This window comes from Aliivibrio sp. S4MY1, assembly GCF_028765545.1.
In the GTDB taxonomy this organism is placed as follows: domain Bacteria; phylum Pseudomonadota; class Gammaproteobacteria; order Enterobacterales; family Vibrionaceae; genus Aliivibrio.
Genome location: NZ_JARACP010000014.1, coordinates 1 through 57671 on the forward strand (window position 1 = coordinate 1; position 57671 = coordinate 57671).

The window sequence follows — 57671 nt, forward strand, 5'->3', positions numbered from 1 at the left end:
TCATTTTATCTATTTAAGTTTCAGTGTCAAGCACTTATTTGAAACTAAACTTTTCAACCATCTTATCACCAACCCTTTGCTACTCTAGGTTGAGCGCTCCGTGTCAGTGAGGTCGCATTATAGGGAGTTCGATCACATTAGCAAGCGTTAAATGCATTTTTTTGTATGTTTTCTTTCTATTTGATGGTCATTTAAGCAATAGAAAACTTATACTTTATTACCCCTACCAGCCTAACAGCTTACCCACAAAGTTATCCACAGTAGGTGTATTTAATCAAAACTAAACTGATAAATTAAATCAACTGCACTATCTACTCCAGATATAGCTTCTATATAAAGATCGCTAATAATTCGATACCTTAACGTAAATTCACCAAGTGAATTAAAAATACCAACCCCATACTTAACTTGTAAATCAGGTGCTATATAACCGCTTATTGTCACTTGCGAATCACCACCGGAACCGGCGGTATCCAATTGTAAGTCTTGCACACCAAATGCTTGGCCAATCTCTCCGACTACTTTACCGCTTTTAGCAAGGCTTAACCCTATCAGTGTCGTCGTCATAGCATTTCCACCAGATTCACTATCTATATCCTGCCCTCTTAATAAATAAGATAACGCATTTGCTTGGGGCATAGATGGAGATGAGAATATCTCTACTCTTGGCGTATCTGCTGGACCACTCACTTTAACCCCCGCTACCACATCATCCTGGGTATTATCTGGATTTCGAATAGCTTCGATATCTACATAAGGCTGATCTGCTGGACCATTAAATAAAATCTTTCCTTTTCTTATTTGTAAATCTTGTCCGAAAGAACGATAGGTACCATCTTCAATATTTACTTCTCCAGTAATAAATGGCGCTTTATTTCTCTGAGTTACATTTAATTGACCAACAAGACCAGCTTCTAAACCAAATGCAGAAAGAAGCACATCATTACCTATCGAGATTTTGATATTGGTTTCGACTTCCATTGGTAAGGTGGTTGCAGTCTCTACCGGTTGAAGCTCATTATTTAAAATCACTTCATCCTTTGATACACCAACCGCACTTTCTGGCAATTCATTAACGACAATTCTCCCCCATGGGATACCTATACTGCCAGTAATCTTCGCTAATGTCGGAATAATGCGAATTTTCATATCTGGCTTAACTTTTAATTTAACCATGGGAGGTACATTAACTTGAAGTTCATTACCGAAGACATCGAGTCCAGCTTTCCAATTCTTTAAATCATGCCAGTCCGCTGAACCATTAATATGTAAATCACCATCAGGGGTCGTTATCTTCGAAACAAGTTCTCCATCGTAACCATTCATCTTAATTTTGATATCACCATTAGAAATATCAACCGGGGAGACCTCACCTTTAACTACTACTTTATTAATAACGAGATCACCAACTGACTTGGGATGAAGTATCGGACCTGAAAAGTTAATCTTTGAGTTAATAATCCCTTGGAGTTGACTGTATTCACCTAATGCAGGTTCAAACATCGATAATGACAACGCCTCTATATTGGATATTCCTTTTATTGTTTTCTTGCCTGTTAAATCATCTATTAACATCTGTCCATTTAATTGACCGTTATCAGTCAGACCAATAAGCCAATTTGCATTAAGAGCATCATCTTCCATTTCTGCATTAACTTTTATCTCATCCCAACCAATAATTAATGGTTGTTCCATTTGTTGCTGAACATTTCCTTTTGGTAAATACAAAGCCGCTTTTACATACGGTTTCTTTTGCTCTTCCCACTTTGCAATTACGTTTAAATTAGCCTCCCCATTAACTTTTGTCTCTTCTGGGAAAAAAGCTTTTAACTTGCTAAATTCGAAGTGATTTACGCTTAAATCAACAATTCCTGATTTTCCCGCTAATAAATCTTTATTTAAGCAAAGTGACGTTACCCCCTGGCTCCAGCAATTAGCTTGAACAAATACTTCTGAGGTTTGGATGTCATAGGCTAATGCTGCTTTCTTATTTAATCTCCAAGGACCAATTTCAGTTTTGACTTCAGCTTTTGATAATTCACCCTTCCAAGCTTTTTTTCTATCGAGAGCACCATCAATAACGAGGTAAGAATCAATGACATTTGAATCTAGATTGACACTTAAACGGTGGCTTTCTTCTTTACCATTAAATTTAATATTTAACGCTTCAAGTATCTGCTTTTTATATTGCCCTTTACTTAAATCAACACGAAGATCAGCATTGATTTTTGGCATTGGTACTATATACCCGTTGATAGACGCTTTTTTTAACGTTGCTTCTTTTTTCCACTTTAACCCAAGCGCATCTATATCAAGTTCAATCTTAGGTTCTGTTATTTTTCCACTTAATCTAATGTCACCAAAAAGCTTACCGTATAAATCAGGAACGCTATCTGACAACTCAGGAAAATCAACATCGACATTCAAATCCAATTCTTTATTAACTTCACCAATAACTTCAATACCATTATCACCATGCTGCAATGCTAAACTTGGGATATCGATATTAAACTCTCCTTTACCATCTTTATCATGAGCAAAAAGAGAACCATGGACATCTAATGGGTACTTCCTAAATATCCCCTTGATATCGATCTCAGGTAACAAAGCATTCCAGCCCCCCTTCTCTGTAAGTGAACCACTAGTCGAAATCCTTCCGCTAATATTACCTTCAGCAGCTTCCCATTGAATACCAGGTTGGATATTTTGAAGATCAATATCCCCTTTCCACTGCAGTAATGAACGCCAATCTATCTCAGCACCACCTGAAACCTGCCCGCCCAAAGTATCGATAAGCAAATCATTTATATTTACAGAGCTCGTATCTCCCTTACCTTCTAAACGAATGTCTGTTTGAGGAACCTCTTTTCCCTCTATATAAAGAGAGCCTGAGAATTGATACTTATTTAAATCACCTTTTGCTCTTATATTAGGGATTGATGCTGTTATAGATTTGTCACCAATAAGCGGCCAATAAACATCCCCTTTTGATACTTTGATATTGAAAGGTAATGTCGATTCTAAAGGCTGGAGTTCAGCATCAATATTTGCTTGTAATCCACCACTCAATTTAACAGAGGCTTTTAAATCAGCAACGCTTCCCTCTGCATCTAAGGTCACTTTATGTCCCTTTAGCTCCGTTTCTTTAACTTTTAAAACAGCATTAAGAGTCAACGGATAATCGCCATCAAGCTTAACATCACTGTCCATTCTTAAACTTGCTTGCGGCATATCTAAATAAAAATCTTTTACATGGACATCATGTTCCCCAGCCTTAGCAATAAAATCGAGTTGATTTACTTTAATTTGAGAGTCTTGCTGTAACGTAAAATCTCGTAAGGCAAATTTCTCAACATTAATATTTAATGGCATATAAATAGAGGGAAGAATAATTTTTGAGGTTGGTTTTTCTTTTGGTGATTCATCTGTATTTTCTTGAGATGCTTTTTGTTTAGCTAACTCGACGCTTACCTTTTCCCAAGCAAGAGGAGTAACTGTCAAATCACTATGATGTAGTTTTACACCAGTATTAAATGATCGCCATTGAATACGGTTACCTAAAATATCCATATCAATATTATTCAAACTAATATTCGTTACATTAATAGGGATAGGAATAAATAGAAGGCTTGGCTCTACGGGCTCCGGCTCTTCGGTTTTTTGAGTTTCAGGCAACTCAGGCAAGACTAATGTCAAACCATCAATAGATATATCATCAACACAAAGTGCCGGTTGCATTAAGCATTCAGGGGTAAAAGTAACACTCAAATAATTTACTTTGGCATCAATAAACATCTTATCTTGATAAGATATCCCACTTAATGAAAATTCAGGTAATACACTCCCCTCAACTTTATCTATATATAAAGAAGGTAATGCTTTTTCTGCCCCCCAAACAAGCAACTTTAATCCTGGGTTAGTAAAAACAATAGCACCTACCAATAAGAGTAGAACCAAGATTAGTATTGGGAAAAATAGTGCTAAACAAATACAGTGACGACTAAAGCGATGCTTTTTCTTTTGCTTTGCATCGAATAATTTCTCTTGGTTTTCTTCTAAAGAACTCATACTTCAGGTCCTAAAGTGAAATGTACTTTAAATTCATCTCCAGGTTCAGCATCCAAACCCCAAGCGAAATCAAGACGAACCGGCCCAACTGGCGATGCCCATCGTATACCCAAACCTGCGCCCATCTTCCAATCAGGAGTTGATATCCACGCGTCACCATAATCCACAAACGTTGCTACCCACCAATTACCAACAACTCGATATTGATATTCTAAGCTAGTGGTTGCCATAAATTGGCCACCAGTCAAATAGCCATTTTTATCTTTTGGTGAGATTTCTTCATAACCATAACCTCTAACACTATTATCACCACCAGCGAAGAACCGAATAGAAGGAGGGAGCTTATAAAAGTTATCCGTATACATAGCTCCAATCTCGCCTCTTGCTACACCACGATGATTTTCACCAATACTTCTGACTATTGCACCCTGAGCTAAAAGACGCAGTAATTTTGCATCGGATGTTAATGCTTGATCCGTTGCCTCTATACTGAATGTTTTTTTATCCCCCCACATAGGCATGGTGCCACCACGTGAACGACTTTTAGAAAATGACATTCCAGGTAAAACTAACCAAGCTGTGCCATCTTGGATCCCTTGAGTAAACTCTTCATAAAGAAAGCGGGTATAGATGGTTCTATGCCAACCCGAATCAAATACCCAATGACGCTCAAAAGCCAAATTTGACTCTAGACTGTCGGTATCTCGGTTATCGACATTCTTCAAACCATACTTAGCAATGTAATAATCTTTAAGTACCTGCTCTAGCGGGATCTTATACGATACTGTCGCTTCTTGTTCCGGTTTAGAGATAGAAAGTCCTGTATCTAAACTGTGTCCATATTCATTAAGCCATGGTTTTTTCCAACGGATCTTGCCTCTAACACCGACATCGGTTGAGTAACCAATACTGGTTTCTAATTGATTTCGAACTTGAGGTGATAAATGTACATTCATTGGTAGCTGTCGACTTGTTCCGACAGCATCTAAATCTGGCTCAACATAAACAGATGAAAACCATTCAGTATTAGATAGGGATTGATTTAACTCACCAATTTGACTTGCGAGGTATGGATCGCCTTCTTTGAAAGGGATAATTGAGCGAACTCGCGACTCTTCAATTTGGCTTCCTTCGATCTTTGTATTGCCAAAATGATAGCGCTGACCACTTTGATAATGCAAAAGAACCAAAGCTTGATGCCGTCCTGGTGCGATTTCTAAACGACTTAAAGTAAATTCACCATCAAAATAACCCTTTCTTAACGCTAAGTTCTGCAAAGTTCTTTTTAGATCTTCATATTTACCATGATTAATTATTTCACCTAGATTTAGCCCGGAATTATCAACTGCATTGATAAAATCAATATCCGTTTTTGCTTCTCCCGTTATAGTAATATCACTGACATAGATATAAACAGGTTCGCCAGCATTCACGCTAAACACTAACGTATGATCGCCTTCTTTACCTTCAATGGAGAAATTCATCGATGGATCGTAATAACCTAACGCTTTAAGTGCATCTCGGGCATTTTTTTCAAGGCGAGATTGGAAACGAAGTGAAGTAGAGTACTCCTCTTCTGGTATAGCTGAAATATACGCTTCAACGTTACTCAGCAAAGATCCTTCTAAACCCTCTATTTCCAATTCTGTTTGTGCTGATACTCTTACTGAGAGTAGAGCCAAATAAGAAATAAATAAGAGGGGTAACTTCTTTGTCATACTTATAATTATTCTATTGATTCATGAATGCATTCTATGTAATGGTAATTTACTCGCTTTGTAGAGTAGCACAAGGTAAAAGTCTTCTAAATGACTCAGTTGAAGGATACGACATGACCATAAATAAACAAGATTCACTTTCCCCCCACTTTCTTACACTGGTTGATTTAAAAGCAACCCCTCCAGACCATGATGTTATTTATTTAGGCATGGGCTGCTTTTGGGGTGCAGAGCGTTTATTTTGGCAATTGTCTGGAGTTTATTCAACTGCCGTTGGGTATGCAGGAGGAGAAACTATAAACCCAAGCTATAAAGAAGTCTGTGCGGGAACAACAAATCACGTTGAGGTAGTAAAAGTCGTCTTTAATCCTACTCTTATTTCCCTTGAGACTGTGCTTCATTCTTTTTGGCAAAATCACAATCCAACACAAGGAATGCGTCAAGGTAATGATATAGGAACACAGTATCGTTCTGTTATTTATACTAATTCAGAACAACAACAGCTAATTGCAGAAGAAACGCAGCAGCAATACCAAACCGCATTAGAGAAACAAGGTATTAATGCACCAATAACCACAGAAATACTGCCTATAAATATTTTCTATTTTGCCGAAGAGTATCATCAACAATATTTAGCAAAAAATCCTGATGGTTACTGCGGGTTAGGTGGGACTGGAGCCTGCTTCCTATAAACAGAAAAGGTGCTCATCACGAGCACCTTTCAATCTTAATATCATTAACACTGTCTATAATATTACGCTGACACTACTGAAAGTTGGCGAATGTGCTGATTTACCTCACTCATTACTGATAACATTTTTCTATTCTCTTTATTTGGCATCAGTAGTTTGCCCTCATCGAATTCAAAAGAACCAATACCTTCAATATGAAGTTGCCCTTTAAATAGGGTTTTAACAAAGCGAGCCACTTGAAGTGGTCTATAAGCCTTAAAATTTCTAAACATAGCCATTACCTCAATAATCCATATAAGGTGTTCATTAAACGTCCATCAAAAATATACAACTTTGCCATTCACGTTCTAAATGGCATTCTAATTAAACATTTGATTAACATTATAGTTCGCAAAACAGCGTGCGACAAGTTGGACTTTACTTTTTTACAACAATTTACGATTGATAGATTTATACTGGTAGAATCGCTTTTTATTAATCTCTGCACTACACTACAAATTCTTATTTCTAAGGATAATAAAAATGAACACAGTAAAGCTATTCGCTCTTAGCGCTTGTCTATTGCCTTCTCTTTCTTTAGCTCACAACATTTCATTAAACCAACCAGTACCATCAGTAACAGTTAAACAATATGGCGAAATAACTTACACCAACGACACCCCTACTTATCAAAAATGGAACAGTGATCAGCTAAAAGGAAAGGTTCGAGTTTTACAAGCCATTGCAGGCCGAAGCAGTGCAAAAGCAATGAACGCCGATCTTATGAGTGCTATCACCTTAGAAAAGTTCCCTGAATCAACATATCAAACTACAACTATTATCAATCAAGATGATTCTATTTGGGGTACTGGTGGATTTGTAAAGTCATCTGCTGAAGAGAATAAAAAAGAATTTTCATGGTCATCTATGGTTCTTGATGAAAATGGTAAGGTAGCAAGCGCTTGGGATCTTAAGCCTGAAAGCTCAACTATTATTGTTCAAAATAAAAAAGGGAATGTCATTTTTGTTAAGGAAGGAAAGCTATCTTCTGGTGAAATTCAGCAAGTCATAGCCCTAATCCATGCTCAGCTATAAATAAATGGCTTGATTATCAATTGTTATATTATTACATTTACCGCTTATACTCTTTTTAAGGCGGTACAATGCAATCGTACTTTTTTACTAAACAGCGTTGGTTAAATTGGAGTTTAGCTATTACTCTAACGCTGTTTAGTGTATTGGTTGCCCATCACCAAATTGATGCTAATGCACAGCACCATGAGAACCATCACTGCCAATTGTTTCATTCTATTGGTTCTGGTTTTATTGTACATATCGCCTCTCCCCCGATCATTCCTCAAGTTATTGTTAGATTAGTATTCTCTATTGTTGAAAATAGTGCCCCATTTTCAATAACCGTACACTCGCGAGCACCTCCCTTACCTGTCGTCTAATATTCATAAATACACCACATTTATAACACTTAGATAATAGGAAGCAATTATGCTTATCTGTAATAAAAAAAATGCTCTACGATTAATGATTTCTAGTACCTTATTCTCAACCCCACTAATGGCTTATGCAGGTGATCATCATCATGACGATCATGAACATTCTGAACATCGTCAACACGGGGCACACGTTCATGGTGTTGTAGAAACAAATATTGCTCAAGATGGTGACCATTTACTTTTTGAAATCACTGCGCCAGGGTCTGACGTTGTAGGATTTGAACACGCTCCTAAAAACAAAGAACAAGAGCAGTTATTAGAGCAAGCTATTGCTAAACTAAAAACGCCAAATGCAATTTTCTCTCTGCCAGAGTCTGCTAACTGTAAAATTTCAGAGGTACATGCTTCACATAGCATGAAGCATGATGATCATGCTGAGCACGATGACGATGACCATGATAAACATGACCATGATAAGCATGAGCACCACGAAGAACACCAAAGTGAACACGGTGAATTTACAGCTCAATATGAATACCACTGTGAAACAATCTCAGAGCTAAACCAAGTCGAAACACAATGGTTTAATGTCTTTTCTCATACTCAAAAAATGACCGTTCAGTATTTAGGTGATTCAGGACAGAAAGCGGCAACCTTAACCGCTAAAAAAGCAGTTCTTGCTCTATAATTTAGGCATGACGGTGGCAACACCGTCATTATTAATATGAATATAATTGAATTATCAAATCTGACTTTTTGTTGGCCAAACCACACAGAGCAAACTCTTAATATTCCAAGTTACCAGCAACAACAAGGAACCAAGGTATTTATCAAAGGCCCAAGCGGCAGTGGTAAATCAACCCTTCTTAGCCTCCTTACAGGGATCTTATCCCCTACCGAAGGAACCGTTAGTATTAATGGTACTGACATTAACCAATTAACATCAAATCAGCGAGATCGATTTAGAGCAGATAATATTGGCTATATATTTCAGCAGTTTAACCTACTGCCTTATCTTTCTGTTATTGATAATGTGATTTTGCCATACCAATTTTCCTCAAAAAAAGAACTATCAAAACTAGAGCTTATAAAAGAGGCGGAACGCCTACTCAATCAACTTCAGTTACCTGTTTCACATTTTAGTAAGCCGATTACTGATTTGAGTATTGGTCAACAGCAGCGAGTCGCAGCAGCAAGAGCCTTTATTGGAAAACCCAAATTGATCATTGCAGATGAACCAACCTCAGCATTAGATCACGACAGTCGCTTTGCTTTTATTCAACTCTTAATGGAAGAGTGTGAAAATAGTGGTGCAGGGCTACTCTTTGTTAGCCATGATCCAAGCTTAGAATCTCTTTTTGATCGTTGTATTGATTTAAGAACCCTAAATAATGTGGGAGACGTGCTGTGATTGGTATTGCTCAGTTAGCCTGGAAGAGCTTAAAAAACCGTAAAACTACCGTAATATTAACCATACTCACTATCGCTATTTCTGTCATGCTATTGATGGGGGTTGAGCGCATTAGAACCCAAGCAAAAACCAGCTTTGCCAATACTATATCTAACACAGACTTAATTGTTGGTGCACGCTCTGGTCAGGTTAACCTACTGCTTTATTCAGTTTTCCGTATCGGTAATGCCACCAACAATATTGATTGGAAAAGTTATCAAGAGATCAGCAATCAAAAATCAGTAAAATGGTCAATTCCAATCTCTCTAGGCGATTCTCATAAAGGCTTTAGAGTCATGGGAACCAACCAAGATTACTTTCGTTTTTACCAATATGGAAAAAAACAGCCACTAACGTTTAAAGAAGGTAAGCCATTCTCACACTTATTTGATGTTGTTCTCGGGGCCGATGTGGCAAAGAAACTAAACTACCAATTAGGTGATAAATTAGTTATTGCTCATGGGATTAGTGATCAATCCTTTACTCGCCATGATAATTTACCTTTTACCGTTACTGGTATTTTAGCTCCAACAGGAACACCTGTAGATAAAACTCTACATGTTTCTTTAGGCGCGATAGAAGCGATACATGTTGGCTGGGAGAGCGGAGCTCATTTAGGTAATACCCCTGATGCAAAAACATTAGAGCAACATCAATTTGAGCCCAAAGAAATTACAGCGTTCATGCTAGGGCTTAACTCAAAGATTCAGACTTTTGCTCTTCAGCGCTATATTAATGATTACAGCAAAGAACCCCTTAGTGCCATTCTTCCTGGTATAGCTTTACATGAGTTGTGGGGAATGATGTCGATGGCAGAACAAGCTTTATTAGCTGTCTCTGTTTTTGTAGTCATTGCTGGGTTAATGGGAATGCTCACTAGCTTATTGACTAGCTTACAAGAAAGACGACGAGAGATGGCGATATTAAGATCGATGGGAGCTCAACCTAAACATATTTTTGCCCTACTTGTCAGCGAAGCCGTCGTAATAACGACTTTTGGGATCATCGTAGGCCTACTGGGTTTATATCTTTCTTTATCTATATTACAACCCATAATCCAACAGTATTATAGCATTGCCATTGAACTTACATTACCTAGCTTATACGAATTAAAGCTGTTAGCTCTTGTTCTGTGCTCTGGTTTTATTATTGGCGTCATACCTGCCATTCAAGCATATCGACACTCATTGAGTGACGGTATGACAATTAGACTTTAAGGATAAATATGAAAAAGAAATTCTTACTCTGTTTCTTATTACTTCTGCCCTTTAGCGCAATAAGTAATGAAGTATTAAAACTCGATTGGATTGACTTAGTTCCTGAACAAGAAAGAAATCAATTTGATGCGGTAGGTATGCCTAAAGTTGATCATAATGGTGCCCAAATGCAGCAATCTCTTGTTGGCGGAGTTCGACAAGAATTAAATGGTAGCATGGTAAAAATACCAGGATTTGTTATTCCTTTAGAAGGTGATGACAAGGTAATTACTGAGTTTTTACTGGTACCTTACTTTGGGGCTTGTATTCACGTACCACCACCACCACCAAATCAAATCATTTATGTGAAATTTAAAAAAGGCGCACCAATACAACAATTATGGGATGTCATTTATATAGTAGGGACACTAAAAACAGAAACCATCAATAGTGAATTAGCAGAGACCGGCTATCTTATTGAAGGAATTAGCCTAGAAGAATATGATGACGAATAAAATGTAACTTATATGTAAACTCGCGTTTATCTTTCCTATTGTTATATATAATGGGAAAGATAGACTAGCGTTGCAGTATAACTCGTTGCAATCACTACACTATACAATACTTTTTTTAAATTTGACCCTTTCATAAAATCCCCCTTGTAAAAACCACACTTGTTATTTTAACAAAAATTTATCATTTCACCATATTTAGACTCTCTCTTTTTGTTAGTTTTTCTTAATTATTGTTTTGAGATTAAAGTTTTTATTTTCTAATACCGATAATATAAAAAGAGAACCGTTACTCAGGGCTAGGTTAATCATGAACTCACCACAAAAAATCATCACAAAAGATGAGCAAATAAAAGAACAACCAACACACAAGAAAGAACATTACGTTGTAAGTAGTGCTCGTCGACTTACTGAGATCGCGGTAAAACAAGGTCTTGCTGCAAAACTGCAAACACCGAAACCAGAAGAAACACTTCTAAAACGCGCTTTGTATCGAGAGAAATTATTACGTGAGCAGCAACAGCAAAACTTAGAACAAATAATTAAATTTGCTTATGATTATTGTAATGATGAGACTGCGGGAGAGCCCGACCCTGATTGGCTTCATCGTTTTTTTGAAATGGCTAAAGATATCCATGACTCATCCATGCAGCGTTTATGGAGCCAGATTTTTAAACAAGAGCTCATCACTCCCGGTTCAACGTCAATGAAAGCACTCAAAGTGTTAAAAGACATGACTCAACGAGAAGCACAAACATTTCAACGAGCAGCCTCATTAGCCTGTAGTTTTGGACAAGACAACAGTAAAAAATTACTTCTCGGCTATAAATGCGCTGGCACTCTCTTCAATCTGTATAAAACAGAAGGCCCACAACTGGTTCATTTAGGTAACTATAAGCTTCCTTACTCCAGTTTATTGCTGCTTATTGAACTAGGCTTATTGCTTGGCACTGAATTAGAGTCTGGAGAAATAGAGTTTGAACCCGCATTACCGCTGCAATATCAGGGTAAAAACATTGCGATAAAACCAATCCAAAAAGGGGCTAGACTTGTTTATTACCGCTTCAGTCCAACAGGGGCTGAGCTATGTAAGTTATTAGGGAATAAACCTAATGAAAATTATTACGACAATCTCATTAGCCTGCTAAGTCAAAAGTTCATTGTGGAAACTGACGTAAAGAAAACCATTTCAACAACAGCTTAATTGTCTTTCTTCTTTTCATAATAAAGCCCTTAAATAATCAAATATATAAGGGCTTATGTTTAGGTATTTAGATAGGTAATGCGATGAGAAAAATCGCTCTTACTGAATAATCGCTCTTGCCTTCAAGGCTATTAAGCATTGCTCAACAAGTGCATCAATTGACTCTTTACCCGCAGGCAAATCGATCTCAGGATTTAACGGCTGTTGGTATTCAGAATCAATCCCTGTAAAGTGTTTTATTTCTCCTGTTCGTGCTTTTTTATACAAGCCTTTAGGGTCCCTTTTTTCACATTCATCCAAAGACGTATTCACAAATACTTCTAGAAACTCGCCCTCTGGTAGTAATTCTCGAACCATTTGGCGCTCTGCTCTATGAGGTGAAATAAACGCACTTAATACAATTAACCCGGCATCAGCCATCAATTTTGAAAGCTCTCCGATACGTCTGATATTTTCTTGCCTATCATGATCCGAAAAGCCTAGATCACTACATAAACCATGACGAACATTATCTCCATCTAGCAGATAAGTATGATAACCAAGCTCTACTAATTTATTTTCTAATGCTCCAGCTATGGTTGATTTCCCTGCGCCAGATAGCCCAGTAAACCAAAGCACTGCTGGCTGCTGGTTTTTCAATTTAGAGCGAGTGTCTTTAGTTACTGAATGTTGGTGCCAAACAATATTTTCATCTTTCACAACGTCTTTGACAGTCATGTTTCATCCTTGAATTAAAATGGGAAAAAATAAGGGATTAACGTAAGTACCAAAACCGAATAAATAATCGACATGGGTAACCCCACTTTTACGTAATCAAGTAGCGTGTAATTACCCACACTAAATACTAATAAATTGGTTTGATAGCCATAAGGAGATATGAAACTAGCACTTGCCCCAAATAATACCGCCATAATAAATGGCATTGGATCAACCCCGTAGCCTAGCGCCATGCTATACCCGATAGGGAAAGCCAAAGCCGCTGCTGCGTTATTAGTAATTAACTCAGTTAGCACTAAGGTAATTAAATAAACCGCAATCAAGGCACCAATAACTCCCCAACCGTTAAATAACTCCATGAACATATTGCCGAGCTGTACCGACAAACCCGATGACAACATTAATTGAGCAATAGAGAGTGCAGCCCCAACAATAACGACAATGTCGATAGGAAAGCGTCGGCGTAGTTCTCCAATATTAATCACACCAAGCGCTAATAATGCCAAAATATAAACAGACAACCCTTTGATAATTGGAAATACATTCAATAACTCAGCAGCAATAACACCAGCAAAACCCAACAAAACTAGCGCACTTTTATCGCCATCCAGTTTTGCTGCAGAATCAAGATCACTAATAATGACAAATTCACGCTTTAACTGCTGTTTACTCTGTTCGAAATCTTTTCCCGGTACTAAAACTAACGTATCTCCGGCTTGAAGTTCAATCTTACCTAACCCCCCTTCAAGGCGTTCGTGTCCACGTCGAATCGCAACCACCACGGCATCAAAACGATCTCTAAATTTCGAAGATTTAATGCTTTTTCCACGAATGGAGGCCGATTGGCTCACCACCACTTCAATTAAGTTTTGACCATTTAAATGGTGCTGACCAAAAAGTGTTAAACCATTAATTTCTTGTAATGTAGTCACACTCTCAATATCACCACAAAACAATAATCTATCACCGGCTAATAGCACCATCTCAGGATCAACTGATACTATTGTTTTTCCTTCTCTAATCACTTCAGCCAAAAATAGTTTTCTTAATGCTCTTAAGTTATTTTCTGCAATCGACTTACCAACCAATGGTGAGCCTCCTTCGACTCTTGCCTCTAAGAAATAAGGCAACTCATCTTGATGGCCTTCATCGTACTGGGGCAATAAATAACTTAGTGGTATTAGAATGAATAACCCACCAAGTAGCACAGCGATACCAATGGTCGTTGGTGCAAAGAAACTTAAACTTGGTAAACCTGCATCTTCGACAAAACTATTAATAATTAAATTGGTAGAAGTACCAATTAGAGTTAGGGTACCACCTAAAATTGCAGCGTAAGAAAGAGGAATAAGCAGGCGAGAAGGTGCGTGACGTTGATTGCGCTTTATTGCTCCAATTAACGACACCACCACTGCGGTATTATTAGTAAAAGAAGAAAGAATAGCGGTTGATAAGCCCAATTTGCCTACCACACTCCCTAACCTTCCTTCCGAAATATGGCGCCCAACCCAACTGATAAGGCGTGTTTTTTCTAAAGCACAAGAACTCAGGATTAATAACACCAAAGTTAACAGTGACGAGTTAGTAAAGTTTTTTGCCAAACTAGGTAAATCAATCATCCCTAGCATAAAAGCAATAAACGCTGCCCCTGCAAAGATAACGCTTGGTTTTAATTTACTTGCTAATAGACTCACAATAATTAGAGCCAATAAAGCCAGAACGAATCCTTGTTCCCATGCCATAGACAGCTCCTTTTTAAGTCATTAACTTAAAAGCTTAGAAATATCTTGTGCTCCCCAATGAGGGAAATGTTTACGCACTAACGCATTTAACTCCACCTCAAAAGCACTGACATTATCATTGATAGGCTTCACATCACTTAATTCAGATAGGTTTTGGATCATCCCTGCCCCTACCGTCACATTAGTTAAACGATCGATAAAGATAAAACCTCCAGTGTCTGCACAATCTTGGTACCGATCTAAGCTTACCGCTTCCGTTAATGACACATCACACAACCCAATACCATTTAATGGCAGCTCTGGTGCATCAAAGGTTTCTAGGCTATTGATATTTACCTGATGATGAATCGCATCAATTTGACCTACCGTTTTCTTACCGGCAATTTTAATGTCGTACTGACGACCTGGTTCTAACCCTTTTTCTGTCATCCATACAATCTCAGCTTTAAACTGATTCGTTGCTTGTAAGCTCGAGTTCGCTTTCACCAACAAATCACCACGACTAATATCAATTTCATCTTCTAGAGTTAGAGTGACCGCTTGTCCTGCTTGTGCTGACTCTAAGTCACCATCAAACGTCACAACACGGGCCACTTTTGATTTTTTACCCGATGGTAGCGCTACAATTTCGTCACCAACAGCGATGCCACCCGATGAAACGGTGCCTGCAAAACCACGAAAATCTAGATTTGGACGATTCACATACTGCACTGGAAATCTGAATTCTCCATTACCTCTGTCTGAATCGATATCTATGTTCTCAAGCACCTCTAGTAGAGGTACACCTTGATACCAAGCCAGTGCTTCACTCTGGTTTACCACGTTATCTCCTTCTAGGGCTGATAACGGTAGAATTGAAATATCTAGGCTTGGATTATTTAACTTCTTAGAAAACGTTAAGTACTCTTCTTTAATCTCTTCAAAGCGAGATTGGGAGTAATCAACTAAATCCATTTTATTTACCGCGACCACAAAATGACGAATACCAAGAAGGTTAGCGATATAAGAGTGACGACGAGTTTGATCAAGCACCCCTTTACGAGCATCAATCAAAATAACTGCAACATTACAGGTAGATGCGCCGGTCGCCATATTACGGGTGTACTGCTCATGTCCCGGTGTATCGGCAATAATAAACTTACGCTTTTGAGTTGAGAAATAGCGGTAAGCAACATCAATCGTGATCCCTTGCTCACGCTCTGCTTGCAGGCCATCAACTAATAATGCTAAGTCAGGGCGTTCGCCCGTCGTCCCTACGCGTTGGCTGTCTGCATGAACCGCATCTAACTGATCTGCATAAATTTGTTTTGAGTCATGGAGTAATCGGCCTATGAGGGTACTTTTACCGTCGTCCACCGAACCACAAGTTAAAAATCGAAGTAATGATTTGTATTGATGTTCTTTTAAATAAGCTTCAATACCAAGCTCTTCTAATTGTTGCTCTACTGCACTATTCATTATTTAATCCTTCCTTAGATGCTTGATATTAAAAGTAGCCTTGGCGTTTTTTCAGTTCCATGGAACCTGATGAATCATGATCTATCGCGCGACCTTGACGCTCACTTGAGGTGGCAACCAACATCTCTTCAATAATTTCAGGTAAGGTATTTGCGGTTGATTCCACAGCACCAGTCAATGGATAACAGCCCAAGGTCCTAAAGCGAATGTCTTTATGTTGGATCTCTTCGCCTTCTTCTAACTCTAAACGTTCATCGTCTACCATGATCAACATGCCATCACGCTCAACTACTGGACGCTTCTCAGATAAATAAAGCGGAACAATTTCAATATTTTCTAAATAGATATATTGCCAAATATCCAATTCAGTCCAATTTGATAATGGGAAAACTCGGATGCTTTCCCCTTTATTAACTTGGCCGTTATAGGTATTCCATAACTCTGGACGTTGATTTTTTGGGTCCCACGTATGATTTTTATCTCGGAAAGAATACACACGCTCTTTAGCTCGAGATTTTTCTTCATCACGACGTGCACCGCCAAAAGCCGCATCAAAACCATATTTGTTTAGCGCTTGCTTTAAGCCCTGAGTTTTCATGATATCGGTATGCTTTGATGAACCATGAACAAATGGGTTAATCCCCATTGCTAAGCCTTCTGGGTTCTTATGTACCAATAAGTCAAAACCGTATTTTTCTGCCGTTTTTTCTCGAAATTCAATCATCTCTTTGAATTTCCAATCTGTATCAACATGAAGAAGTGGGAATGGGATTTTTCCAGGATAAAAAGCTTTGCGTGCAAGGTGCAGCATGACTGAGGAGTCTTTACCAATCGAGTACATCATTACTGGGTTATCAAACTCAGCAGCAACTTCACGAATAATGTGGATACTTTCAGCTTCTAGCTGTTGTAGGTGAGTTAATCGTTTTGCGTCCATGTATTTTTGTCCTTTAGGCTAAATTTGGTAATGACACCATTAATGGAATTAATTGCCCTAACAAGCATCAATTCTCTTTTTACATGGTGGCTATTTTTCATTCCAATAAAGTCACTATAGACGGGTTGCTTTATTACCTGAAATTCTAAAATTTCATTTTTTATTCGATTTAATGCTAACGAAGTTTTTCTTAAATAAAACGAGGCACAAAAAACAGCGTATAAATTCATGTTTAAGCTGTGATCTTGTTACCGTAAACCACACGGAAAGAAGATCAAGCGCACACATTAGAAGACAAATTACATTTATAACATAACCAATCTGTTATCTTAATTGGCGCTTTTATGATTATCACCTTTTGGAGAACACTATGAAACTCTCTGCTAAACCTGTTTCACTTGCTGTATTAGCTGGCTTAGGCTTATTCACAATTTCTGGCTGCACACCATCACCAGTAGATACAAACGAAGTGATTAAATTGCGTGTTGTAGAAACAACAGATATTCATACCAACCTTATGGATTATGATTACTACAAAGATAAGCCATCTCAAAAAATTGGCTTGGCGCGCACAGCGACTTTAGTTAAAGAGGCTCGTAATGAAGTAACAAACAGTGTTCTTGTTGATAATGGTGATTTACTGCAAGGTAGTCCAATGGGTGACTACATGGCAGATAAAGGCATTGAGGCTGGCGAAGTTCACCCAGCATATAAAGCTATGAATCAATTAGATTACGATGCAGGTAACATTGGTAACCACGAATTTAACTATGGTTTAGAGTTCTTAGCAGAATCAATTAACGATGCAGATTTCCCATACATCAGTGCTAACGTTTATGATGCAAAAACCAAAGAGCATTACTTCAAGCCATATATCATTAAGACACATACATTTAAAGATACTGCCGGCGTAGAACACGAAATCAAAGTCGGCTACATCGGTTTTGTTCCACCACAAATCATGGTGTGGGATAAGAAAAATCTTGAAGGTAAAGTCTACGCTCGTGATATCAAAGAAACCGCAGAAGAGTTGATTCCTCAAATGAAAGCGGAAGGCGCGAACGTTATTGTTGCTATTCCTCACTCAGGTGTATCAACTGACCCGTACAAACAAGGCGAAGAAAACTCTACTTACTACTTATCTGAAGTCGAAGGTATTGATGCAATCGCATTTGGCCACTCTCATGCTGTTTTCCCAGGTAAAGGGTTCGACAACATGCAAGGTATCGATAACAAAAATGGCACCATCAATGGCGTTGCCGCTGTTATGCCTGGACGTTGGGGTAGCCATGTTGGTGTAATGGATTTAACTCTTGAACAAAAAAATGGTGAGTGGGTTGTTGCCAACGGTAAGTCAGAAGCTCGCCCTATCTTTGATGAAAAAGAGAAAAAATCATTAGCAGCGGCTGATGAAGGTATTGTTAAAGCACTAGAAGCCGACCATAAAGGCACACGTGAGTTCGTTAACCAACCAATTGGTAAAGCTGATGACGTAATGTATAGCTTTTTAGCATTAGTTCAAGATGACCCAACAGTTCAGATTGTTAACCTAGCGCAAAAAGATTACGTTGAGCACTTTATTCAAGGTGATCCTGATCTAGATGGTACTCCTGTACTTTCTGCTGCTGCTCCATTTAAAGCAGGCGGTCGTGGCAATGATCCAACAAACTTTACTGAAGTTGAATCAGGCCAATTAACGTTCCGTAATGCAGCGGATTTATACCTATACCCTAATACGTTAGTTGCGATGAAGGTCACAGGCAAAGAAGTGAAGGAATGGCTTGAGTGTTCTGCTGGTCAATTTAAACAAATCGACATCAATAGCACAGCACCGCAACAGTTAATTGATTGGGATGGTTTCCGTACCTATAACTTTGATGTCATTGATGGTGTTAACTACCAGATCGATATTACTCAACCAGCAAAATATGATGGTGACTGTAAAGTAATTAACGAAGGTTCTGAACGTATTGTCGGTTTAACTTACCAAGGTAAGCCAATTGATGCGAAACAAGATTTCCTTATCGCAACTAATAATTACCGCGCTTACAGCAACAAATTCCCGGGAACAGGTTCTGATTTCATCGCATTTGATGCACCTGATGAAAACCGTACAGTGCTTGCTAGCTACATTTCACGTGTAAGCAAAGAAGAAGGCCAAGTTAAACCAGCCGCTGATAATAACTGGTCTTTTGCTCCAATTGAGAGCAATAAGAAGCTGGACATTCGCTTTGAGACATCACCAAGTGACAAAGCCGCTCAGTTCATCGAAGATAAAGGTCAATACCCAATGAAGCGTGTAGCGACTGATGATGTTGGCTTTGCGGTATACCAAATTGATTTAGCAAAATAAATAAAATCTAAATGTTCTACAGCATAAATAGCATGGTGATTTCACCATGCTATTTTTTTGTAACTAATAAGGTGATCTATTTATTACGCAGAAAAAGAAAATAAAAAAATAAAGATTAATTGGTGCCTAAAAAAACAAACATAGGTATCTTGATAGTATTCATGTTCTATCGAGATAACACTTATGATTCATTGGCAAAAAATACTATTTAATAACTTAACTACCGTCCAACTGTACGATCTTATCCGCCTAAGAATCGATGTTTTTGTGGTTGAACAAACTTGCCCATACCCTGAGTTGGATGGCAAAGATTGCCAAGATGGGGTTTATCATTTAATTGGGACTAAAAATAATGAAATAATCGCCTGTGCTCGATTACTTCCAGCGGGAATTAGTTATAGCAATGCCAGTATTGGTCGCGTTGCAACAAAAGAAACAGCAAGAGGTAATGGTTTAGGTCACGAACTCATCTCTCAAGCTTTACTGAATTGTGAAGAATTATGGCCGGGGGAAAGTATTGATATTGGGGCTCAAGAACATTTAACTCACTTTTATCAAAAACATGGTTTTAATGTAATCTCTAATATGTACCTGGAAGATGATATCCCTCATGTCGACATGCGATTAGCTAAGTAGTACGAAAATGAAACCTATGATGACACCAGTCAATCTCGCTATTGTCTTACTTGTATTAGGTAACTTACTGGCATCACTATCCGATGTGGCGGTAAAAGTCCTTGATGGTGGTGTTTCACCTTTTCAATATATTTTCTTACGTCAGTTGGTTTCACTCGCACTTCTCTTCCCATTTTGGCTCCATCAACCACCAACATTGAGAAATTTAAGCAATCCAAAAATAACAGCATTAAGAGCTCATATACTCTTAATTGGCAGTTGTTGCATGGTGGTATCTATCACTTATTTAACCCTTGCGACTGCCAATGCGGTTTTTTACACCGCACCGTTGTTAATGATCCCGCTTTCAATGTTACTACTCAATGAAAGGCCATCAGCAAAAAAAGTGCTTCAAACCGTTATCGGATTTATTGGTGTTCTGATAATTCTTCGCCCTTCTCAATTTCATTGGGCAGCTATTTTTGCTCTAGGAACGGCAACAACGTTAGCGCTATATAATCTTTTGGTAAGAAAAATTCCCAATGACCAATCCGTTATTACCACACTGTTTTGGACAACTTGTTTATCTCTGCCTGTTGCCGGAGGCCTAGCATGGTTTTATTGGCAACCATTAAGTCATAATGAGGTACTTTGGATAGCCTTAAGTGCTGCCTTTATTATTAGCTATAACGGCCTAGCAACCATGGCATATAAAAAAGCGCCAGCAACTCAGATTTCTTTAGCGGAATATTCAGGGCTTATATTTGTGGTTTTATTTGGCGTAATTTGGTTTGATGAAGTGCCAGATGCATTAACTGCGGCGGGAATTGCGTTAATCATTCTCCCTCTAATGCCTAAAACATGGTTAAAGAACTTAAGAGGGAGGCGTTAATAGGAAAGAGTAAGAACTTTATTTACTGCGGCCAAAGTTACCATCTGACATTCTAAAGTACATAATTGCTTGGTTATCTCGCTCTATCTGAAGGATGTCTAATTCACCCTGCGGATTAAGCTTAAAACGAAATAATTGACCTTTTTTAATATTGCTCAATGGTTTATCGGCACCTTCGATTTTAACCACCTTGTTTAGCTCTGTGAGCGACAGATTATTTTTTCTAAATACTTGATACAGCGTATCACCCGCTTGAATTTGATAATCATGCCACTTTGCAGAAGTTTGAGTTAATTGCGAGGCTTTAACTTCCGTTATTTTTTTTGCTGGCTCTGCTTCTATTTTCTCTTTTTCGACTTCATAAGCAGAAGGAGTATTACGAAGTGCTGCTTCTTGCTCACTCAAACCTTTTAAATTTAAGCTGACACTTTGCCTTTGCATTTCAGGTGCGGGGATCATCGTAGGCTGAATGCTCTCAAGCTCTTCTTCTGCACCGCTTGGCAATAGAATTAAAACAAAAGTAACTGGAACTAAAATGCGTAATGCTTTTTGATGAAATAGAGGTAAGCGCTGCCAATAAGGTAAAACTTTTTCTGTAAGAGGCCCACACTTATCCTTTAAGTTAGCCAGTTGCTCAGAAAAATCTGGGCGCTTTATATTCATTTTTTTCTTTTTATTCATGCCATCGCCTCATGCGAAACTGGTGAGCTCACGTTTTATTCTAATATCAGAGCGCAAAGAAGTACAAAAGTTTACCTTAAGCTTAGATCTCTGTATCCTTTAGCCTTTCGTTTATACCATATAAAGAAAGAGAGACAGCATGTCTGAAGTAAAATTAGAAACAGTAGAGCAAAGAGCAAGCTACGGTATTGGCCTTCAAATGGGTCAACAACTTGCACAATCTGGTCTTGAAGGCCTAAACGTTGCAGCTATCGCTAAAGGTATCGCTACTTCATTAACTGGCGACATGCCAGAAATCGAAGTTGACGCGATCAACGAAGCACTTCAAGCACTTCACATGCGCGCTGAAGAAGCTCGTGCTGAAGCATCTAAAGCTGCCGCTGCTGATGGCGAAGCTTTCCTAGCTGATAACGCTCTTCGTTCAGAAGTAACTGTACTTGAGTCTGGTCTTCAATATGAAGTACTAACTGTAGGTACTGGTGAGATTCCAACTTCTGATAAAACAGTACGTGTTCATTACCACGGTATGTTAACTGACGGTACAGTATTTGACAGCTCTGTAGAGCGCGGTCAACCTGCTGAATTCCCAGTAACTGGCGTTATCGCTGGTTGGGTTGAAGCACTTCAACTAATGCCTGTAGGTTCTAAGTGGAAGCTTTCTATTCCACAAAACCTTGCATACGGTGAGCGTGGCGCTGGCGCTGCAATCCCTCCATATGCAGCACTAGTATTCGAAGTAGAACTACTAGACATCATCTAATCTTTCTCAAAAAAGATTAAAAATAAAATTAAAAAGCGATGGCTATATGCATCGCTTTTTTTATGTCATACTCTAATGAAATGTTATAAAAACAAACCAGTAATGTTAAAAGGAAATGACAATGAAAAAAACGTTAATTTTATCTACTCTTGCGCTTTCTCTTACTGCTGCGGCCCCTGCTAATGCCTTTCTTTCGAGTCTATTTGGTAGTGATGAAGAAGCAAACACAGAGCAAGTCACTGCATCGAATCCACTGGTGGGAATGCTAACGGATAATCTAGGTATTTCAGCGGATCAAGCGGCTGGTGGTGCCGGAGCACTATTAGCAATGGCTGGTAATGGTTTATCAAGTTCTGAAAACTCTGAACTAAATAGCATGATCCCTGGCCTTGAATCATTAACAGGTGCAATCCCCGGCGGGTTAGGCAGCATGATATCGAATATGGACAGTGTAAAAACGGCCTTCTCTGCACTGGGCCTAGACCCTGCTCTTATTGCTCAATTTACCCCTTTAATTACACAATACTTAACATCACAAGATGCAAGCTCAGGCTTACTCGACTCTCTGACTTCATTGTGGAAATAATTTTTCAGCCGTAAATAAAAAAGACAGCGCTTATCACGCTGTCTTTTTATCATCATACAAACTATTTATATTCCAGATCCAGCAGTCTCACCATCATCTTCATGTAAACCACACTCTCTTTTTAAACCAAAGAAGCGAGTCTCCTCTTCTTTCATTCCTGGCTCCCATTTTTGAGTTGTGTGTGTATCACCGACAGAGAGATAACCGTCATCACGCAATGGATGATAAGGTAAATTACGCTCTTCTAAAAAATGATGTACATCTTTGTTACTCCAATCCAATACAGGTAAAAATTTAAATACCCCATTTTGAATACTAAGTACTGGCAGATTGGCACGAGAACTTGATTGCTCACGGCGTAAACCAGAAAACCAAACCCCGACTTCAAGCTGATCAAGCGCTCGACGCATAGGTTGAACTTTATTTAGCTTATTATATTGCTCAATCCCCTCTACGCCTTTTTCCCACAATTTACCATAACGTGCTTCTTGCCAGTTTGGACTCTCTTGTGCAGTAAACACGTGCAGATTTAGTTTAAGGCGCTCAGTGAGTAGATCAACAAACTGATAAGTTTCAGGAAATAAATACCCAGTATCAGTTAAAATAACCGGAGTATCCGCTTTTGCATCAGTGACTAATTGCAACATCACTGCTGCTTGAATTCCAAAACTTGAGGATACCGCTGGGTTTCCTTCTAAGTTTTCTAACGCCCACAAAATTCGCTCTTGAGCAGTCAGCGCTTCAAGCTCTGCATTAACTTCAGATAAGCGTAAAATTTGCTCAATTTTTGTTAATGACAACAGCTCTGATAATTGCAATTTAGGCATAAAAGTCCCTTTTTGATACTATCACTTCATCTACAATGCCAGCTCGAATGGTAAAATCACCAAAGCCTTCATTACCTTGACGCTCAGTAACCCAACGACCAACAAGTTCATCTATCTCAGATAAAATCTGACGGTCTGTAATGTTCTCTTTATACATTTTAGGTACACGAGTACCACTACGGTTACCGCCTAAATGGAAGTTATAACGTCCCGGCGCTTTACCGACTAAACCTATTTCAGCAAGCATTGCACGGCCACAACCGTTTGGACATCCCGTTACACGGAAAATAATATTATCTTCTTCTGGCAGCTTATGTTTTTTAAGTACATCTTCGATTTCAGTTACAAACTCAGGCAAGAAACGCTCTGCCTCAGCCATCGCTAATGGACAGGTAGGAAAAGCGACACACGCCATTGAGTTTTTACGCTGCTCTGAATGTGTATCATCAATTAAGCCATGCTCTCGAGCTATTTTATCTATCTGAGCTTTTTGCTCAGCAGATACACCAGCAACAATTAAGTTTTGGTTGGCTGTCATTCTAAAATCACCTTGGTGGATCTTAGCAATCTCAGCAACACCTGTTTTTAATGGCTTACCTGGGTAATCTAATAAACGGCCATTTTCGATAAATAATGCAAGATGATGCTTACCATCAATGCCATCTACCCAACCGATTCGATCACCACGTTCTGTAAGCTCATAAGGACGACTTGCTTCAAATTGAATACCAGCACGCTTTTCGACTTCAGCTTTAAAGACATCAACACCCACACGATCTAACGTGTATTTTGTTTTTGCATTTTTACGATTTGAACGGTTACCCCAATCACGCTGAGTGGTTACAACTGCCGCCGCCACTTCTAACGTTTTTTCTAGTGATACAAAGCCAAAATCATCCGCTTTACGAGGATAAGTTGCAGTATCACCATGGGTCATCGCAAGACCACCACCAACTAATACATTAAAACCAACCAGTTTTCCGTTATCAGCGATAGCAATGAAGTTTAAGTCATTAGCGTGCACGTCTACGTCATTTTGCGGTGGAATAACCACGGTTGTCTTAAATTTACGAGGAAGATAGTTACTGCCTAAAATAGGCTCTTCATCAGTCGTTTCTAGCTTTTCACCATCCAACCAAATCTCTGCATAGGCACGTGTTTTTGGCAGCAGATGTTCACTGATTTTTTTCGCCCATTCGTACGCTTCTTGATGTAATTCAGATTCTACTGGATTAGTGGTACACAACACATTTCGGTTTACATCACCCGCGGTTGCTATTGAATCAATACCAATGCTATTCAATGTTTGGTGCATTAATTTAATGTTTGGTTTTAGAACTCCGTGAAACTGAAACGTTTGACGCGTGGTTAAACGTAAACTGCCATAAGAGGTATTTTCTTCAGCAAACTTATCAATCGCTAACCACTGTTTTGGGGTAATAATCCCACCAGGCATACGCGCACGTAGCATTACATTATGCAGAGGCTCTAATTTTTGTTTTGTACGCTCAGCACGAATATCTCTATCATCTTGTTGATACATTCCGTGAAAACGGATCAGCTGGAAATTATCTTTAGTAAAACCACCCGTAATGCGATCTTGTAGATCTTCTACGATCGTCCCTCTAAGATTTTTACTTTCACGCTTTAGACGCTCATTATCTGCCAATGGGCCAAGTTCAATGCCTGATAAGATTGTTTTTACTGCAATTTGTTCACTCATTAGTACACATCCCTTTGGTAACGTTTCGCCTTACGCAGATCATTTACAAATTGTTCTGCTTCTTCTCTGTTCTTCTTTCCTTGCTGCTCAACAATGGTAATTAACGCATCATGTACATCTTTTGCCATGCGAGTTGCATCACCACACACGTAGATATAAGCGCCATCTTGCAGCCACTGCCATACTTGTGCTGAGTGCTCTAGGATACGGTGCTGTACATAGACTTTTTCTTGCTGGTCACGACTGAATGCGACATCTAATTGATTTACAACCCCTGATTTAAGGTATTTTTGCCATTCCACTTGGTATAAGAAATCTTGCGTGAAGGTTCTATCACCAAAGAATAGCCAGTTTTTTCCTTCTGCATCACGGTTGTCACGCTCTTGCACAAATGAGCGGAATGGAGCAATACCCGTACCTGGGCCTATCATGATCACAGGAACATTATCATCTTGAGGAAGTTTGAAATTATTGTTGTGTTCAATAAACACTTTCACTTCATCGCCTTCTTCTAGCCGATGAGATAAAAAGCTAGAGGCACCACCAAATCGAGTCTCCTCTCCTTGTTGGTATTCAACTACACCAACCGTTAAATGAACTTCTTCATCGACTTCTGTTTGGCTTGAAGCAATCGAATATAAACGAGGGGTTAAACGACGAAGCAAACTAACTAGTTGATCTGCGGTTAGTTTGGTTTTCTTTTCTGATAACAGATCAATGACTTGAGTATTACCTGCATACTGGCGTAATTTGTCTTTGTCTGCTGTCAGTTTCTCTAGTTTTTTACTGCCAGAGAGTTCAGTAAATGCTACCACTTGTTGTGGGTTTGCCGATGTAATTTCGTATTTTTCAACTAACGCTTTTTGAAGTGAAACCTGCTCACCATCAACATCCACTTGCTCTTCACCAGTAAGACTTACTTGTTTTAAGATTGCAGCGGCAAGTTCAGGGCTATTTTCAAACCAAACCCCAAGTGCATCACCCGGTTGATAAGTTAATCCCGAACCGTCCAAATCAATTTCAATGTGACGAACGTCTTTACCAGAATCTCGACCTGTGATTTTTTGGCTAGCTAATAATGTAGCGATATATGGGTTCTGTTTAGTGTATTGCGAAACAGCATGAGCGGCTTGCCCTACTGGCAATTGCACAACCTGTCCATTGGTAGCTTCACCACCTTTTGCCAAGGTTTCTTTTACTTTATCTAACGCTTGTTTGCGCCATTCAGCCGCTGGAGCTTCATAATCAACATCAAGATCAATACGTTCAATAAATGGCGTCGCGCCCTTCTTAGATAAGTACGCATCAAAATCTTTACCTGTTTGACAGAAGAACTCGTAGCTCGAATCCCCCAAACCAATCACTGCGTATTTTAAGTTATCTAATTTTGGTGCTTTTTTAGATTGAAGAAATTCATGCAACTCAATGGCATTGTCAGGGGCTTCACCCTCACCATTAGTAGACGCCACAATAATAACGTGAGTTTCTTTAGCGAGGTTTTTACCTTTATAGTCACTGGCATCAAAAAGCTCAACGGCAATACCAGCTGCCGATGCTTCTTCTTTTAAAGCTTCGGCAACCCCTTTTGCATTGCCTGTTTGTGAGGCATAAATAATTGATAATTTGCCAGCAGGCTCACTTGATACTACGGCTGCGGCTTGATTGATTGGTTGTGCTGCACCTGAGGTTTGGCTCACACCCCAAAAATAACCACTTACCCAAGCAAGCTGTTGCGGAGATAATTCTGAAGCCGCTAGCTGTAATTGACCTATTTGTTGATCATTAAGTGGGCTAGCGAGTGCGGAGAGTTCCTTTAATAACATGACGACATCCCTATTCATTGCGTCATATTAGATTAGCGACTCTTTTCTATAACAAGAAAGAATAGATAGGTATGTTTTATAACTTTTTGGAAGAAAGAAATATTTGCGTTAATTAATTTAAGGTGAAAATAAGGTTAATCATTAATCCTGACTTGGTTAAATCCAACCGCTAATGCACTCTTAGAGGCTGATTCTAAATCTCTGTATTTCATCTCACCACCTTTCATATCAGTAAGCAGAACAAGGCCTCCACGCACATGGCGAAACTCTACAATCCAAGACTCCTCAACCACGACAGGCTCTATCACCGCTTCCACTAATTGATCTTCTTGGTACATCAATTTTAATTCACTTAATGTCGTCATAACTGCATCCTTACCAAATATGAATATCATAGTAATATCCATTCTATAAGCATGGTCAATAAACCGAAATTGAGCAAATTTAAAATAAAAAAATAGCGACTCAGTCACCTGAATCGCTATCTTAAAGAGCAGTTATGGGCTAGAAATCAAATGATAAACCACCGAACCAACCATCAACCATTACGTTTGCTTGGTTGCTATCAAAGTCGTCAAAGTAACCAAATTCATGGTCCATTACGCGATAACCTACTTTGATTTCTAGATCGACCGCATCAACAGGAAAAATGTATTTAACCCCAGCTTGACCATCCATTGTACGAGTACCGCTGCCACTACCAAAATCATACTGACCAAAAATGTGGAAATGCGTATCGGGAATATGCAGTGACGCATCGGCGTACATGTTCATTGCTGTTTCACTAAAGCTTTGATCTGCTCGACCTCCAGTGATTGAGCCACCTTTATTGAATTCGCCATTAGCAAACTGTGTCAGTGTTAAACCCACATCAAACTGAAGACCATTAGTGTCTAATAATTTATAGTAACCAGTGTAGTCAATTTGATCATACTCAAAACGATCAGACCTTACTGGGGTATAACGAACTTTAACATTTGGCACATAAGCAAATGGGTGCTCAAAAGCGATTGAGAACGCTTGCGATGCATCAACATCATTTTTACGAACAGCATCATCTTTAGATCCCACTTTTGCATCAGGGAACCACGCATCAATTTCAACTTTAGTGGTAAATTCCTTCTCTGTTGAATGTGCTGGCACTGCCAATACTAAGGCAGCTGAAGCAACAACAGCGGTAAGGGATAGTTTGTTCATGCGTAGTCTCCATTTGCGACGCTATTTGTTTCATATGCGGTAATAATAAACGATCTGGTTTATTTATGTACTTTCTTTTTATTTCTATTTAATGCAATTTTACTAAAGTAAAAAAAGCTTAAACATCTAACTCTTTTGGAATTTTAGCTAGCGCAGCTTCAACCACTTCAATACCTGAACCTGGTTTATGGGCATTTTCACTAATGTAGCGACGCCATTGACGAGCACCTGGCATACTTTGGAATAAACCAAGCATATGACGAGTAATATGACCAAGGTGTGCACCATTTTCTAATTGGCGCTCAATATATGGGTACATTGCCTCTACAATTTCACGACGCTTTTTAATTGGTTTATCACTACCAAAAAGTTGTTGATCAACTTCTGCTAATAAATAAGGGCTCTGATACGCTTCACGACCAATCATCACGCCATCTAGATGTGCTAAATGCTCTTTTGCTTCCGCTAATGTTTTAATGCCACCATTGACTGCAATCACTAACTGAGGAAAATCTTTCTTAATTTGATATGCGCGAGGGTAATCTAACGGTGGAATTTCACGGTTTTCTTTCGGGCTTAATCCACTTAACCACGCTTTACGAGCATGAATAGTAAATTGATCACAACCACCCTTCTCATGAACCGTTGAAACGAATTTAGTTAAAAACTCATAGCTATCTTGGTCATCAATACCAATACGGGTTTTTACCGTTACAGGAATATCAACAACCGCTTTCATCTCAGCGACACATTCGGCAACTAGATCTGGCTCACCCATTAAACAAGCACCAAAACGACCATTCTGAACTCGGTCTGATGGACAACCTACATTAAGGTTAACTTCATCATAGCCACGCTCGGCAGCTAATTTTGCGCAATGAACTAAATCTTTAACGTTCGAACCACCTAGCTGCAATGCAACCGGATGCTCTTCTTCGTTATATGCAAGAAAATCACCTTTACCATGGATGATAGCGCCAGTCGTCACCATTTCTGTATATAAAAGCGCATGCTCAGATAATTGACGATGAAAATAACGGCAGTGACGGTCTGTCCAATCAAGCATAGGGGCAACGGAAAAGCGTTGTAGTGGGTAAGAGCTCATAAATAAATTCGTTCAGTGATCAATGCCGCAATTCTAACATGATCAGAATAGAAACAGCCAACCTATTACCACGATAATGATGCTCATAAATAAAATGACATTCTGAAAAATAGTCAATAAAATAACCGATAACTTATGATAAACTCACTAATCTGTTCAGAAAATAAGACACATAATCCTTGAATCGTACGCAAAAACAAAAAGTTGAGCTCTTGTGCCAACAACGTGGGGTAAGACTCACACCACAGCGATTAACAGTTTTAGAGCTGATTGTCTCTCACCAGGGGGCAATAAGTGCTTATGATCTTTTAGAGCAATTAAAGAAAATAGAACCCCAAGCAAAACCACCCACTATTTATCGTGCTTTAGATTTTTTAGTGACCCAAGGTTTTGTTCATAAGGTCGAATCAATAAATAGTTATATTTCTTGTTGTGTTATTGGCGAACACGCTCATTTTTCACAACTATTTATCTGTCGCACTTGCGATGACGTTGTTGAGTTCCATGATATTAAAATAACAGAGCAGCTAACAAAGCACGCTGAACAAATTGGCTTTTCTGTCGAAAACCATATTGTTGAAACCCATGGTACTTGCAAAGCTTGTTTAAGTAACAATAATAAAAATTAATTAAAGGACATTACCTACCATGCGCGCTGAATTTGTAAACCCATTCTTAGCTTCACTGATGAATGTACTTAAAACGATGGCTTCAATGGATTTAAAACCACAAAAGCCCCGTATTAAAAAAGATGAAATTGCTCGTGGTGATGTTTCAGGTTTAATAGGCATGGTTGCTCCACAAAGTAAGGGCTCAATGTCGATTACTTTTGATGAGCAGCTTGCTCTGCAAATCATGCAAAATATGTTAGGTGAGCGTCCAAATAGCATCAATGAAGAAGTAACGGATATGGTAGGTGAAATCACCAATATGGTTACTGGTGGTGCAAAACATATTCTTTCTGAAAGTGGTTTTGAATTTAGCATGGCAACGCCTATGGTTGTTTCTGGTAAGGGCCATACGATTACTCATAAATGCGATGGTGCGATTATTATCATGCCATTTACTTCAGAATGGGGTAATGCGTTTATTGAAATCTGTTTTGAGTAACAGAGACTAGAGACTAGAGACTAGAGACTAGAGACTAGAGACTAGAGACTAGAGACTAGAGACTAGAGACTAGAGACTAGAGACTAGAGACTAGAGACTAGAGACTAGAATGATAGAGGTTGATATTTAGGTATCAACCTTTTTTATTGCCTGTAATATCTAAAAAAAAGAGCCGACCGAAGTCAGCTCTTTCAATAACACATCAACAAATATAATTAAGCTTTAAGCGCTTTAAATGCGTTAATTAATCCGTTAGTTGAACTGTCGTGAGACGTTACGGCTTTATCATCTGCTAACTCAGGAAGAATTTGGTTAGCTAGTTGCTTACCAAGTTCTACACCCCATTGGTCAAAGCTGAAGATATTCCAAATCACGCCTTGTACGAAGATTTTGTGCTCGTACATTGCAATCAAGTTACCTAGAGTTTTAGGCGTTACTTGCTTAACAAGAATTGAGTTTGTTGGGCGATTGCCTTCAAACACCTTAAATGCCACTAACTCTGCCATTTCTGCTTCAGTTTTACCTGCTGCTGCAAATTCTGCACGAACAGTCTCTTCTGTTTTACCAAAAGCCAATGCTTCTGTTTGAGCAAAGAAGTTAGACATCAGCTTCTGATGATGATCACCCACTTGGTTGTGGCTGATTGCAGGCGCAATAAAATCACAAGGGATTAATTTTGTACCTTGGTGAATCAATTGGTAGAACGCGTGTTGACCATTTGTACCTGGTTCACCCCAAATGATTGGACCCGTTTGATAATCAACAGGGTTACCGTTACGGTCTACACATTTACCATTTGATTCCATGTTGCCTTGTTGGAAGTACGCAGCAAAACGATGTAGATATTGATCGTATGGAAGAATTGATTCTGACTCAGCACCGTGGAAGTTGTTATACCATAGGCCGATCAGTGCCAAAATAACTGGTACGTTATTTTTCAGATCCGTATTAGCGAAATGGTTATCCACTTCATGAGCACCTTCAAGAAGCTCAACAAAGTTATCAAAACCAACCGCTAGTGCAATTGAAAGACCGATTGCTGACCATAGTGAATAACGACCACCAACCCAATCCCAGAATTCAAACATGTTGTCAGTATCAATACCAAACTCAGAAACAGACTGTGCATTTGTTGATAGTGCAGCAAAGTGCTTAGCAACATGTGCTTGATCGCCAGCTTCAGCAAGGAACCAATCACGAGCACTGTGTGCATTTGTCATTGTTTCTTGTGTTGTGAATGTTTTAGATGCGATTAAGAATAACGTAGTTTCAGGGTTTAATGGCTTCAATGTTTCAACGATATGAGTGCCATCAACGTTTGAAACAAAGTGCATGTTTAAACGAGTCTTGTATGGTGCTAACGCTTCAGAAACCATGTAAGGGCCAAGATCTGAACCACCGATACCGATGTTTACGATATCCGTAATTTCTTTACCAGTGTAACCTTTCCACTCACCAGAAATTAGACGTTCTGTGAAGCCTTTCATTTTTTCTAATACTGCATTTACTGCAGGCATTACATCTTCACCATCAACCATAATTGGCGTGTTGCTACGGTTACGAAGTGCAATATGTAAAACTGAACGGTCTTCTGTTTTGTTGATTTTCTCACCGTTAAACATCGCTTTCATTGCTGAAGACAACTCTGTTTGCTCTGCTAATGCGAACAATTTTTCCATTGTTTCTTCGGTAACTAAGTTTTTAGAGAAATCCACTAGAATATCTTGGCCAAACGTCGTTGAAAATTTATCAAAACGTTGTGCATCTGCAGCGAATAATTCAGATAGGCTAAAATCTTGTGCTGTTTCAAAGTGTGCAGTTAAGTCTGCCCAAGCTTGAGTTTCTGTTGGGTTGATGTTTTTTAACATGGTAAAAATATCCCGTGTAATATACTTAATGGTTCAAAAAAAAATTAATGAACGCCCCGTTTATACGAATCTAAAATTTGATGCTCGGTATTATTTAGTGAACTTTATATTTAGGTATTATGACCAAAACTACGCTCACCCTTTTTGAGTTAGGTCACATTAAAACTTCTAGTAGTAAACATTATCTCTATCAAAACTACTGAACACTAGTGTTGAGATCATTTTTCTTACTAAAATATTAAAATGGTTGGTTGATCATCACTCTAAATAAACCTTCTTCACTGCCTTTTGACATCTCAGTTCGAACAACAATACCTTCAACTTGAAAGCGTATTGCTCCGCCTGCACTCCACTTCATGTCTTCATGTAGTGTTGAAAGTGAGAATTCATCTGCTACTCGACCTGCATCAACAAAAATAACCCATTGCCACCAAGGTACATCATAAAGATTAAAGATAGGCCAATCTTCTAGCGGTTGCCAATCAGGCATCACTCGATATTCTGCAGAATAATGAATAGCTGAACGACCATGGAAACGCCCACTGCTGTAGCTCCTTAATCGATATAAACCACCAAGCTTTATGCCAGCGTATTCAGGAGGTTGATGTGCTCCACCTTGCCAACTCGGTGTATCAGCAATATAGAAATCTAATGCCAATACTTGCTTATTAATAATCTCACCGAGATTACCTAGATCAAAAAAGGCGCTTTGTTGGAACTCCCATGTCCACCACTCTTCTTGTTCACCCGTTTGTGGAGAATAGGTAAAATCCAATTCAGTACGTGAACCATGGGTAGTATTTCTTACGCTATTTCGATTGTCCCAATCAAAATTAACTTTCATGCCCCAATTAGAGTAAGGCTCATTCCAATTTGCAACATCTGCTAATTTTCGAGAGTAATAAAAAGGGCTAAACTCAATACTCGACACACCACTTTCTAATGGGTTAAATCCTTTTATTTTTCTTTCAGGAAGATAGGCCGCTCTCGCTCCAATCGTTTTTGCATTACCAATAGGTAAAATATAATTAGCCGTTAAATGGTATTGTGCTTCGATGCTGTCGGTAAACACTTCGTCATTCACATTGGAGTTATTACTACCGGCAGAGCCTAGGTGATAATCCATCTCTTTGAAATTAGCATTATACGCATTAGCCCCGACTAACCATGAATGACCGACTTGAAAATTATTTGCAGACAAGTACGTCATATAAGAGCCTTTACTTGAATAAAGTCCCGCTGCAAATAATGTCGCTTGAGGTTGGCTGACTCCTTTCATTACCGCGGCAGCGCCTATGGTAGTCCCCAAGCTTTCAGACGAAAATAGAAAAGGAACCGCTGAAGTTTCTGGTAATGATGTCGGCCAAATACCTTCTTTGGCAAACGCATCACTCAAAAAAGAAAAAGGCATAATAAGAAAAAGCGCTAAACCAGTAGCGCTTTTGAATGGAAATGAATTCAAAGTAATCTCATTAAATATATTGCATCTGTACTCGTGATGTTAGTTTAGTCACTAACTCATAAGCAATGGTTCCTATGTGCTCTGCAACTTCTTCTGCAGGGAGATCTCGTCCCCACAAAATAGCTTCATCACCCACTTTATCTTGAGCATCAGGACCAAGATCAACAGTAAGCATATCCATAGATACTCGGCCTGCAATCGAGACTTTGCGCCCATTAACTAAAACAGGTGTACCGTTAGGTGCTGCAATAGGGTAACCATCACCATAGCCAATCGCAATAACCCCAATTTTGGTATCACGTTCGCTGGTCCACATTGCTCCATAGCCAACACTTTCACCTGCTTTTACATCACGAACAGCGATTAAATGAGAGGTAAGGGTCATGGTAGGCAAATAACCTAGCTTTTGTGCTGACTGATTCGCAAATGGTGAAACGCCATACATAATAATACCAGGTCTAACCCAATCTAATTGGCTATCAGGCCATGCTAATAACCCTGCGGACGCCGCCAGAGAGCGCTCACCTTGGCAACCATCAGTTAATGACATAAAGGTATCTATTTGCTTATTGGTTGTCGGATTATCTAACTCATCAGCACAACCAAAATGACTCATATAACGCAGTGGCTTCGCGACATTTTTACATGCGTGCAAACGATCTACGTATTCTTGATACTCTTCAGGGCGAATACCTAAACGATGCATTCCTGAATCCACTTTAAGCCAAACAACAACTGGGCCCTCAAGCTCTGCACCTTCTAATGCTTCTAATTGCTCTTTACAATGTACCGCGGTCTGAATGTTATTTGTAACCAAAATAGGTAAATCACAAGCGGAATAAAAACCTTCGAGTAATAATACTTGCTTAACGATACCACCAGCGCGAAGTTGTAATGCTTCTTCTATACGAGCCACGCCAAACGCATCAGCACCTTGCGCCCCTTTTGCTATATTCAGTAGCCCATGGCCATAACCATTTGCTTTAACAACAGCAAGAAGCTTACTGTTTGGCGCTTGTTGTTTAATCTTTTGCAAATTATGCGCTAACGCTGACATATCAACTTGGGCAGCCGCCGCTTTCATGTAGCTCATATTATTGCCTTATTCATCATCAAACGCAGGGCCTGCGTAGTTATCAAAACGAGAGAATTGCCCTTGGAATGTAAGACTTACCGAGCCGATAGGACCGTTACGTTGTTTACCCAAAATAATTTCTGCGATGCCTTTACGATTACTCTCAGGGTTATAAACCTCATCACGGTAAATAAACATGATTAAATCGGCATCTTGCTCGATCGCTCCCGATTCACGAAGATCCGAGTTAATTGGACGCTTATCGGCACGTTGCTCTAGGGAACGGTTCAACTGAGATAGAGCGACAACAGGAACATTCAACTCTTTGGCTAATGCTTTTAATGAGCGTGAAATTTCAGAGATTTCTAACGTACGGTTATCTTGTAAACCTGGAACTCGCATTAACTGAAGATAATCGACCATAATCATACTTAACCCGCCCGCTTCACGTGCAACACGACGCGCGCGAGAACGAAGCTCAGTTGGTGTTAAGCCTGAGCTATCATCTATGTACATGTTTTTCTTTTGAGTCAAAATACCCATAGTAGACGAAATGCGCGCCCAATCTTCATCGTCTAATTGACCGGTACGAATTTTAGTTTGGTCAACACGAGAAAGTGACGCTAACATACGCATCATCAGCTGTTCTGCTGGCATCTCTAGTGAGAAAATAAGGACGGGTTTGTCTTGGTCCATTGCGGCGTTTTCACACAAGTTCATCGCAAAGGTAGTTTTACCCATCGATGGACGAGCAGCAACAATGATTAAATCAGAACCTTGTAAGCCTGCGGTTTTCTTATTGAGATCAGTAAACCCCGTCGATACCCCTGTCACACCATCTTGCGGGCTTTGATATAAGATCTCGATACGCTCTAAGGTTCTCTCTAAAATTGAATCGACATTTTGAGGGCCTTCATTTTCAGTAGTACGCTCTTCTGCAATGGCAAAGACTTTACTCTCTGCCATGTCGAGTAAATCTTCTGATGTTCGACCTTGTGGATCATAACCTGCATCTGCAATTTCATTTGCAACACCAATAAGGTTACGTACCATTGCACGCTCACGCACGATATCTGCATAAGCATTAATGTTTGCAGCACTTGGGGTATTTTTAGCTAAATCCGCCAGATACGCAAAACCGCCAACAGAATCTAATTTCTCATGACGTTCAAGGTGCTCAGATAAGGTAATTAAATCCAAAGGCATACTATTTTCTAGGATGGATTTAACTGACTCAAAGATAAGTCGATGCGGTCGGCTATAAAAATCTCCTGCCACCACTTTTTCTGCAACGGTATCCCAACGCTCATTATCAAGTAACAAACCACCAAGGACAGATTGCTCTGCCTCCAATGAATGCGGCGGTACTTTTAACGCGTCTACTTGTGCGTCTGGTTTGCGGTTTTGATTTCGATTATCAGCCATTACTACTTTTCACCATCCTAAATTTAGCTCTACATTATAACCAAAAGAAACATGGATGAAATAACAATCCTTCTCTAGCAACCTTACCATTCGCAAAATAAAGATTTTGACTCAAATTTAACTATTTGAATCAAGAAAACACCTATACTATCTGACCTCTTTTATTCTTTTTGAGATTGATGCGTGTTAAAAAAAGTGTTTCTAACTGGGCTTATTACTATAAGTGCATCAGTGCATGCTAGTGAGCTCGATACTGAAGACACGGATACGTCGCCCCCATCACCGTGGGAAAGCCAAGTAGAGTTTGGTTACCAATCAAATACTGGTAACAGCGACTCTCAATCACTCAATAGTCGATTTGAGGGCAGCTACACATCTGGACAGCACCGTCATACTGGTGAAATAAAATATTACTTATCAGAAAAAGACGGTGAAGCCGATAAAGATCAACTAAGCATTAATTTACAAAGTGATTATAAGATCAGTCCTGATTACTACTTATATGCCAACTTTAAAGGGCTAAACACAAAATACAGCGCCTACTTTAACGACTATACTTTTTCTGGTGGTTTGGGTTATCAGATCAGTAATACAGAGAAATTATTATTAGAATTAGAAGTGGGTCCCGGTTTTCGTTACCAAAACCCTAACTTAGATGAAATTGATGATGATGATTTAATTTTGCCTGAAACCGTCCAAGAACCTATTGTTCGTACCAACGTTAATATGTCTTGGAAAGCGCTCGATAACTTAACCTTAGCGGGTGAAGTTACCATTACCGCAGGTCATAGTAATACTCGTGTCGATTCTGAAGTCAGCGTTACGAATAACATTACTGAAGAAATCGCCCTAAAAATTGCACAATCACAAGAGTATCTTGATCGTGTTCCCCCTGGGCTAAGTCAAACCGACTCTGTTTTTTCAATTAACTTATTGTTTTCATTTTAGACTCTTCCAGTTTAATGAAGCTCTTCATGTTTCTTCACTAAACCAAAGTCAGCTAAAATGGCGTAAGCCGCTGGTATCATAAACAACACCAATAAGGTTGAAGTAAAGATACCAAAGACAATCGATACAACTAAGGGTTGAATAACTTGCGCCTGCAAACTGGTTTCTAATAACAAGGGTAATAACCCTGCAGCCGTCGTAATTGAGGTTAAAAATACCGCCCTAAAACGCTCACGACTTGCTTTGACCACTGACTCATAAACGGAATCACCATCATCAACATGGTGGCGTATGTACTGCACCAATAAAATCGAATCATTGACCACAATACCCGCTAAAGAAACAAACCCCATAATGCTTGGCATACTCAATGGATGACCTAATAAAACATGCCCCCATAACACGCCAATCAGCGCTAATGGTATCGCTAGCATCACCACAAACGGTTCTAAATAGCTTCTAAATTGGAAGCTGAGAATAACAAATACCCCAAACAGCCCAAGCATAAATCCAGTACCAATGGATTGTCCTGTTTCGGCCGAATCTTTCGCTTCACCCTCAAAATCAAAACGCAGTCCTGGGTATTTCTTTTTCAATTCTGGTGCGAGATCTTTTTTAAATTGATTCAGTATTTCTGTTGAGCTCACCTGAGATGCGTGAACATCACCAAAGACACTTAAGGTTCTTAACCCATTAATTCTCTGTATTCGCACATAATTTCTTTGAAAATCTAATGTTGCGATAGAGGCTAGAGGTATTTGGTCTCCCGTAGGCAAAATGATTGGGAAGTTCTCTAAAGTATGTAAATCACCTGCTTGTTGTTTATTTAAACGAACTTCAATTTCAATGTTTTCAACACCTAATTGAATTTCATCTGCCGTTTGTCCAAAGTAAGCCGCACGTAATTGATTAGCAATCAGTTGACCCGTCACACCAAAAGCTTCAGCACCTGGGCGAAGTTTTATTAATACTTCTTCTTTCCCCATTCTCATGTCATCAAGCACGCCATAAACGCCTGCAAAATCATTCAAATAGGCTTGAACTTCTAATGATGCTGACTTCAGTGTGTGTAAATCATCATCCATCATACGAATTTCAATCGCCCTTCCACCCGGTCCCATGGTTGGCTGCTTAAAAACCATAATTATTGGCTCCGCTAAATCTCCGACTTCTTTACGCCATGCATCAATAAAATCATCAATTAATGTGTTTCGTTTTTCAGCCCCTAATAAATCTAAACGAATTGTCGCTAAATGCGGGCCAGATTCATTAGCGTCGGCATTAGTATTAAATTGCTCGGTAATATGCTCAACTAATGGTGTGCCACCTTCCTTTTCTTCACTCCATTGTTTATTCAATTTATTCGCTGCATTAACAATCTTATCTACGACTAATTCAGTTTGAGATAATGAAGATCCAGGGGGCAAAATAATACGTGCTTCGGCGATATCTCCATCTAACTCAGGAAAACCAACAAACTTTAACGCGCCACCAGATATCAAAGAAAAAGAAACCAATAGACTCGCAATAACGGCACCTAAAAACGCATAACGCCATTCCACTACTTTCGTTACCGCATTCACCAAGGTGGTATTTCTAAAGTGCTCAAAACGGTCCAATACTTTCTTTTTAAACCCAGTAATCGGCTTATCGTTTTTTGCTCTGTGTAATGAATGGCTTAAATGATTAGGTAAAATTAAAAATGCTTCAATAAGACTCAAGGAGAGCACTAAGATCAGAACCTGTGGAATAACCTTGAGTACCGCCCCCATCTCTCCTTGTAAAAACATCAAGCTACCAAAAATACAGACCGTCGTTAAAAAAGAAGATAAAACACCGGGAAAGACTTTTTTAACCCCGTTATACACCGCATCATCAATCTCTTGTCCTCTATCTAGATGAGAGGCGATGGATTCTGCAATCACAATCGCATCATCCATCATAATCCCGATGGCCATTAATAAGGCAACAAGAGACATGATATTAATAGAGAGCCCTAAGCTTGCCATTAAGAACAGCCCACCTAAAAAAGCCACGGGCAAACCAGCAGCAACCCAGAAAGAATAGCGGAAAGTAAAAAACAGCCACATGGTTAAGAAAACAAGAATGATCCCCTGCCATCCGTTTTTTACCATCATGGTCAAACGATCCCAAAGCAGTGATGAGAGATCATTCGTCATCTCTAACGTCACACCATCGGGTGCGACTGATTGCTGATATTCAACAAATGCAGAAACACGATCTTTGATTCGCAGAGCATCGTCAGCTTTATTTTTACTGATCTTAAGTACCGCTGATGGCTTACCATCAAACAGTACTTTCTGTTCATCAAGTTCAAAACGATCCGTGATAGTGGCAATGTCTCCTAAGCGAAGTAATGCGCCATTCTCTGATGCCCCTATTACCGTTTTTGCTAATTCCTCAGGTGTGGTTTTTCTCTCATCAAAACGAATTAAAAAGTTCTTTTCTGGCGTTTCGATATTACCGCTAGGCAATTTAATGTTCTGTTGAGCTAATTGATTGGCAATATCACTGACATTCAATCCCAACTGACGAATCGCACTTTCATCCAACTCCACTCGATATTGATGATCAGAAAAACCACTCACTTCAACGAGTGATACATCGTAATCAAGTTTTAAGCTTTGTTTTAATTTCTCTGCGTATGCTTTTAATTCTGGCCATGTGGTATCTGCGGTAATCGCCACATCCACCACAGGTTCGTTCCAATCAAGTTCTTGAACAACTGGGGATTCAATCTCTTTTGGAAAGTCATTAATTGAGTCAATTTGAGTTTGTACATCCACCAACATTCGCCCGATATCGGCTTTTTCATTTAACTTAATAATCAGTCGAGCTGAGCCTTCTATCGCTTCACATTTGGTTTCTTCAATATTACCTAACCCATCAACCGCATCTTCCATACGAATACAAATGCTCTCTTCCACCTCTTGCGGAGAAGCCCCTGGGTACACAACGCCAGCTAAAATATAAGGAGGACTAAATTCGGGAAATGTCTCTCGTTTTAATTGAGATAAAGAAACCAAACCAAGCAGCAATAAAGTGAGCATTAATAAGTTAGCTGCGGTTGGATGACGAGCAAAGAACTTGATCATTGAACTGGCTCCTCATCATTATTTGATTTAGCCAAGCGCAATTGCATGCCATTAATCGCAGGAAGTAGATCATTTAAGATCAAACGATCATTACTCTTAATATCTCCAGTCACGACAACTTGGTTATTGCGTCGATAAACAATCTCAATCGGAAGGATAATTAATTTGTTATCTTGCCCTAATAAATAGATCTTATCGCCATGCAACGCACTTTCAGGGATCACCCATTGTGCTGATGCCTCACCTTCGATCCTCGCTTTCACAAACATCCCATTCACTAATGGTGGTAATGAGTTGGGTTGAAAAGCACGGTAGTTTTGATCTATTTCTAAAATGACGCCAACCGTCGCTTGATTTGGATCGACCGTTTCACTAATACGAGCGACTTTCGCTTCCCATTTAGCATCAAAGCGACCACTGCTTAATTCCACATTCGCCGTTAATGGTAATGAATCAATATTTGGCATGCCCTGTTCACTTACCTCAAAGGCTTTCACACTTTGAGCTAATGTTTGCATGTCATGAATAGAGATTTGCGCTTCCATCTCCATGGTTTGAATTCCATGAGCAATGAACATGGTTTGCTGTAGATTAACCACTTGTTCTGCTTCAATGTCCACCTCAGAAATACGAACATCCGCTGGCAATATAATCGAAGTTTTTTCTAAAGAGCGTTGCGCTTCTTCTAATTTGGCTTGGTTTACCTTAACCATTGCCGCGGCCACTTTTCTTTCATCAGGCAATAATAAGATCTGATTTTGAATATCTTGAACCACTTTTTGTTGTGCCAAATAAGACTGATTCTGCTGGTCTAAATCCGATTGAGATGTCAGGCCTTTTTTCTGAAGATTAACCTTACGGCTTAGCTCTTTCTTACTGATCGAAAGTCGATTCTTTTCTATTTTTAATGTGTTTCGAATGTTTTTTTCTTCTAAATCCACTTTTGCTAATTGAGTTTGGCTCGATCCTAAATCTGCTTCTGCTTGAGCGAGTTTCAACTCATAATCGAGTGGGTCTATTCGTAATACTTCAGTACCGGCTAATAAGATATTTCCTTTGTGTAATTCAGGGTGGCGATACACCACTTTACCGGATACTTCAGCAATGGCTTTCCATTCAAACTTCGGTCTAATTTTCCCGTAACCTATGACTTGAGGGGCAATGGATTTAGGTTCTAACATTTGGATATTGACAACTTTTGAACGGTCTTCAAGTGGTTTAGTTTCAGCATCTGGACGCAATTTCGTGATGGTAATAAGAATAATCACACCAACCGCTACAACTGGAAAAAAGAGGAATTTTTTATTTATTTTCATTATGTGCATCTCTTCTGTTTACTTAACGTCACGCCAGATAAAAGCTAGATAGTTATTAATTGTACTATTAAGAATTAAAAATACGCTCACCTTTGTATAAAAACGCATCATAGCAATCGTTTTTCTTCTCTTTTTTAACATTTAATCAAAAAAACATCCATATAAGGTAAAAACATCATTTAAAGGTTGACGATATTAGCTAAGTACGATATTAATTTGTTAATTATTTTTTATGGATTGTGTTTCAAATGAAAACAGTATCTTCTTTTGCTTTAAACCTCCTCATTATCGTGAACATCTCACGCGGGTAGGTTATGGACCAAAAGAAACCATAAACCAAATTTTAAAACCCGCTAACCATGGCGGGTTTTTTTATGGATATCCGTCATCAAGGCAAATGACAAACACAAGGAAGCAAGCCCATGAGCGATCAAGTCATTATCTTCGACACCACCCTACGTGATGGCGAACAAGCACTATCAGCAAGTTTAACCGTAAAAGAAAAATTGCAGATTGCGTACGCACTTGAACGCCTAGGTGTTGATGTAATTGAAGCTGGCTTCCCTGTCTCTTCCCCTGGTGATTTTGAATCAGTACAAACCATTGCAAAACACATTAAAAATAGCCGAATTTGTGGTCTAGCTCGTGCTGTCCCTAAAGATATTGATGCAGCAGCTGAAGCGTTAAAAGTCGCAGAAGCGTTCCGAATTCATACCTTTATTTCTACTTCGACCGTTCACGTTCAAGATAAATTGCGCCGTAGCTACGATGATGTGGTTGAAATGGGTGTAAAAGCGGTTAAACACGCACGTAAATACACCGATGATGTAGAGTTTTCTTGTGAAGATGCTGGCCGCACTCCAATTGATAACCTTTGCCGTATGGTTGAAGCTGCAATCAATGCCGGTGCGAATACTATCAATATTCCAGACACGGTTGGTTACACCATTCCAGGTGAATTTGGTGGCATTGTTCAGCAATTATTTAACCGTGTTCCAAACATTGATAAAGCTATCATCTCTGTTCATTGTCATGATGATTTAGGGATGTCAGTTGCCAACTCTATTGCTGCGGTTCAAGCGGGGGCTCGCCAAGTTGAAGGGACAATTAATGGTATTGGTGAGCGTGCAGGTAACTGTTCTCTAGAAGAAATTGCGATGATTCTACAGACTCGTTCAGAATATCTAGGCGTTCATACGGGTCTTAAAAACGATGAGATCCACCGTACCAGTAAATTGGTAAGTCAGCTGTGTAATATGCCAATTCAAAGCAATAAAGCTATCGTAGGCGCAAACGCCTTTAGCCACTCTTCTGGTATTCACCAAGATGGCATGCTTAAGAATAAAAATACCTATGAGATCATGACACCTGAGTCTATCGGTCTTAAAAACAAAGCGTTAAACCTAACCAGTCGTTCAGGCCGTGCTGCGGTTAAGAGCCACATGGATGCTATGGGCTATAAAGAAGACGAATATAACCTAGACACGCTATATGCTGACTTTGTGAAGCTAGCGGATCGTAAAGGCCAAGTCTTTGATTACGATTTAGAAGCGTTAATGCATTTTGCTAACTTACGAGATGAGGATGACTTCTATAAGTTGAATTACCTAAGCGTTCAATCTGGCAGCGTAATGGCGACAACTAGTATCAAACTACTTTGTGGTGATGAAGAAAAATGTGAAGCCGCTGTCGGTAATGGTCCTGTTGATGCCCTTTACCAATGTATCTACAAACTAACAGGCTATGAGATTGTTCTAGATAAGTTTGATTTAACTGCAAAAGGCGAAGGTGAAGATGGTTTAGGTCAGGCTGATATTATTGCCAATTACAAAGGCCGAAAATATCACGGTACAGGTTTAGCGACCGATATTATCGAAGCCTCTGGTCAGGCATTACTTCACGTAATTAATAGCATTCATCGTGCAGATCAAATTGCTGAAATTAAGCAAAAGAAAGTAGCTACGGTTTAAAAAAGCCGAAACAAATTTTAAATCAGAGAAGTATAGGCCTTCTCTGATTAAGCAAATTAAATAGAAAAGATTAAAGGATTAACATGACGAATAAAACATACAAGATTGCGGTTCTACCTGGCGATGGTATTGGCCCAGAAGTGATGGAACAAGCACATAAAGTTCTAGATGCGATTGAGAAAAAACACGCCATTTCATTTTCACGCGAGCAGCACGATGTAGGTGGTATCGCGATTGATAACCATGGCTGTCCGCTACCAGAGAGCACAGTCAAAGGTTGTGAAGAATCAGATGCCGTATTATTTGGCTCAGTTGGCGGTCCTAAGTGGGAACATCTTCCACCAAATGACCAACCAGAGCGTGGCGCCCTACTTCCTCTTCGTAAACATTTCCAACTGTTCTGTAATCTTCGTCCTGCGCAAATCCATAAAGGATTAGAAAACTTCTCTCCACTGCGTGCTGATATTTCAGGTAACGGTTTTGATATCGTCGTGGTTCGTGAACTGACTGGTGGTATCTACTTTGGCCAACCAAAAGGGCGTGAAGGCGAAGGCCCTCAAGAAAAAGCGTACGATACTGAAATTTACCACCGCTACGAAATCGAACGTATTGCAAAGATTGCCTTTGAATCGGCTCGTCTACGTAATAAAAACGTCTACTCAATTGATAAAGCCAACGTTCTACAAAGCTCTATTCTATGGCGTGAAGTGGTAGAAGAAGTGGCTCAAGATTACCCAGATGTAAAACTAAGCCACATGTACATTGATAACGCGACCATGCAGCTAATCAAGGATCCATCTCAGTTTGATGTGATGCTATGTTCAAATATCTTTGGTGACATTATCTCTGATGAGTGCGCGATGATCACAGGCTCAATGGGTATGCTTCCTTCTGCAAGTCTGAATGAGAGCAACTTTGGTCTGTATGAACCCGCAGGTGGTTCAGCGCCTGATATTGCAGGTAAAAATATTGCTAACCCTGTTGCTCAGATCTTATCTGCAGCACTCATGCTACGCTATAGCCTAGGTGAAGAAACAGCAGCACAAAGTATTGAAGCTGCCGTATCTAAAGCGCTATCAGCAGGCGAGCTAACGGCTGACTTAGCCGGCGATAAACCAGCACTAACTACATCAGCAATGGGCGATAAAATCGCTGAGTACATTTTGAATTCGTAATTCAAGGAAGAAGCAATGTCTAACGCAAAAACATTATACGAAAAAATTTACGATGCCCATGTTGCTGTAGCGGCAGAAGGCGAAAACCCAATTTTATACATCGACCGCCATTTGGTTCATGAAGTGACATCACCACAAGCGTTTGATGGCCTACGTGAAAAAGGACGTAAAGTTCGCCAAGTAGGTAAAACCTTCGCAACGATGGATCACAACGTTTCAACACAAACCAAAGACATTAATGCCTCTGGTGAAATGGCTCGAATCCAAATGGAGACGCTATCAAAAAACTGTGAAGAGTTTGGCGTTACCCTTTACGATCTAAACCATAAATATCAAGGTATTGTTCATGTTATGGGCCCAGAACTTGGTATTACCTTACCAGGTATGACGATTGTGTGTGGTGATTCACACACTGCAACTCACGGCGCATTTGGTTCATTAGCTTTTGGTATCGGTACCTCTGAAGTTGAGCACGTATTAGCGACACAAACGCTAAAACAAGCACGTGCTAAAACCATGAAAATCGAAGTTAAAGGCAAAGTAGCCGAAGGCATTACCGCTAAAGACATCGTTCTTGCGATCATAGGTAAAACAACGGCTGCTGGTGGTACTGGTTATGTGGTTGAATTCTGTGGTGAAGCGATTACCGACCTTACGATGGAAGGTCGTATGACGGTATGTAACATGGCGATCGAATTAGGCGCTAAAGCAGGTCTTATCGCACCTGACCAAACAACATTTGATTATATTACTGGACGTAAATTCTCACCACAGGGTGCAGATTTAGACGCCGCTATCGACTACTGGTCATCATTGAAAACTGATGATAATGCTGAGTTTGATGCCGTAGTAACACTTGAAGCCTCTGAAATTAAACCGCAAGTCACTTGGGGTACAAACCCAGGGCAAGTGATCGCAGTAGACGCTCCAATCCCTGCACCAGAGAGTTTTTCTGACCCTGTAGAAAAAGCATCTGCTGAAAAAGCCTTAGCTTACATGGGACTTGAAGCTGGAAAATCCCTGTCTGATTACAATGTTGATAAAGTATTTGTTGGTTCTTGTACTAATTCACGTATCGAAGACATGCGTGCTGCGGCTGCGGTAGCAAAAGGTAATAAAGTGGCATCTCATGTTCAAGCCTTGATTGTTCCTGGCTCTGAGCAAGTAAAAGCACAAGCAGAAAAAGAAGGTCTGGATGTGATCTTTAAAGAAGCGGGTTTTGAATGGCGCCTACCGGGTTGCTCTATGTGCCTTGCAATGAACAACGACCGTCTAGGTCCGCAAGAACGCTGTGCGTCAACATCAAACCGTAACTTTGAAGGTCGCCAAGGCCGTGATGGTCGAACTCACCTAGTGAGTCCTGCAATGGCTGCTGCAGCTGCAATTGCGGGTCACTTTGTTGATATTCGTACCATTACAGAACAAGCATAAAAGGAATTTACTATGTCAGGTTTTAAGCAACATACAGGTCTAGTCGTTCCTTTAGATACGGCGAATATTGATACCGATGCCATTATACCAAAGCAGTTTCTACAAAAAGTAAATCGCATTGGTTTTGGTAAACACCTATTTCACGATTGGCGTTTTCTTGATGATGCTGGTGAGCAACCCAATCCAGAATTTGTCATGAACACACCGCGCTATCAAGGCGCTAGTATTCTGCTTGCTCGTGAAAACTTCGGTTGTGGTTCTTCTCGTGAACACGCACCTTGGGCGTTAGCTGATTACGGCATCCAAGTGATGATCGCACCAAGCTTTGCTGATATTTTTTATGGCAACTCAATCAATAACCAAATGGTTCCAGTTCGCCTGACCGAATCTGAAGTTGATGAAATATTTCAGTTCGTTGAAGCGAATGAAGGCGCTGAGGTTACTGTGGATTTAGAAGCGATGTTAGTGACTGCTAACAATAAACAGTATTCTTTTGAAATTGATGAGTTTCGTCGTCATTGTTTATTAAATGGTTTAGATAATATCGGACTGACACTGCAACACGCCGATAAAATTTCAGAGTATGAAGCGAAGATCCCGAGTTTCTTAAAATAAGATTCAGGCTTCGTATTCAGGAAATGTTAGAGGTTGATATGAACGTATCAACCTCTTTTTTGTCTATAGAATAGTGTCACCTATAATCACATATCACTAAACCAAAACAAAAGTCAGGTATCTTTTATGAAAATCCTTATTTCCTCGTTACTTTTGCTTTTCTCATTCAGTACGTTCGCTGCACCAAAATCTGAACTCTGGGATTATTGGAATGTAAGTAATGAACAAAACGCCACCACCATCTCTCACCAGTATTGGCAACAAACCTTAGATAAATACCTCATGACTAAGGGGGAATTCACGCTTTTTGACTATGCTAACGTCACCGATGCTGATGAGCGAACTCTTAACAGCTATTTACGTCAAATGAGTCGTATTGATCCGAGAGAATATAAAAAAGCAGAGCAATACGCTTATTGGGTCAACCTTTACAATGCAATCACTGTAAAAATTATTTTAGATAATTACCCTATCAAATCGATTACTAAATTAGGAGGGCTATTTAGCTTCGGACCTTGGGATGAAGAAGTTATTATAGTGGCAGGAAAAGCTCTTACTCTTAATGATATCGAACATCGAATTTTAAGACCAATATGGAATGATCCTAGAACCCATTATGCGGTGAACTGCGCAAGCTTAGGTTACCCTAACTTACAATCAAAAGCCTTCACCGCTAGAAACAGCGATAAATTATTAGATAAAGCGGCAACCGAATTCATTAACAGTAACAAGGGTGTATTGATTCGAGAAGATAAAGTCCAACTATCCTCTATTTATGATTGGTTCGCTGTTGATTTTGGTAATCAAGCACAGCTTTTTAAGCACCTAAAAAAATATCGCCCAGAATTAAAATCATTCAAAGGCGATATTCGCTATGACTACGACTGGTCATTGAATAAACAATAAAAAATGCAGAGGGATTACTTAATCCCTTTGGCCTTTTTAATTAAGTCATAAGCGCCTTGGATCTCTTGCGCTTTTTCTTTTGCCATTTCCATCATTTCTGGTGGCAGACCTTTTGCCACCAACTTATCTGGGTGATGCTCATTCATTAATTTACGATGGGCACGCTTAATTGTTTTAGCATCAGCATCTTCATTAATACCTAACAAATTATAAGCATCTTTTAGTTGATCAGCTGAACTGGCTTGCTGCCATTGACCATGATTTTGTTGTGAGCCGCCTTGCCCAGAGAAACCACCACTGCGCTGAAAACGAAAAGCCGCTTCTTGCATTTTTAAACGTTTTTCAAGCTGTGCAGCACTAAAACCAAGTTCTTCAGCAACAATGTGTAAAATATCACGTTCACTTGGGTGAATATCACCATCCGCAATGGCTGATGCTATTTGTAACTCTAAAAAGAATTGCAATAAATCATAGCGACCACCCGTAATTGAGCGGATTTTCTGTAAAGTTTCACGTAATGGAAAATCATTTTCTTTACCTTCTCTAAACGCTTCTTGAGCTTCTTTTTTCTGCTCGCCGCTTAGATTCATGCGATCCATCATCATTGATGCTAATTGGATTTCTTGTGCTGTTACCTGCCCTTTCGCTTTCGCTATATGTCCCATAACGGCAAAAGCGGCATGAAAAAATTCAGCCTGTCTCTCTGTTTGAGATGCGCCACCAGTTTGGAAGGTAAATCCACTGCTTGCCATGCGTTTTGCTTTATCAAATTGGTGTCCAATAAAGATCCCTAATGCAGCGCCAAAAAAGCCACCAAATAAGAAACCAAAAAAACCACCTAATATTTTGCCAAATATTTGCATTTTATATTCCAATTATTGAATTATTCTATTTTTACTCGGTCACATAATTCTACTTAACCACATAACGGGCAAACGCAGCCTCTTACTTTGCAGCCAAGCAACATCAAGATACAGGATTCAGGGTATCATCAACAGAAGCAATTGCAGAAAAATAACTGAATTGAATGAGATGATAGCCGCATCTTAAGGTGGTTTGGGCATAGCTTTTGCTTTATTATAAAGAAGTGACTCTGTCTAATATCATTGAGTATATCAGCGGATTAATATAACGAACAGGAACGTCTATCTCGATGCCTTTTACTTCTCGCAGCCTACTTGTCTCATTCGCTGGATGCCTTCTTTACGGAGCTCCCGTCATCGCTGATGATGGTAACCCTGTATCTCCAGAAAATAGTGCCATCTTCCCTCTAAAAACTGACGCAGTTAACTCTTGCAAAGTGCCTGATAAAATGTCAAAAGAGGAAGAGGAACAACAACCCGTTTTAATTCAAGCAGACAGTGTTGAAGCCAGTAATAATTCTAAAGCCGTTTATAAAGGCAATGTTCATATTATTAAAGGCCGACAAGAGATTAAAGCGGATAGTATTACCCTTCATCAGCAGGAAAACATTGCAATAGCTGAAGGTAATGTTGATTACTCAAGCATGGATATGCGCTCAACCTCAGATAAAGTAACTACGGATTTAACTACCGAAGATACCACTATGGTTAATACGGCCTACAAGATGTCTTGTCAGCCTATTCGTGGTACCGCAAGCCGTGTATTAAAAACAGGACAAGAAATCTACCAATTAGAAGATGCTTCTTTCACAACCTGTCCTGCTGATGACAATAGCTGGCGCTTTAAGGCCAGTGATATCGAATTAGACCAATCTGATGAATGGGCAACATTCTACAATGCTCGCTTTGAAGTGCTTGATGTTCCGATTTTTTACTTACCTTATATAACTGTTCCTGTTGGCGACCAACGTAAAACAGGGGTATTAATTCCTAGTATTGGTCTTGATAGTAAAAATGGTTTTGAGCTATCCGTTCCTATTTATTGGAATATCGCACCAAATTATGATGCAACCACAACCGTTAATTACATGGAGAAGCGTGGTACCCAATTAGAAGCAGAATTCCGTTATTTGGAAACATTTGGTCAGGGTACTGTCGATCTCGAATACCTTAATGAGGATGCTAAGTTCAAAGATAAAGGTGCTCGTTGGGGGGTAAGTTGGAATCATTCAGGCATCTACCAACAGAACTGGAAGTTTGAAGTTGACTACTCCAAAGTCAGCGATATCGATTACTTCCAAGACTTAAATTCAAGCATAGGTACTCGTGATGAAGGTCAATTGAGTCAATCAGGCGAAGTCTCTTATCGTACTCAAGATTGGGATATGACCATGCGTGTGCGCGACTTCCAAGTTTTGGTTGATGAACAAACACCATACCGACTAATGCCACAAATAGAATTTAACTATTATGCACCTCAGTTTTATAAAGAACTTGACTTCAACCTACATAGCCACGTTAGTAAATTTGCTACTGATGACGAAACAAAACCATCAGCAACACGAGTTCACTTAGAGCCAAAATTAAGCTTACCATTAAGCTCAACTTGGTGGTCATTAACGCCTGAGGCGAGTCTACTTTATACCTATTATTCTCAAGAATTTGACCAATCAGAAACCTCACTATCAGGATTATCAGAAGAAGTCTCGCGAACTATTCCTGAGGTACGCATTAATGGTGCCATCTATTTAGACAGCACTCATAAATTCTTAGGTGAGTACTTACAAACGTTAGAGCCTAAAATACAATATTTATACGTACCAGAAGTCGACCAAAGTGAGATCTATGGTGGTCGAGGTGAAGGCGGCTATGACAGCAGTAAACTGCAACTGGATTACTACGGATTATTTAGGGATCGTCAGTACAGTGGTGTTGATTACATTTCATCAGCGAACCAATTCAGTATTGGTGCAACCTCACGATTTTATGATGATGCTTATAAAGAACGCATGAATATCTCTTTTGGTCAGATCCTTTATATGGATGGTTCTGGTACCACTAATGAAAACGATACTAGTAACTCATCAGCTTGGGCTATGGAAAGTGACTTTAACTTCAATGACTACCTTTTCTATCATGGCGGTATTCAGTACGATTCAAATATCAGTGAGCTTCAGGTAGCAAACAGCACATTAGAATACCGATTCGCAAAAGGTTATGTTCAGGCTAACTATCGTTATGTAAGTAAAAACTACATCGAAAGTAATGTTCGCTTTGAAGATGATTCTATAGAGCAGATCACCCAACATGGTATCTACCAAGCTGGCTTACTGAGTGAATATAATCTTGGTCGAAATTGGGCTCTTAAAGGACAATACTTCCATGATACAAAAGAAGACCAAATGATAGAGGCCTTAGTAGGAGTAACCTATTTAAGTGATTGTTGGTCATTTGGTTTAACGTATAGTGATCAGCTAATCGCTCCTACTAATGATTCCGCATTAGCAATTGGGAGTTACGAACCTGAATATGAAAGTAACCTAATGCTATCAATTAGTATTCGAGGTTTGGGAAGTAACACTGGTATCACCTCTGGCTCAGCAACTAACGCACTGGGCTACGGTCGCCCATTTTATTTAAACAATTAATTTATACGGATATACCTGAAGCGTCCTATGCTAATCGAACGCTTCACTCTCCTTACTCTTGGATGACACTATGAAAAACTGGAAACTCCCATTAGTTAGCACATTACTACTTATGCTAACCATGAATGTACAAGCAGCACCGGTTGAATTAGATCGTGTTGTAGCGATTGTTGATGAAGGCGTAGTATTACAAAGCGATATTGATACCTCTCTTAAAACAGTAAAAATAAACGCGCAGGAAAAAGGACAGCCTCTACCTGAAGAGAGTGTTCTACGTGAGCAAATTCTTGAAAAGCTTATTGTTGATACGATTCAAAGCCAACAAGCTGAAAAAATGGGTATTCGTATCGACGATACTCGACTTGAAGAAGCACTGAAGAACATAGCCAAAGAAAACAACATGACATTGGCTCAACTGCAACAAAAAACCGCAGCTCAAGGGTTATCATATGCTAGCTTCCGTGAGCAAATTCGTAAAGAGATCGCAGCCAGTGAAGCTCGAAATGCTCAAGTACGCCGCCGTATTAACATCCTTCCTCAAGAAGTAGAAAGCCTTGCTTTATTACTTGCTGAAGAGACTCAGGCAACGGTGCAATATAAAATTAGTCACATCCAATTACGAGCAGAAGATGGCGCCACTCAAGCAGATAAAGAAGCATTAGAGAAGCAAGCTGATGAGCTTACCGAACGCCTAAAACAAGGCGCTGATTTTGCGACCATGGCATATACTTACTCTAAAGGCCCTAAAGCACTTCAAGGTGGTGACTGGGGTTGGATGCGTAAAGAAGAAATGCCAACTATTTTTGCAGACCAAATTACGGGACAAGGAAAAAGCAGCATTATCGGTCCATTCCGATCTGGTGTTGGTTTCCATATCCTTAAAATTGATGATGTTAAAGGCCTTGAGACCGTCGCAGTTACTGAAGTAAATGCTCGTCATATTCTAATCAAAACCTCGGTCATCATGAGTGATGAAGGCGCTAAACGTCAGTTAAACAATATTATTGCTGATATTAAAGCAGGCAATGATACCTTTGCTGAAATGGCAAAGCGCTATAGCCAAGACCCAGGCTCAGCAGCAAGAGATGGCGAACTAGGTTTTCAAACACCTGATTTATATGTTCCAGAATTTAAACACCAAGTAGAGATCCTGCCTGTTGGTCAAATCAGTGAACCCTTTAAAACGGTTCATGGCTGGCATATTGTTGAAGTATTAGAGCGTCGTCAAGTTGATAGAACTGATGCCGCAATGAAAAACAAAGCATACCGTATTTTAATGAATCGTAAATTTAACGAAGAAGCTGGTGCTTGGTTACAAGAAATCCGTGCTAGTGCTTATGTGGAAATACTAAAAGATGATAATGGTGAAGAAGATAATGAGTAAAATTAAACGAATTGCCATTACTCCTGGAGAACCATCAGGTATTGGACCAGATCTTATTCTTACTATTGCACAACAAAATTGGCCGCATCAATTAGTTGTCTGCGGCAATAAGAATGCGTTAGAGCAGAGAGCTAAATTACTAAATATTGATATCTCAATTGAAGAGTATAATGTGCAATCTCCAGCCAAAGCTCACCAAGCTGGCACTTTAATTGTCGATGATATCGCTTTAGGTGAAGAGGTCATTGCTGGAGAGCTTAATGAAGCCAATGGACATTATGTTCTTGAAACATTACGCCGAGCAGCGCAAGGTAATATGGATGGCGAATTCGATGCTGTCGTTACTGGCCCTGTACATAAAGGCGTCATTAATCGTGCCGGAGTTGCATTCAGTGGCCATACCGAATTTTTTGCAGAGCAATCAAACACTCAGCAAGTTGTGATGATGCTTGCTACTGAAGGCTTGCGTGTGGCGTTAGTAACGACTCACATACCACTCGCTTATGTATCAAAAGCCATTACTGCTGATCGCTTAAAACAAGTGACTCGAATTCTACATCAAGACTTAATCACTAAGTTTGGAATTGCGAAACCATCAATTTTTGTGTGCGGATTAAATCCTCATGCAGGTGAAGATGGCTGTCTTGGTCGTGAAGAAATTGATATCATAACACCAGCATTAGATGAATTACGTGAAGAAGAAGGAATGAATCTTATTGGTCCATTACCTGCCGATACGCTATTTCAAGATAAATACTTACAAGAAGCGGATGCGGTACTAGCGATGTATCACGATCAAGGGCTTCCTGTGTTAAAATTTAAAGGCTTTGGAAAATCAGTAAACATTACACTAGGTTTACCGTTTATCCGAACCTCAGTAGACCATGGTACTGCATTGGAATTGGCGGGTACTGGAAAAGCAGATGCAGGAAGCTTTATTACCGCACTAACCCATGCAATTGAACTGGTAGAGAAAAAATGAGTACTAGAAATGATGTCCATTTAGGCCATAAAGCAAGAAAACGCTTTGGTCAAAACTTCTTAAATGACCCTTATGTGATCGATGGAATCGTATCTGCAATCAACCCTCTACCAGGCCAAAACCTTGTAGAAATTGGTCCAGGTCTTGGCGCTATCACTGAGCCAGTTGGCCGTGAAGTTGATAAATTTACTGTTATCGAACTTGACCGTGACTTAGCAGAACGTCTTCGTAACCACCCCGAATTAGGCAGTAAACTGACGATTCATGAAGGCGATGCTATGCGTTTCGACTTTACTCAGTTAATTCAAGAAAATAATAAGCTACGTATTTTTGGTAACTTGCCATACAACATCTCAACACCACTAATGTTCCACCTATTTGAATTCCATAAAGACGTATTAGATATGCACTTTATGCTACAAAAAGAAGTGGTGAACCGTTTAGCTGCGGGCCCTGGTACAAAAGCATATGGTCGCTTAACCGTTATGGCTCAATACTTCTGTAAAGTAATGCCTGTATTAGAAGTGCCACCAACAGCGTTTGTTCCGCCACCGAAGGTAGATTCAGCGGTTGTTCGCTTAGTACCTTATGAAGTATTACCGTACCCTGCGAAGAACTTAAAGTGGCTTGACCGTGTGTGTCGTGAAGGCTTTAACCAACGTCGTAAGACTGTTCGTAACTGTTATAAAGCATTACTGACTAAAGAGCAGCTAGAAGAATTAGGCATTAATCCTACTATGCGCCCTGAAAACCTTACATTAGAGCAGTTTGTTAATATGGCAAACTGGTTAAATGACAATTATCAGGCTGAAACAGAAGCGTCTAAATAACTGTTTTTGTATTCATAAATTATACATATTAAAAGGTGACTTTATTGTCACCTTTTTTCTATCTAATACTTATTGGCACAAGCTTTATACTAATTTAAGGAAAGGGATATGGCGACCTACTTTGTTGGAGATATTCAAGGTTGTTTAGATGAGCTACAGCTCTTATTAGAGCAGGCCAATTTTAATAAAGAAACTGACAAACTCTGGCTAACAGGAGATTTAGTTGCTCGCGGGCCAAAATCATTAGAAACCTTACGCTTTATAAAATCATTAGAATCGGCAGCCGTGACTATTTTAGGTAATCACGATTTGCATTTACTGGCGGTATCTCAAGGTATTTCTCGCGTTAAAGAAAAAGACAAAACAGCATCTATCTTTACGGCACCTGATAGTAAGGAGTTACTAACTTGGTTACGTCATCAACCATTATTAGCCATTAACTCTGAACATAACATCGTAATGAGTCACGCAGGGATCTCCCCTCAATGGGATATTAATACTGCCATTGAATGCGCGCATGAAGTTGAAGCGGTTTTACAATCGGACAAATGGATTTGGTTATTAGAGAATATGTATGATAACCAGCCTGATGTATGGCGAGAAGATCTTATCGGTATTGAGCGCTACCGTTATATTATCAACGCTTTTACACGCATGCGTTTCTGTTATTTTGATGGTCGCTTAGATATGGAATGTAAGCTGCCACCTCAAGAGATTAATAATGATGAACTCTTTCCTTGGTTTGAGCTAGAAAATCGCCTTCCTCTTTCGCATAAAGTTATTTTTGGTCACTGGGCGGCATTGATGGGACATGATGGAAATAACGTAATAGCGCTCGATACAGGCTGTGTATGGGGGGAATATATGACGATGTATCGTGTTGATGATGGCAAGTATTTTACGCAGAAAGCAATAAAACAGTAACGAGGAAGAGCAGAGACTAGGAACTATACGCTTCGCTGACTAGAGACTATAAAAGCAAAGAATTCAGATCGGTCGTAAACTCCCTAGCAGAGTTCAGAGTTAAACGCTGAAATATCAACGACTACTTCTGAATTCTGCTCTTATAGAAGCGAAGCAGTCTAGTTTCTAGTTAGCGAAGCGTATAGCCTCTTATCTTTCAAGAACCACAAATTCCATATCGTACTGATTTTTTTCATCTTTCGAATACGTTTCAGAGTGAGTCCGATTCCAGCCTTCACCCCAATCTGGGAACTGCGTATCGCCATCAATATCAGCATCGATAAACGTCAGATACAACTTATCCGCATCAGCAAGACACGCTTGGTAAATTGACCCACCACCAATAATCATAAGCTCTTCAATATCACCTGCAACTTGCTTTGCTTCTTCAATTGAAGTTACGCAAGTCACACCATCGATTTGCAAATTAGTATCACGACTTAATACAATGTTCAAACGTCCCGGTAAAGGACGACCAATCGATTCATAGGTTTTACGCCCCATCACAATTGGCTTGCCCATAGTGCACTGCTTAAACCAAGCGAAATCAGCAGGTAAGTGCCATGGCATTTGATTATCAATACCAATAATACGGTTCTTTGCCATTGCGGCTATCATGCTAATTTTCACAGCTATTCCTTAATCACTATACTTAAACAATCGACTTTCTACGGTAAAACAGTAGCCCAGGCATAGCAAGACCAATCGCAAGTGCCGCTATGGTAAATAGGGTCTTAATTAGATTATCAATCATCATGGCCCATAACTCTGGAGAATAACCAAGATGATTAATTTCGACCACGGCGATCATTGCCTTAAATGCAAAGACTCCCGGAACCATTGGGATCAAAGCGGCAACCGTAAATACTTTAGGGTGTGCGAGAAATCGATGCGACCAATGTACGCCTATCATTCCAACCGTGGTTGCGGCACATAGTGTTGCCCACTCTAAAGGCGCACCATAATGCATTAATAAAAATCGTGTTCCATGGCCAATTGCTCCACCAATGGCACAATATTTCAAAGCCTTAGCCGGTACATTAAATACCAAGGCAAAACCAACGGCAGGGATCATGGCAAAAAACATATCATTTAATAAAGCGAGGAATAAATCAAAATTCGAATTAATTAAAACATTCATTAGTTAATCCATCCCCAGACACCAACCAAGTTCATCGCACCCACAATCCCAATGCTGGTTGCTAGGGTAAGTAAGGTCGCAAATGTCCATCGAGCAATTCCCATATTAACGTACCCTTTCACCATATCGGCAACGGCATTTATTAAAGGGAAACCGGGAACAAGCATCAAAACAGAAGAAGCCATTGCAAGAAAAGGAATATTACCAATGTGATAAATAACAGCTTGAGAGGAGATAAGAGTGGTCACAAAGGCAGTGATACCAAAGTTAAGCAGAGGATTAAATTGTCGATGTCCTATTTCTTGACGAACAATCATGCCTAATGAAGAAGCTAAAAATGTCATCATAAATACAGGCCAATCACCTCCTGCTAAACGACTGAAACTGGCACATGATAAACCAATCATCACAACCACAAGCCAGCGGTTATATCTTTCAGGGCTAATATTATCTAACTTAGCGGTTGCTTCATGTCGATCCAACAATCCCTTCTCCGACATAATGCAGATCCGTTGGATCTCAGTAATTGCCCTCATATTAATACCACGATCGGGGGCTCTTCGAGCCGTTGTCATGCAATGCTCATTAATGATAGTAGTAATCACTAATGAGCTTGCTGACAATGATATTTCGACGTCATCAGCCCCAACGGCAATGCCTAAGCGACGGCTGACATCAGAAACCAAACTACTTTCAGCACCATGCTGTAATAACATTTGCCCTGCTTTGGCTACTAAGCGGGATATCTCTCTTTGCT

Annotated in this window: 50 protein-coding genes (1 of these 50 running past the window's edge); 26 read left to right on the top strand and 24 right to left on the bottom strand. The window is 39.6% G+C overall.

The window, feature by feature from the left end; translation table 11 throughout:
- Positions 1 to 270: 270 nt before the first annotated feature.
- Together tamB and tamA are read right to left on the bottom strand one after the other, a co-directional pair.
- Positions 271 to 4068, bottom strand: coding sequence for an autotransporter assembly complex protein TamB (gene tamB, locus PVK71_RS15265; protein ID WP_274419845.1), 3798 nt, complete (start codon positions 4066 to 4068; stop codon positions 271 to 273).
- A complete protein-coding gene (tamA, locus tag PVK71_RS15270) occupies positions 4065 to 5786 on the bottom strand; it encodes an autotransporter assembly complex protein TamA (RefSeq protein ID WP_274419843.1) in 1722 nt (573 codons plus the stop codon). Before tamA ends, tamB begins: the two co-directional genes overlap by 4 nt.
- Before the next feature lie 113 nt (positions 5787 to 5899).
- Between tamA and msrA the strand changes: the two genes are divergently transcribed.
- Complete coding sequence (gene msrA, locus PVK71_RS15275; RefSeq protein ID WP_274419841.1) at positions 5900 to 6478, top strand: peptide-methionine (S)-S-oxide reductase MsrA; 579 nt, start codon at positions 5900 to 5902, stop codon at positions 6476 to 6478.
- A gap of 62 nt (positions 6479 to 6540) precedes the next feature.
- Here the strand turns inward: msrA and PVK71_RS15280 are convergent, their stop codons facing one another.
- A complete protein-coding gene (locus PVK71_RS15280; protein ID WP_274419839.1) occupies positions 6541 to 6750 on the bottom strand; it encodes a DUF1107 domain-containing protein in 210 nt (69 codons plus the stop codon).
- A 250-nt stretch (positions 6751 to 7000) separates the two neighbouring features.
- Between PVK71_RS15280 and PVK71_RS15285 the strand changes: the two genes are divergently transcribed.
- The 7 genes from PVK71_RS15285 to PVK71_RS15315 all read left to right on the top strand — a co-directional run bounded on the left by PVK71_RS15285 (position 7001) and on the right by PVK71_RS15315 (position 12270).
- Entirely contained in the window at positions 7001 to 7552 is a 552-nt protein-coding gene (locus tag PVK71_RS15285; protein WP_274419838.1) for a YtfJ family protein, read from the top strand.
- A 68-nt stretch (positions 7553 to 7620) separates the two neighbouring features.
- The gene (locus PVK71_RS15290; protein ID WP_274419837.1) at positions 7621 to 7911 is read left to right on the top strand and encodes a DUF2607 family protein; all 291 of its coding nucleotides are present in this window, start codon (positions 7621 to 7623) and stop codon (positions 7909 to 7911) included.
- 49 nt (positions 7912 to 7960) lie between these two features.
- Positions 7961 to 8596, top strand: coding sequence for a zinc uptake protein ZrgA (gene zrgA / locus PVK71_RS15295; RefSeq protein ID WP_274419836.1), 636 nt, complete (start codon positions 7961 to 7963; stop codon positions 8594 to 8596).
- A 36-nt stretch (positions 8597 to 8632) separates the two neighbouring features.
- Complete coding sequence (locus tag PVK71_RS15300; protein WP_274419835.1) at positions 8633 to 9319, top strand: ABC transporter ATP-binding protein; 687 nt, start codon at positions 8633 to 8635, stop codon at positions 9317 to 9319.
- Complete coding sequence (locus tag PVK71_RS15305; RefSeq protein WP_274419834.1) at positions 9316 to 10575, top strand: ABC transporter permease; 1260 nt, start codon at positions 9316 to 9318, stop codon at positions 10573 to 10575. Before PVK71_RS15300 ends, PVK71_RS15305 begins: the two co-directional genes overlap by 4 nt.
- Before the next feature lie 8 nt (positions 10576 to 10583).
- Entirely contained in the window at positions 10584 to 11069 is a 486-nt protein-coding gene (locus PVK71_RS15310) for a DUF3299 domain-containing protein (RefSeq protein ID WP_274419833.1), read from the top strand.
- Between the two features lie 307 nt (positions 11070 to 11376).
- A complete protein-coding gene (locus PVK71_RS15315) occupies positions 11377 to 12270 on the top strand; it encodes a TIGR03899 family protein (RefSeq protein WP_274419832.1) in 894 nt (297 codons plus the stop codon).
- Between the two features lie 99 nt (positions 12271 to 12369).
- On the opposite strand, the gene cysC is transcribed toward PVK71_RS15315, so the two are convergent.
- From cysC to cysD, 4 genes are read right to left on the bottom strand one after another with little or no spacing between them, the layout of a single operon-like run.
- On the bottom strand, positions 12370 to 12987 hold the full coding sequence (cysC, locus tag PVK71_RS15320) for an adenylyl-sulfate kinase (protein ID WP_274419831.1): 618 nt from the start codon (positions 12985 to 12987) through the stop codon (positions 12370 to 12372).
- A gap of 14 nt (positions 12988 to 13001) precedes the next feature.
- Entirely contained in the window at positions 13002 to 14729 is a 1728-nt protein-coding gene (locus tag PVK71_RS15325) for an SLC13 family permease (RefSeq protein WP_274419830.1), read from the bottom strand.
- 21 nt (positions 14730 to 14750) lie between these two features.
- Positions 14751 to 16187, bottom strand: coding sequence for a sulfate adenylyltransferase subunit CysN (gene cysN, locus PVK71_RS15330; protein WP_274419828.1), 1437 nt, complete (start codon positions 16185 to 16187; stop codon positions 14751 to 14753).
- A gap of 28 nt (positions 16188 to 16215) precedes the next feature.
- On the bottom strand, positions 16216 to 17124 hold the full coding sequence (gene cysD, locus PVK71_RS15335; RefSeq protein ID WP_130087979.1) for a sulfate adenylyltransferase subunit CysD: 909 nt from the start codon (positions 17122 to 17124) through the stop codon (positions 16216 to 16218).
- Between the two features lie 370 nt (positions 17125 to 17494).
- Here cysD and cpdB point away from each other — a divergent pair, with 370 nt between their 5' ends.
- From cpdB to PVK71_RS15350, 3 genes are all read left to right on the top strand, one after another.
- Complete coding sequence (cpdB, locus tag PVK71_RS15340; protein ID WP_274419827.1) at positions 17495 to 19477, top strand: 2',3'-cyclic-nucleotide 2'-phosphodiesterase; 1983 nt, start codon at positions 17495 to 17497, stop codon at positions 19475 to 19477.
- Positions 19478 to 19660: 183 nt separating this feature from the next.
- The gene (locus PVK71_RS15345) at positions 19661 to 20113 is read left to right on the top strand and encodes a GNAT family N-acetyltransferase (protein WP_274419826.1); all 453 of its coding nucleotides are present in this window, start codon (positions 19661 to 19663) and stop codon (positions 20111 to 20113) included.
- Positions 20114 to 20132: 19 nt separating this feature from the next.
- Positions 20133 to 20984: a DMT family transporter gene (locus PVK71_RS15350; protein ID WP_274419850.1), complete on the top strand. Its 852-nt coding sequence runs from the start codon at positions 20133 to 20135 to the stop codon at positions 20982 to 20984.
- Between the two features lie 18 nt (positions 20985 to 21002).
- On the opposite strand, the gene PVK71_RS15355 is transcribed toward PVK71_RS15350, so the two are convergent.
- Complete coding sequence (locus PVK71_RS15355) at positions 21003 to 21665, bottom strand: LysM-like peptidoglycan-binding domain-containing protein (protein ID WP_274419825.1); 663 nt, start codon at positions 21663 to 21665, stop codon at positions 21003 to 21005.
- A 139-nt stretch (positions 21666 to 21804) separates the two neighbouring features.
- On the opposite strand from PVK71_RS15355, the gene PVK71_RS15360 reads away from it, so the two are divergent.
- Positions 21805 to 22425, top strand: a complete 621-nt coding sequence (locus PVK71_RS15360; RefSeq protein ID WP_130045934.1) for an FKBP-type peptidyl-prolyl cis-trans isomerase — start codon at positions 21805 to 21807, stop codon at positions 22423 to 22425.
- A gap of 121 nt (positions 22426 to 22546) precedes the next feature.
- The gene (locus tag PVK71_RS15365; RefSeq protein ID WP_274419824.1) at positions 22547 to 23011 is read left to right on the top strand and encodes a DUF2780 domain-containing protein; all 465 of its coding nucleotides are present in this window, start codon (positions 22547 to 22549) and stop codon (positions 23009 to 23011) included.
- Positions 23012 to 23076: 65 nt separating this feature from the next.
- On the opposite strand, the gene PVK71_RS15370 is transcribed toward PVK71_RS15365, so the two are convergent.
- From PVK71_RS15370 to dusA, 6 genes are all read right to left on the bottom strand, one after another.
- Positions 23077 to 23838, bottom strand: coding sequence for a phosphoadenylyl-sulfate reductase (locus PVK71_RS15370; RefSeq protein WP_274419823.1), 762 nt, complete (start codon positions 23836 to 23838; stop codon positions 23077 to 23079).
- Complete coding sequence (gene cysI, locus PVK71_RS15375; protein ID WP_274419822.1) at positions 23831 to 25561, bottom strand: assimilatory sulfite reductase (NADPH) hemoprotein subunit; 1731 nt, start codon at positions 25559 to 25561, stop codon at positions 23831 to 23833. The genes PVK71_RS15370 and cysI overlap by 8 nt, the downstream gene beginning before the upstream one ends.
- Complete coding sequence (locus tag PVK71_RS15380; RefSeq protein ID WP_274419821.1) at positions 25561 to 27384, bottom strand: assimilatory sulfite reductase (NADPH) flavoprotein subunit; 1824 nt, start codon at positions 27382 to 27384, stop codon at positions 25561 to 25563. The genes cysI and PVK71_RS15380 overlap by 1 nt, the downstream gene beginning before the upstream one ends.
- A 134-nt stretch (positions 27385 to 27518) precedes the next feature.
- Positions 27519 to 27749, bottom strand: coding sequence for a hypothetical protein (locus PVK71_RS15385; RefSeq protein ID WP_130045929.1), 231 nt, complete (start codon positions 27747 to 27749; stop codon positions 27519 to 27521).
- 139 nt (positions 27750 to 27888) lie between these two features.
- Entirely contained in the window at positions 27889 to 28581 is a 693-nt protein-coding gene (locus tag PVK71_RS15390) for a TIGR04219 family outer membrane beta-barrel protein (protein ID WP_274419820.1), read from the bottom strand.
- 118 nt (positions 28582 to 28699) lie between these two features.
- Positions 28700 to 29686: a tRNA dihydrouridine(20/20a) synthase DusA gene (gene dusA, locus PVK71_RS15395; RefSeq protein WP_130049126.1), complete on the bottom strand. Its 987-nt coding sequence runs from the start codon at positions 29684 to 29686 to the stop codon at positions 28700 to 28702.
- 179 nt (positions 29687 to 29865) lie between these two features.
- On the opposite strand from dusA, the gene zur reads away from it, so the two are divergent.
- Both zur and PVK71_RS15405 read left to right on the top strand, forming a co-directional pair.
- Positions 29866 to 30315 carry a zinc uptake transcriptional repressor Zur gene (gene zur, locus PVK71_RS15400; protein WP_274419819.1) on the top strand — a complete coding sequence of 150 codons (450 nt, stop codon included), beginning with the start codon at positions 29866 to 29868 and terminating at the stop codon, positions 30313 to 30315.
- 19 nt (positions 30316 to 30334) lie between these two features.
- Positions 30335 to 30796, top strand: a complete 462-nt coding sequence (locus tag PVK71_RS15405; protein ID WP_274419818.1) for a chemotaxis protein CheX — start codon at positions 30335 to 30337, stop codon at positions 30794 to 30796.
- A 215-nt stretch (positions 30797 to 31011) separates the two neighbouring features.
- On the opposite strand, the gene pgi is transcribed toward PVK71_RS15405, so the two are convergent.
- From pgi to PVK71_RS15425, 4 genes are all read right to left on the bottom strand, one after another.
- Positions 31012 to 32664 (bottom strand): glucose-6-phosphate isomerase, encoded by a 1653-nt coding sequence (pgi, locus tag PVK71_RS15410; RefSeq protein ID WP_274419817.1) that lies wholly within the window; start codon positions 32662 to 32664, stop codon positions 31012 to 31014.
- A 238-nt stretch (positions 32665 to 32902) separates the two neighbouring features.
- Positions 32903 to 34075, bottom strand: a complete 1173-nt coding sequence (locus PVK71_RS15415; RefSeq protein ID WP_274419849.1) for a hypothetical protein — start codon at positions 34073 to 34075, stop codon at positions 32903 to 32905.
- A gap of 61 nt (positions 34076 to 34136) precedes the next feature.
- The gene (alr, locus tag PVK71_RS15420; RefSeq protein WP_130045922.1) at positions 34137 to 35219 is read right to left on the bottom strand and encodes an alanine racemase; all 1083 of its coding nucleotides are present in this window, start codon (positions 35217 to 35219) and stop codon (positions 34137 to 34139) included.
- 9 nt (positions 35220 to 35228) lie between these two features.
- The gene (locus tag PVK71_RS15425; protein WP_130045921.1) at positions 35229 to 36626 is read right to left on the bottom strand and encodes a replicative DNA helicase; all 1398 of its coding nucleotides are present in this window, start codon (positions 36624 to 36626) and stop codon (positions 35229 to 35231) included.
- A 183-nt stretch (positions 36627 to 36809) separates the two neighbouring features.
- Here PVK71_RS15425 and PVK71_RS15430 point away from each other — a divergent pair, with 183 nt between their 5' ends.
- Positions 36810 to 37574 carry a DUF481 domain-containing protein gene (locus tag PVK71_RS15430; RefSeq protein ID WP_207215686.1) on the top strand — a complete coding sequence of 255 codons (765 nt, stop codon included), beginning with the start codon at positions 36810 to 36812 and terminating at the stop codon, positions 37572 to 37574.
- Positions 37575 to 37585: 11 nt separating this feature from the next.
- Here PVK71_RS15430 and PVK71_RS15435 read toward each other — a convergent pair whose 3' ends face one another.
- Both PVK71_RS15435 and PVK71_RS15440 read right to left on the bottom strand, forming a co-directional pair.
- Positions 37586 to 40690: an efflux RND transporter permease subunit gene (locus PVK71_RS15435; protein ID WP_274419816.1), complete on the bottom strand. Its 3105-nt coding sequence runs from the start codon at positions 40688 to 40690 to the stop codon at positions 37586 to 37588.
- Complete coding sequence (locus PVK71_RS15440) at positions 40687 to 42006, bottom strand: efflux RND transporter periplasmic adaptor subunit (RefSeq protein ID WP_274419815.1); 1320 nt, start codon at positions 42004 to 42006, stop codon at positions 40687 to 40689. The genes PVK71_RS15435 and PVK71_RS15440 overlap by 4 nt, the downstream gene beginning before the upstream one ends.
- 422 nt (positions 42007 to 42428) lie before the next feature.
- Between PVK71_RS15440 and leuA the strand changes: the two genes are divergently transcribed.
- From leuA to PVK71_RS15465, 5 genes are all read left to right on the top strand, one after another.
- A complete protein-coding gene (gene leuA / locus PVK71_RS15445; protein ID WP_274419814.1) occupies positions 42429 to 43976 on the top strand; it encodes a 2-isopropylmalate synthase in 1548 nt (515 codons plus the stop codon).
- 83 nt (positions 43977 to 44059) lie between these two features.
- Positions 44060 to 45151 carry a 3-isopropylmalate dehydrogenase gene (leuB, locus tag PVK71_RS15450; RefSeq protein WP_274419813.1) on the top strand — a complete coding sequence of 364 codons (1092 nt, stop codon included), beginning with the start codon at positions 44060 to 44062 and terminating at the stop codon, positions 45149 to 45151.
- A 15-nt stretch (positions 45152 to 45166) separates the two neighbouring features.
- A complete protein-coding gene (gene leuC / locus PVK71_RS15455) occupies positions 45167 to 46582 on the top strand; it encodes a 3-isopropylmalate dehydratase large subunit (protein WP_130045916.1) in 1416 nt (471 codons plus the stop codon).
- Positions 46583 to 46594: 12 nt separating this feature from the next.
- Positions 46595 to 47197 (top strand): 3-isopropylmalate dehydratase small subunit, encoded by a 603-nt coding sequence (leuD, locus tag PVK71_RS15460; protein WP_274419812.1) that lies wholly within the window; start codon positions 46595 to 46597, stop codon positions 47195 to 47197.
- A gap of 126 nt (positions 47198 to 47323) precedes the next feature.
- Positions 47324 to 48103, top strand: a complete 780-nt coding sequence (locus PVK71_RS15465) for a DUF547 domain-containing protein (protein WP_274419811.1) — start codon at positions 47324 to 47326, stop codon at positions 48101 to 48103.
- Positions 48104 to 48117: 14 nt separating this feature from the next.
- On the opposite strand, the gene djlA is transcribed toward PVK71_RS15465, so the two are convergent.
- Positions 48118 to 48966, bottom strand: a complete 849-nt coding sequence (gene djlA / locus PVK71_RS15470) for a co-chaperone DjlA (protein WP_130048664.1) — start codon at positions 48964 to 48966, stop codon at positions 48118 to 48120.
- Between the two features lie 290 nt (positions 48967 to 49256).
- Here djlA and lptD point away from each other — a divergent pair, with 290 nt between their 5' ends.
- The 5 genes from lptD (at position 49257) to apaH (ending at position 55734) form a co-directional block, all read left to right on the top strand.
- A complete protein-coding gene (lptD, locus tag PVK71_RS15475; RefSeq protein WP_274419810.1) occupies positions 49257 to 51614 on the top strand; it encodes an LPS assembly protein LptD in 2358 nt (785 codons plus the stop codon).
- Positions 51615 to 51684: 70 nt separating this feature from the next.
- A complete protein-coding gene (surA, locus tag PVK71_RS15480; protein WP_274419809.1) occupies positions 51685 to 52998 on the top strand; it encodes a peptidylprolyl isomerase SurA in 1314 nt (437 codons plus the stop codon).
- Positions 52991 to 53980, top strand: coding sequence for a 4-hydroxythreonine-4-phosphate dehydrogenase PdxA (gene pdxA / locus PVK71_RS15485; RefSeq protein WP_274419808.1), 990 nt, complete (start codon positions 52991 to 52993; stop codon positions 53978 to 53980). Before surA ends, pdxA begins: the two co-directional genes overlap by 8 nt.
- Positions 53977 to 54810, top strand: a complete 834-nt coding sequence (gene rsmA, locus PVK71_RS15490; protein ID WP_274419807.1) for a 16S rRNA (adenine(1518)-N(6)/adenine(1519)-N(6))-dimethyltransferase RsmA — start codon at positions 53977 to 53979, stop codon at positions 54808 to 54810. Before pdxA ends, rsmA begins: the two co-directional genes overlap by 4 nt.
- A 108-nt stretch (positions 54811 to 54918) precedes the next feature.
- Positions 54919 to 55734 carry a bis(5'-nucleosyl)-tetraphosphatase (symmetrical) ApaH gene (apaH, locus tag PVK71_RS15495; protein WP_274419806.1) on the top strand — a complete coding sequence of 272 codons (816 nt, stop codon included), beginning with the start codon at positions 54919 to 54921 and terminating at the stop codon, positions 55732 to 55734.
- A gap of 189 nt (positions 55735 to 55923) precedes the next feature.
- Here the strand turns inward: apaH and folA are convergent, their stop codons facing one another.
- The 3 genes in view from folA to PVK71_RS15510 are tightly spaced (at most 22 nt apart) and all read right to left on the bottom strand, a layout consistent with a single transcriptional unit that may run on beyond the window.
- Positions 55924 to 56403, bottom strand: a complete 480-nt coding sequence (folA, locus tag PVK71_RS15500) for a type 3 dihydrofolate reductase (RefSeq protein ID WP_165371233.1) — start codon at positions 56401 to 56403, stop codon at positions 55924 to 55926.
- Between the two features lie 22 nt (positions 56404 to 56425).
- Positions 56426 to 56914: a threonine/serine exporter family protein gene (locus tag PVK71_RS15505; protein ID WP_130048659.1), complete on the bottom strand. Its 489-nt coding sequence runs from the start codon at positions 56912 to 56914 to the stop codon at positions 56426 to 56428.
- Positions 56914 to 57671, bottom strand: partial view of a threonine/serine ThrE exporter family protein gene (locus PVK71_RS15510; RefSeq protein ID WP_130045906.1) — the 3' portion only. Its footprint extends 10 nt past the window's final position; the window shows 758 of its 768 coding nt (coding positions 11-768); its start codon lies beyond the right edge, outside the window; it ends in the stop codon at positions 56914 to 56916. Before PVK71_RS15510 ends, PVK71_RS15505 begins: the two co-directional genes overlap by 1 nt.

Excerpts from the sequence above, each read along its gene's own strand:
- tamB (WP_274419845.1), bottom strand. The coding sequence starts at position 4,068 with ATGAGTTCTTTAGAAGAAAACCAAGAGAAATTATTCGATGCAAAGCAA.
- tamA (WP_274419843.1), bottom strand. The coding sequence starts at position 5,786 with ATGACAAAGAAGTTACCCCTCTTATTTATTTCTTATTTGGCTCTACTC.
- msrA (WP_274419841.1), top strand. The coding sequence starts at position 5,900 with ATGACCATAAATAAACAAGATTCACTTTCCCCCCACTTTCTTACACTG.
- PVK71_RS15280 (WP_274419839.1), bottom strand. The coding sequence starts at position 6,750 with ATGTTTAGAAATTTTAAGGCTTATAGACCACTTCAAGTGGCTCGCTTT.
- PVK71_RS15285 (WP_274419838.1), top strand. The coding sequence starts at position 7,001 with ATGAACACAGTAAAGCTATTCGCTCTTAGCGCTTGTCTATTGCCTTCT.
- PVK71_RS15290 (WP_274419837.1), top strand. The coding sequence starts at position 7,621 with ATGCAATCGTACTTTTTTACTAAACAGCGTTGGTTAAATTGGAGTTTA.
- zrgA (WP_274419836.1), top strand. The coding sequence starts at position 7,961 with ATGCTTATCTGTAATAAAAAAAATGCTCTACGATTAATGATTTCTAGT.
- PVK71_RS15300 (WP_274419835.1), top strand. The coding sequence starts at position 8,633 with ATGAATATAATTGAATTATCAAATCTGACTTTTTGTTGGCCAAACCAC.
- PVK71_RS15310 (WP_274419833.1), top strand. The coding sequence starts at position 10,584 with ATGAAAAAGAAATTCTTACTCTGTTTCTTATTACTTCTGCCCTTTAGC.
- PVK71_RS15315 (WP_274419832.1), top strand. The coding sequence starts at position 11,377 with ATGAACTCACCACAAAAAATCATCACAAAAGATGAGCAAATAAAAGAA.
- cysC (WP_274419831.1), bottom strand. The coding sequence starts at position 12,987 with ATGACTGTCAAAGACGTTGTGAAAGATGAAAATATTGTTTGGCACCAA.
- PVK71_RS15325 (WP_274419830.1), bottom strand. The coding sequence starts at position 14,729 with ATGGCATGGGAACAAGGATTCGTTCTGGCTTTATTGGCTCTAATTATT.
- cysN (WP_274419828.1), bottom strand. The coding sequence starts at position 16,187 with ATGAATAGTGCAGTAGAGCAACAATTAGAAGAGCTTGGTATTGAAGCT.
- cysD (WP_130087979.1), bottom strand. The coding sequence starts at position 17,124 with ATGGACGCAAAACGATTAACTCACCTACAACAGCTAGAAGCTGAAAGT.
- cpdB (WP_274419827.1), top strand. The coding sequence starts at position 17,495 with ATGAAACTCTCTGCTAAACCTGTTTCACTTGCTGTATTAGCTGGCTTA.
- PVK71_RS15345 (WP_274419826.1), top strand. The coding sequence starts at position 19,661 with ATGATTCATTGGCAAAAAATACTATTTAATAACTTAACTACCGTCCAA.
- PVK71_RS15350 (WP_274419850.1), top strand. The coding sequence starts at position 20,133 with ATGACACCAGTCAATCTCGCTATTGTCTTACTTGTATTAGGTAACTTA.
- PVK71_RS15355 (WP_274419825.1), bottom strand. The coding sequence starts at position 21,665 with ATGAATAAAAAGAAAAAAATGAATATAAAGCGCCCAGATTTTTCTGAG.
- PVK71_RS15360 (WP_130045934.1), top strand. The coding sequence starts at position 21,805 with ATGTCTGAAGTAAAATTAGAAACAGTAGAGCAAAGAGCAAGCTACGGT.
- PVK71_RS15365 (WP_274419824.1), top strand. The coding sequence starts at position 22,547 with ATGAAAAAAACGTTAATTTTATCTACTCTTGCGCTTTCTCTTACTGCT.
- PVK71_RS15370 (WP_274419823.1), bottom strand. The coding sequence starts at position 23,838 with ATGCCTAAATTGCAATTATCAGAGCTGTTGTCATTAACAAAAATTGAG.
- cysI (WP_274419822.1), bottom strand. The coding sequence starts at position 25,561 with ATGAGTGAACAAATTGCAGTAAAAACAATCTTATCAGGCATTGAACTT.
- PVK71_RS15380 (WP_274419821.1), bottom strand. The coding sequence starts at position 27,384 with ATGTTATTAAAGGAACTCTCCGCACTCGCTAGCCCACTTAATGATCAA.
- PVK71_RS15385 (WP_130045929.1), bottom strand. The coding sequence starts at position 27,749 with ATGACGACATTAAGTGAATTAAAATTGATGTACCAAGAAGATCAATTA.
- PVK71_RS15390 (WP_274419820.1), bottom strand. The coding sequence starts at position 28,581 with ATGAACAAACTATCCCTTACCGCTGTTGTTGCTTCAGCTGCCTTAGTA.
- dusA (WP_130049126.1), bottom strand. The coding sequence starts at position 29,686 with ATGAGCTCTTACCCACTACAACGCTTTTCCGTTGCCCCTATGCTTGAT.
- PVK71_RS15405 (WP_274419818.1), top strand. The coding sequence starts at position 30,335 with ATGCGCGCTGAATTTGTAAACCCATTCTTAGCTTCACTGATGAATGTA.
- pgi (WP_274419817.1), bottom strand. The coding sequence starts at position 32,664 with ATGTTAAAAAACATCAACCCAACAGAAACTCAAGCTTGGGCAGACTTA.
- PVK71_RS15415 (WP_274419849.1), bottom strand. The coding sequence starts at position 34,075 with ATGCCTTTTTCTTTTTTGAGTGATGCGTTTGCCAAAGAAGGTATTTGG.
- alr (WP_130045922.1), bottom strand. The coding sequence starts at position 35,219 with ATGAGCTACATGAAAGCGGCGGCTGCCCAAGTTGATATGTCAGCGTTA.
- PVK71_RS15425 (WP_130045921.1), bottom strand. The coding sequence starts at position 36,626 with ATGGCTGATAATCGAAATCAAAACCGCAAACCAGACGCACAAGTAGAC.
- PVK71_RS15435 (WP_274419816.1), bottom strand. The coding sequence starts at position 40,690 with ATGATCAAGTTCTTTGCTCGTCATCCAACCGCAGCTAACTTATTAATG.
- PVK71_RS15440 (WP_274419815.1), bottom strand. The coding sequence starts at position 42,006 with ATGAAAATAAATAAAAAATTCCTCTTTTTTCCAGTTGTAGCGGTTGGT.
- leuA (WP_274419814.1), top strand. The coding sequence starts at position 42,429 with ATGAGCGATCAAGTCATTATCTTCGACACCACCCTACGTGATGGCGAA.
- leuB (WP_274419813.1), top strand. The coding sequence starts at position 44,060 with ATGACGAATAAAACATACAAGATTGCGGTTCTACCTGGCGATGGTATT.
- leuC (WP_130045916.1), top strand. The coding sequence starts at position 45,167 with ATGTCTAACGCAAAAACATTATACGAAAAAATTTACGATGCCCATGTT.
- leuD (WP_274419812.1), top strand. The coding sequence starts at position 46,595 with ATGTCAGGTTTTAAGCAACATACAGGTCTAGTCGTTCCTTTAGATACG.
- PVK71_RS15465 (WP_274419811.1), top strand. The coding sequence starts at position 47,324 with ATGAAAATCCTTATTTCCTCGTTACTTTTGCTTTTCTCATTCAGTACG.
- djlA (WP_130048664.1), bottom strand. The coding sequence starts at position 48,966 with ATGCAAATATTTGGCAAAATATTAGGTGGTTTTTTTGGTTTCTTATTT.
- lptD (WP_274419810.1), top strand. The coding sequence starts at position 49,257 with ATGCCTTTTACTTCTCGCAGCCTACTTGTCTCATTCGCTGGATGCCTT.
- surA (WP_274419809.1), top strand. The coding sequence starts at position 51,685 with ATGAAAAACTGGAAACTCCCATTAGTTAGCACATTACTACTTATGCTA.
- pdxA (WP_274419808.1), top strand. The coding sequence starts at position 52,991 with ATGAGTAAAATTAAACGAATTGCCATTACTCCTGGAGAACCATCAGGT.
- rsmA (WP_274419807.1), top strand. The coding sequence starts at position 53,977 with ATGAGTACTAGAAATGATGTCCATTTAGGCCATAAAGCAAGAAAACGC.
- apaH (WP_274419806.1), top strand. The coding sequence starts at position 54,919 with ATGGCGACCTACTTTGTTGGAGATATTCAAGGTTGTTTAGATGAGCTA.
- PVK71_RS15505 (WP_130048659.1), bottom strand. The coding sequence starts at position 56,914 with ATGAATGTTTTAATTAATTCGAATTTTGATTTATTCCTCGCTTTATTA.